This is a genomic window from Bradyrhizobium genomosp. I (2014), from assembly GCF_000261685.1.
Lineage (GTDB): Bacteria > Pseudomonadota > Alphaproteobacteria > Rhizobiales > Xanthobacteraceae > Bradyrhizobium.
Genome location: NZ_AJQE01000339.1, coordinates 1 through 52,560, shown reverse-complemented (window position 1 = coordinate 52,560; position 52,560 = coordinate 1). Strand labels below are relative to the sequence as shown.

Below are 52,560 nucleotides of genomic sequence, written 5' to 3'. Positions count from 1 at the left end.
CTCTTCCCCAGCCAGACGCCGTCGAAAGCAGCCGGCTCCAGCACGCGGCCGCCGCGCGTCGCGCCCAGCCGTTCCGGATAATAGTCCGGATAGTCCTTCACCGGCTGGAGCCGCACCTCGGTGTTGGCTTCGAGATAGCCGATCGCCTCCGGTCCGCGCGCGAGGAAGGCGGCGCGCAGGCCGGCATTGGCGGGCTCAGGCACCGTGCTCGACAGATACTGAACTGCGTCCGTGATACTGTCCGACAACCCCGCCTCCATCTTGGCATTGGCGGGAATCCAGATCATGCCGCCGGACCAGGCAGTGGTGCCGCCGACGAAGGCGGTCTTCTCGATCACCAGCACGCGCAGGCCTTCAGCGGCGGCGACGGCCGCCGCCGTCATGCCACCGGCACCGGCCCCGATGACAATGACGTCGTAGGTCTCGTGCGCCGGCATCATGCGGCAAGGTTCCGTGAGCGAGGCATGACGCCGTCATACCGCGCCCCCGGGCTCGCAGCTAGCGCGCCTTCTTGCGCTCGATCGGATCGATATCGATCGCCCGCAGCCGGCCGAGCCGCAACACGTCCATGGCAAGCCGCCGGCCGATCCGGTCGCGGTCGAGCACGCGGATCAGATCATCGACGCCGTTGATCTCGACGCCGTCGAGCCTGATCACGACGTCGCCAGGCAACAGGCCCGCCTTGGCCGCAGGTCCATCCGGCTCGATCTGCATCAAGAGCGCGCCCATCTTGTTGTCGATGCCGGCCAGCACCGCGTGCCGGCGCGGGACCGGTGCGGTCTGGCCGGCAACGCCGATATAGGCGCGGCGGACATAGCCGTGGCGGATGATCTCCGACAGCACGAATTGCGCGGTGTTGCTGGCAACCGCAAAGCAGATGCCTTGCGCGCCGTTGATGATGGCGGTATTGATGCCGATCACCTCGGCATTCGACGACACCAGCGGCCCGCCCGAATTGCCGGGATTGAGCGCGGCATCGGTCTGGATCACGTCCTCGATGGTGCGCCCGCTGACGGAACGGATCGAGCGCCCCAGCGCGGAGACCACGCCGGCCGTCACGGTCGATTCGAACCCGAGCGGATTGCCGATCGCGATCACCAGCTGGCCACGCCGAAGGCTCTTGGAGTTGCCGAGCGCGGCATAGGGCAAGTGGCGCACGCCGTTGGCGCGCAGGAGCGCAAGATCCGTGTCGGGATCGACGCCGAGCACCTGCGCGTCGCCGACATGACCCTCGACGTCGCGCAGCCGAATCTCCTTCGAAGTGCCGACCACGTGGCTATTGGTGAGCACGAGTCCATCCGGCGAGATCACGATGCCCGAGCCGAGCCCGCCGCGCTCGCGGCCGTTCGGCACCTTCGGCCCGGTCTCGACGCGCACGACCGCGGGACCGACACGGTCGGTCACGTCGATCACCGCATTGGAATAGGCGTCCAGCAGGGCCCCGTCGTCGACAGGGGCAGATGGTGTCGTTCGCGATGACGATGCGTCATCGACGATATCTGAGGTGAAGTCCAACATGGCAAGAGTCCTTGAGGCTCACACAGATGGTGGCCTGCTCCCTGCCGCGCAAGGTGCCCGCCTGGAGCGCTGGGCTGGACTGCCCCAGATGGCTAGGTCGCCCGCCGCAGCGTGCCCGCCCGCGCCTTGACCGGGTCGAGCAGCGACCAGTCGCCGTCCGGCAGCACATGCCCCTTGGGGAACGGTGCGCGCGGCTCCAGCCCAAGCGAGCGCAGCACGCGGTCGTCGCGGTAGTAGCATTGGAGGACCACGCGGACGAGCGTTGCCGCGGCGACACCGCCGTGCTTGCGGAACTCTTGCGCCACGGCATCGCGCCGCCCGGCATCGAGCTCGGCCAGCGGCCCTCCCGCCAGCCGCGCCAAATGCTCCAGCGCCGCTACCACCAGCTTGGAGTCGCGGCCGAGCGTCGCCTGGATATCGGCCTGGATCGCAGCATCGTCGGCGCCGGGCACCTTGTACTCGTCGCTGGCGGAAATAATCATTCCGGCGACGACGCGAAGGTCGTCTCGTTGCCTGCGTGTCAGTTGATTGTCTGCGGTCATGACGATCTCAATCGAACAAATTGGCGAGGCGCTGCTTCATCTGGTCGGCGATGTAGAGCGCGAGGGCCTGGATGGTTGACGTCGGGTTCACGCCGCCCGAGGTGACGAAGATGCTGCCGTCGACGATGAAGAGGTTCTTCACGTCGTGCGAGCGGCCCCATTCGTTGACCACGGAACGTTCGGGGTCGGTGCCCATGCGCGCGGTGCCGAGCAGGTGCCAGCCGCCCCAGGGGATCGGATTGTTGATGCAGATGTCTGTCGCGCCGGCGGTCTCGAGAACCTCCCGGCCGCGCGCCAACCCGTGCTCCATCATTTTCCGGCTGTTCTCGCTGATCGTATAGTCGATCTTGGGCGCAGGGATTCCGTGACCGTCCTTCAGCACGGGATCGAGCGTGACGCGGTTGTGCTCCTCGGGTAGATCCTCGCAGATTGCCGACACCGCGAGCCGATGACCGTTGAGCTTGCGGAATACGCGATGATGGTCGGCGCCCCATGGCAGAATGCCTTTCTGCTCGCTCGCGACCGCCTCGAACACCGGCCCCGCGCCGCGGCCGAACTGGATGCCGTAGCCGCGCACGAAGCCGCGCGACAGGTCGGTGTCGTAAAATTCCTTGCTCCACAGGCAGGTCGGCGGCGCGCGGTTGCTGTCGGTCGGCTCCTTCACAAATCCATAGATTTGCGCATAGGGATGGAACATCAGGTTCTTGCCCACGAGGCCGGACGAATTGGCAAGGCCATTGGGGAAGCGGCCGGATGCGGAGTTCAAAAGCAGCCGCGGCGTGCCGACCCCGTTGCAGGCGATGATGACGACGTGCGCGGGCTGAAACTGCTCGACGCCGTCCTTGTCGTAATAGACCACGCCCGAAGCCATGCCGTTCTCGTCGGTGGTGATCTCCCGCACCCGGCAATGGGTGCGCAGCTCGACGCCGGCGCGGATCGCATGCGGCCAATAGGTGATGTCGGTGGATGACTTCGCGCCCTGCGCGCAGGCCGGCGTACAATGGCCGAGGTTGATGCAGCGCGCCCGGCCCTCATAGTCCATGGTCGCGACCGTCGTGTCCGACGGCCACCAGTGCCAGCCGAGCTTGTTCATGGCCTTGCCGATGATGGCGCCGGACAATCCGAGCGGCTGCTGCGGCATCGGCGGATGCGTCAGCGGCGAGAGTGGATCGCCCGACAGGCCGGACGTGCCCATCATGCGGTCATTCTCTTCGAAGAACGGGGTCAGCGCATCGTAGTCGATCGGCCAGTCGTCGGCGACGCCGTCGAGCGTCTTCACCTTGAAATCGGAGGGATGCAGCCGCGGCCAGTGCGCGGTGTACATCACGGTCGAGCCGCCGACGGCGTTGTAGTTCACCACCTTGATCGGGGAATTGTCGTCGTTGATCGGGTAGTCTTCAGGCCGGCCGCGGACGTTCGGACTCGACGACCATTCCCCGTAGAACTTGGCCTCCCAATCCCGCCCCGTGCTGGGATATTCCGCCGGGTTCATCCAGCCGCCCTGCTCCAGGCAGAGGATGTGCATCTTGGTCTCGGCCAGCGACCACGCCACCGCTGCGCCTGAAGCGCCGGCGCCGATGATCAGGACGTCCACGGGGTCTTTCATCGTAACCTTGTCCTCCCCCTCGCCGCTTTCCGGGCGATTCTGCCTTTCGCGGTCAGCGAGGCCGGCGAACGATAGGGTCAGAGCGACGGCCGAGTAAAGCCGCGAGGCCGGAATGTCGCACTTCGCAGGGTGCAGACCATTGGTATCGCCACATCCGGATGCTAGGAACGAGGCGCACGAGCCATCGATAGCGAGACCGTATGTCCTCCCGAAATTTCTTTGCCACCGCCCGCGCTCTTGCGCTCGTTTCGTTTCTCGCCTTGCCCGGATTTCTGGCCTCGTCCGGGCCAGTCTCCGCGCTGACCGGCGCCGCGACGGTCCGTGACGGCAACTCGATCCAGTTCGGCGACGTGACCTATCGGCTGGACGGCGTCGATGCACCCGAGCTGGATCAGATCTGCATCGACGATCACGCCGATGCCTGGACCTGCGGCATCGAGGCCCGCGACCAGCTGGCGAAGCTGATCAACAAGCGCACCGTACGTTGCGACGATGTCGGCCCGGAAAAGAGCTTCGGCAAGCGGCACCGCGCGATCTGCACTGCCGAGGGCGACAAGGCTAGCCTGAACGAGCAACTGATCAAGCTCGGCTTTGCCCTCGCTCGCGAGCCGATCAAGGCCAACTTCAAGCCGGCGGCCACCGAAGCCAAGACGGCGGCGGCCGGGATCTGGAAAGGTTGCTTTGTTGCACCGCAAGATTTCCGGAGCGGCAAGAAGGACGGCGCGCTCCTGGGGGCCGCCTGCCGCCCGGACCGTGACAAGGAAATCCGCGCCGTGCTGTTTCCGGAGGAACTGCCGATGCCGCCCAGCTGCAGCATCAAAGGGAAGCTTGCGGCGCGCGCCCGCGTCACCGGCAATATCGGCATCTATCATCTGCGCGGCTGCCCGAGCTATCCCGCGATAACCAAGCCCGACCGCTGGTTCTGCTCGGAGGACGACGCCCAGGCGGCCGGGTTCCGCAAGGCCTATAATTGCCGCCGGCCAAAGTGAATGGGCGGATTCACACAGCCGTGAGTAGTATTTCGGCTACCGTATTGATCCGGAATTGAACTCCATCGGCAGTTGCTGCATTTGTAAGGATACGCGAGCGCCTTGCGCGAGCGTTTCCTTGGCAACAATCCGGCTCCGGCCCGATTGTCTTTGCTCGGGCGTTTCCTCCCTTGACTTGGCCGCTTGTCACGAACAAGCGGCCTTCTTTTCTATGCACCGCTGTGCAAGCCGAGGCGTCGTGCCCGGGACAAGCTGTGACGCCATGGGAACGTCAGCCCTCCGAATGCACCGTGACGCCTTGATACGATCGTTGCGCGTCATCACTGCATCCGCATGATCTGGTCCATCGGCGGCATGTTCGCGTTGAGATGCGCCATGATCCAGACCGTCCCGCCCACCACCAGGAAGACGACCAGCAACCCGAAGGCGAGCGCCAGCACGTTGTTGGTGTTGTCGGGGCCCGTGGTGATGTGCAGGAAGAATACGAGATGCACACCCATCTGTGCGATCGCAAGCACGATCAGCGCGACGGGAATCGAGGGCTGCCAGACCAGATCGGTGCCGGCGATGAAGAACGACGTCGCCGTCAGCAGCAGCGCAAGCGCGAGCCCGACGACGTAACCGAGGATCCTCGTGCCGACACTATGTTGCTCTTCCTCGCCCGGTGCGAGATCGTGCCCGGCCGGCACGTGCGTCTGATCGCTCATGGGGCACCTCCAAGCAGGTAGACGACGGAGAACACCCCGACCCAGATGATGTCGAGTGCATGCCAGAACAGCGCAAAGCACATCATCCTCCGCAACACGTCGGCACGAAATCCCTTGGCGAAGACCTGGGCCATCATGGTCAGCAGCCAGAGCACGCCGGCGGAAACATGCAGACCGTGGCAGCCGACCAGCGAGAAGAATGCGGTCAGGAACGCACTGCGCGACGGACCGTAGCCGCGGGCGACAAGATCGGCGAATTCGCGGAACTCGATCGCGAGGAATATGAGCCCGAGCACGCAGGTGACGGTCATGCCGAGATAGAACCAGAACCGGTTGCGCACGTCGGCGGCGATGCTGGCCATTCCGCAGGTGAAGCTCGATAGCAGCAGGCAGACCGTCTCGATCGCGACATTCCTCTGCTCGAAGATCTCCGCCCCCTTGGGGCCGCCGGCAGTCTGGCCGGACAGCACCGCATAGGCCGCGAAGAAGCAGGAGAACATCACGATGTCGGAGAGCAGGAAGACCCAGAAGCCGTAGGCGGTCACGATCCGCTTCGGCGCCGGCCCGGGATGCTCGACGACGACGCCGATTTGATGGGGATCGGCACGGGCGTGGTCGGCAGTCGCGGTCATCGCCATCAGACTGCTCCCGCCATGCTGACGAGGCTGCGCCGTTCCTCGATATTGATGCGGTCGATGCGGGCGACCTCCTCGGCCGGGATGACGTATTCGTCATGGTCGCGCCAGGCGAACACGACGAAGGTCGCGAACGCGCCGATACCCCCCAGGATCACCATCCACCAGATGTGCCAGATCAGCGCAAAGCCCATGATGGCGGCGAAGAACGCGCAGACGAAGCCGGTGGGAGAATTGCGCGGCATCTCGATGTCCTGATATTCGAGCTCTTCATGCTCGAACGATTGCTGCCGGGCATGCGCCTTCATCTCCCAATAAGCATCCTCGCCGCGCACATCCGGATTGAACGCGAAATTGAACACCGGCGGCGGCGACGAGGTCGCCCATTCCAGCGAGCGCCCGTCCCAGGGATCGCCGGTGCGATCACGCAGCGCCTCGCGGTTGCGGATGCTGATCACGAGCTGCATGATCTGGCAGATCACCCCGATCGTCAGCACGGCCATGCCGACTGCCGCAACGATCATCCAGGGCCGCCAGGCCGCGACGTCATAGTGCTGCATGCGCCTGGTCATGCCGAGCATGCCGGCGATGTAGAGCGGCATGAAGGTGACGTAGAAGCCGAGAAAGGTGAACCAGAACGCGGCCTTGCCCCAGCGCTCGTCGAGGCGGAAGCCGAACGCCTTCGGAAACCAGTATTCGAAGCCGGCGAAGGCGCCGAACAGCACGCCGCCGATGATGACGTTGTGGAAGTGCGCGACCAGGAACATGCTGTTGTGGAGCATGAAGTCGGCCGGTGGCACCGCGACGAGGACGCCCGTCAATCCGCCGATGATGAAGGTGACCATGAAGCCGACCGACCACAACATCGGCGTCGCAAAACGGATGCGGCCGCCATACATCGTGAACAGCCAGTTGTAGATCTTCACCCCGGTCGGCACCGCGATGATCATGCTGGCGATGCCGAAGATAGCATTCACATCCGGCCCTGCCCCCATCGTGAAGAAATGGTGCAGCCAGACCATGAACGAAATGACGCAGATCGCCATGGTCGCGAGCACCATGGAGCGGTAGCCGAACAGCGCCTTGCCGGAAAAGGTCGAGACCACCTCCGAGAAGACGCCGAAGGCCGGCAGCACCAGGATGTAGACCTCCGGATGTCCCCAGGCCCAGATCAGGTTCATGAACATCATGACGTTGCCGCCAGCCTCGTTGGTGAAGAAATGGAAGCCGAGATAGCGATCGAGCAGCAGCATCGCGAGCGTGGCGGTGAGGATCGGAAAGGCCGCAACGATGAGCAGGTTCGAGGCCAGCGTGGTCCAGCAGAACATCGGCATGCGCAGATAGTTCATGCCCTTCGTGCGCAGCTTCAGCACCGTGGTGACGAGATTGATGCCGGCCACCAGCGTGCCGACGCCGGAGATCTGGAGCGACCAGGCGTAATAGTCGACGCCGACGCCGGGCGAATAGGACAGTTCCGACAGCGGCGGAAAGGCGAGCCAGCCGGTGCGCGCGAACTCGCCGACCACGAGCGAGACGTTGACCAGCAGTGCGCCGGTCGCAGTCAGCCAGAAGCCGACCGAATTGAGCGTCGGGAACGCAACGTCGCGCACGCCGAGCTGGAGCGGCACGACCAGGTTCATCAGGCCGATCACGAACGGCATCGCCACGAAGAAGATCATGATGGTGCCGTGCGCCGAAAAGATCTGGTTGTAGTGTTCCGGCGGCAGATAGCCCTGAGACTGATACGCCACCGCCTGCTGGATCCGCATCATGATGGCATCGCTGCCGCCGCGCAGCAGCATCACCGAGGCGAGCAGGATGTACATGACGCCGATGCGCTTGTGATCGACGCTGGTGATCCATTCGCTCCAGAGATAGGGCAGATGTCCCTTCACCACGACCCACGTCAAAACGCCGAGGATTGCGACCAGCACCATCGCGCCGGCGACGAGCGGAATCGGCTGATCGAACGGAATCGCGGACCAATCGAGCTTACCGAGCATCATGGCCTCCACTGTGCGACCGGCCCGCCTCGGATGCGAGCTCCGGCCCTGGCCCCGGCGGAATGTGCTGGGTCGCGATCAGGTCGAACAGCCGGGGATCGTCCAGACGGTAGACAGGTCGGCCCTTCTCGATGCCTTGCTGCATCAGCTTCTTGTAGCTGTCCGCGTTCAGCACCGCATCCGTCTTCGCGGTGTTCGCCACCCACTCCGGAAACGCGAGCGGCGAGATGACGTTGACGTCGAACATCATGTCGGGGAAACCGTCGCCGGAGAAATGCGCGGACAGACCCTGGAGCTTGCCTTCATTGTCGGCGCGCAGGTTCAGCTTCGTCACCATGCCGTTCATGGTGTAGATCATGCTGCCGAGCTGCGGGATAAAAAACGTGTTCATCACGCTCGACGATGTCAGCTGGAAATTCAGCTCGGCGCCGGCGGGCACGGTCAACGTGTTGACGGTGGCGATGCGCTGGTCCGGATAGATGAAGAGCCATTTCCAGTCGAGCGAAACGGCCTGGATCCGCACCGGGCTTCCGGTGCCCGGCACCGGCGCGGCCGGATCGAGCTGGTGCGAACCGATCCAGGCGACGCCGCCGAGCAGGATGACCGTGAGTGCAGGGATTGCCCACACCACCATTTCGACGCGGCCGGAATAGACGAACTGGGGCTGAAACCGCGCGCGCGGATTGGAGGCGCGAAACCAGAACGCGAAACCGAGAATCGCGATGATGGTCGGCACCACGATCACCAGCATGATGAAGATGGAATCGACCAAAATGGTGCTGTTGGCCGCAGCCACGGGCCCTTGCGGATCGAGCAGATTCATCGGCAAGCCACTGGCGGTTGGGAAGCCCCGGAACTGAGCCTAGCGCGGGAAAGGCTCGGGCGGCAAACGCTGCAATCTCGGAACGGTTCCTGGACTGCAAGGGCCAGCCGTGCGCGATGGACCGGCCGCAACATGCAATTCCATGCGATGTCAATGACATGAACGCGGGAGCCACGCCCTTCTCTCCGGTCGGGACGATTGCTAATCTGCACGAAAATGTTGCCCGGGAGTGAACTGAGATGCGCTTGAAGGACAAGGTCGCGATCGTCGTCGGGGCCGGGCAAAGCCCCGGCGAAGGCATGGGCAACGGCCGCGCCACCGCGCTGACCTTTGCGCGCGAGAGCGCGAAGGTCTTGTGCGTCGACCATCATCTGGAATCGGCGCAGGAAACGGTGGCAATGATCACTGCGAAACATGGCACCGCCGCGGCCTTCAAGGCCGACGTGACCAAAGCTGCCGACATCAAGGCGATGGTTGCCGACGCGCAGTCGCGCTGGGGCCGGATCGACGTGCTGCACAACAATGTCGGCGTCAGCCTCGCCGGCGGCGATGCCGAACTGCTGCAATTGACCGAGGAGGCATTCGACCGCGTCGTCGCCATCAATCTGAAGAGCTGCATTCTCGCCGCGAAGGAAGTGATCCCGATCATGCGCGCGCAAGGCGGCGGCGCCATCATCAACATCTCCTCGATGGCGGCGATCACGACCTACCCTTACGTCGCCTACAAGGCGACGAAGTCGGCGATGATCGCCTTCACCGAACAGCTCGCCTACCAGAACGCCGAATACGGCATTCGCGCCAACGTCATCCTGCCCGGCCTGATGAACACGCCGATGGCAGTCGATACCCGCGCCCGCGAATGGCACAAGACCCGCGCCGAGGTCGAAGCCGAGCGCGACAGCAAGGTGCCGCTACGCAGGAAGATGGGCACCGGATGGGATGTGGCGAACGCAGCACTGTTTTTGGCGTCCGATGAGGCGAATTTCATTACGGGCGTGACACTGCCGGTCGATGGCGGAGCCAGTGTGAGAAGGGGGTAGAGCGAGCACGCCACTCTTACCCCAAGCCTCCAGAGCCCCGCCAGGGGCGGGCAGGTGGCACCGTTCGCGCGGCTTCATCGTCCATTGCAATTCTGTCCTGCGCCGACCTACCCCCCCGTTGAGCTGCTCCAAAACTATCTCTAGTCTGGCGCCAACCAAGAACCAGGAGACGCGTCCATGTCCGCTCCGCGCGACGATGAATTCGGCTTTGCGCCCGACTACGATTCCCCCGTCCCCTACATGCAGCGCACGCGGGAGTATTACGCGGCGATCGGCTACACCACGCCGTATCGCTGGGCGCATCACACCTCGGCGCCGTTCCAGCCGCTGAAGAAGAAGCTGGCAGAGTCGCGCGTGACCATCGTCACGACCGCTGCGCCCTACGATCCCGCCAAGGGCGACCAGGGGCCGGGCGCGGCGTATAACGGCAGCGCGAAGTTCTACCAGGTCTATGACGGCGACACGTCCAGGCAGCACGACCTTCGCATCTCGCACATCGGCTACGACCGCAAGCACACGAGCGCCACCGACAACGGCACCTGGTTTCCACTGCCGCAGCTGTTGCAGGCGTCCGCCGCCGGGCGGATCGGCGAGGTCGCCCCGCGCTTCTTCGGCGCGCCGACCAACCGCAGCCATCGCGTCACGCTCGACACCGACGCGCCGGAGATCCTGGCACGCTGCCTCGCGGACAAGGTCGACGCCGCGGTGCTGGTGCCGAACTGCCCGGTCTGCCACCAGACCACGGCGCTGGTGGCGCGGCATCTTGAAGCCAACGGCATTCCCACCGTGATCATGGGCTGCGCCAAGGACATCATCGAGCACGCGGCGGTGCCGCGCTTCTTGTTCAGCGACTTCCCACTCGGCAATTCCGCCGGCAAGCCGCATGACGTCGCCTCGCAGGCGCGGACGCTGGAGCTCGCCTTGCGGCTGCTGGAGACCGCGAGCGGCCCGCAAACGACGATGCAGTCGCCGCTGCGCTGGAGCGAGGACGCCTCCTGGAAGCTCGACTACAACAATATCGCGCAGCTTTCGCCGGAAGAGCTCGCCCGCCGCCGCGCCGAATTCGACAAGCAGAAGGAGATCGCGCGCGGCAACCGCGCCGCCTGACGTCCTCCGATAACGACAATCAAAAGGGGAGAGCGACGTGACGCGACCGTTCGAGGGCGTGAAGATCCTGGATTTCACGCAAGTGCTGGCCGGTCCTTATGCCAGCTACCAGCTTGCGCTGTTGGGCGCGGACGTCATCAAGGTCGAGCGGCGCGAGGGCGAGGACATGCGCCGCACGCCGCTTTCACGCGAATGGGCCGAACGCGGGCTAGCACCGGCGTTCCAGGCCATCAACGGCAACAAGCGCAGCCTGACGCTCGATCTGCAGAAACCGGAGGCAATCGCGATCGTGAAGAAGCTCGCCGCGAGCGTCGATGTCGTCATGGAAAACTTTCGACCGGGCGTGATGGACAAGCTCGGTATCGGCTATGAGGCGCTGTCGGCGATCAATCCAAAGCTGATCTATTGCGCGGTCTCCGGCTTCGGCCAGACCGGCCCGGACCGCCTGCGGCCCGGCTATGACGGCAAGATGCAGGCGTTGTCGGGCATCATGGCGATCACCGGACACCCCGAAACGGGGCCGACGCGCGCCGGCTTTGCCGTATGCGACGTGCTGTCGGGCGCGACGGCGGCATTTGGCGTATCGAGCGCACTGTATCAGCGCGACCGCACCGGCAAGGGACAGCTCATCGATGTCTCCATGCTGGAGGCGACGCTGGCGTTCCTCTCCGGGCAGATCGCGGACTGGTCGGTCGCCGGTCATCAGCAGCAGCTCTCGGGCAACCAGGCGGTCAGCCGCCGGACGACCGCGAACCTGTTCAAGTGCGGCGACGGCCACATCCTGCTCGCCGTCAACAACGAGAAGCAGTACCGCGCGCTGATAAGCGCGCTCGGCCGCGAGGACACGCTCACCGACCCGCGCTTCGCCGACTGGTTCGCGCGCAACGAGAACGAGCCGGCGCTGCGCGCCATCATCGAGGAGGCGCTGGCGGCAAGGCCGGCGCGCGAATGGGAGACGATCCTGGAAGACGCTGGAGCACCCTGCGCCAGCATCTGGAAGGTCGAGGAGGTCATCGATCATCCGCAGATCAAGGCGCGCGGCGCGATGCAGGAGCTCGACACGCCCTATGGCCGCCTGCGCTTCGCGGGCAGCGGCTTCAAGCTCGCCCATGGCGGCGGCCGGCTGGATCACATGGCACCGGAGCTGGGCGCAGATACGGATGCGGTCCTCGACGAGCTGGGGTTCGATGCGGCGGAAATTGCGGCGCTGAGGGCGAGGGAGATTGTTTGAGGCGGCGCCAAACACTCCGCTGCCGGGTGGGCAAAGCGAAGCGTGCCCACCATTGCTTATCGCGTAACGGGAGAGATGATGGGCATGGCGCGTTGCGCCTTTACCCACCCGGCACTTACGGCACCGCAGCTAGAACAACGACCCCTGCCCGTCATCGGCAGACGCAGCGGAGGCCTTCCGCACCTTCTTCGGCTTCACCGCCTCTGCCTCCGCCTCCATCTCCTCCGCGCTGATCGGCAGCACGAGCTGCTCGTCGTCATTGGCGACGCGGTTGACGCGGGTGGAGACGGGGTGCCAGGCGAATTCGCCGATGCGCGGCGCGGTCATCAGCGGCAGGATCGCGTCGACCTCGTCGCCTTTAATGTCGAGCCAGCGCTCGAAATCGCGCGGGCTGATGGTGACGGGCACGCGGTCATGCAGCGCGGCGAGGTCCTCGCCTGCTGCCGCCGTGACGATCGCGACCGTGTCGAGTTCCTCGCCATTCGGCCCGACCCAGGTCTCGAACACTGCGGCAAAACCGAGCGGTTCGCCGTCGGCGCGACGGATGAAGAACGGCTGCTTGCGGCCGCCTTCCGTCTTCCACTCGTAATAGCCATCGGCCGGAATCACGCCGCGCCGGCGGCGAATCGCCTTCTTGAAGGCAGGCTTCTCCAGCACGGTCTCCGAGCGGGCGTTGATCAGGAGCGTAAATCCGCGCGGATCCTTGACCCAGGCCGGCAACAGCCCCCATCGCATCAGGCGGAAATGGCGAGCGCCGTTCTCGACCAATACCACCGGAATTGGTTGTGTCGGGGCGACATTGTACCGGGGCGGGAAATTCGGCTGTTCGACATAGCCGAACAATTGCCGCAAAGCCGCGGGGGCCGAAGTTATGACGAAGCGTCCACACATGCCTGGGCGTCTATATAGGGTCCGTTCAGGTCCTTTTAACCCCGAACGTTAACACTGCGGCAGATGAGCTCAACGGCCTCCCAACCCGCGCGGACGCATGTACAGACGGGCCCCGAGGCTGAGGCCTGGGCCGAGCGGCTGCGTGTCGCCAATATCAACCCGCGGACCGGGCTTGCCACCGACTATCTCAACCATTTCAATGAAGCCGTGATGCTGCTCGAAATGGTCCCGGACATGCCCGAATGCGCGGAAGATTTTTTGACCTGGTCGCCGCTGTCCTATGCCGAGCATTTCACGGCGTCGAATTTCAAGGCGCGGGATTTGGCGATCGAGGCCTATGAGAAGGCCGATCCCAACGTGCGCGCCCAGTTCGACCACATCACGGACACCATGACCTCGATCCTGACCGCGGTCGGCTCGGCCATGCGCGAAGTCGAGAAGGACACGACCCGCGTCCGCCTCGCCGAGCAGGCCACGCTCTGGGTCAAGCCGTTGATCGCAGCCTGCGGCGGCATCATCAATGGCGGCGCGGAAGCCGACGTCGATACCATCATGGCGAACTCGGCCGGATAGGTGAAAAGATTGGCCGCGATCGTCCAGCCCAGCCACCCCCAGCTTGCGGTCAGCGCGGCCATTTTCCGCGACGGCAAGGTGCTGCTGGTCCGCCGCGCCCGCTCGCCCGCCAAGGGGTTCTATTCGCTTCCAGGCGGCCGGGTCGAATTCGGCGAATCGCTGCATCAGGCCCTGAGCCGCGAGGTCGACGAGGAAACCGGCCTTCGTATCGAGATCATTGGCCTCGCCGGCTGGCGCGAGGTGCTGCCGGCCGCGGCCGGCGCCGGCCATTATTTGATCATGTCCTTTGCCGCCCGCTGGACGGCCAGGGAACCGGCCTTGAACGATGAGCTCGACGAATACCGCTGGATCGCGCCGGACGCCCTGGCGAGCCTCGGCGACCTGAAGCTGACCGGGGGGCTGGAGGAGGTCATCCAGTCGGCCGCGCGGCTGATTGGCGCCTGACCGCGCCGCGAATAGCCGATACCTCTCCGCACAGCGCCGGCGCGGCTCCGCCTTGCGTCCACCGCCCCAAGGGGGCATACAGCCGCCGATGTCCACGCGATTTCTGGCCATTTTTGCCCTGATTCTCGCCTGCGCCGCCGGGTCCGTCCGGGCCCAGGACGTGGCGGCGCCGTTTGACGGCGACTTGCAGCGGCTGGCCGAGATCCTGGGCGGACTGCACTATCTGCGCGGCATCTGCGGGGCCAACGAGGGCAACAAATGGCGCAACGAGATGCAGGCGCTGATCGATGCCGAAACCCCCTCCGGGGAGCGCCGCACCCGCATGATCGCCGGATTCAACCGCGGCTATAACGGTTTTCAGCAGACCTACCGGAGCTGCACGCCGGCCGCGACGGTGGCGATCCGCCGCTACATCGAGGAAGGCTCGAAGATCTCGCGAGATCTCACCGCGCGCTACGCGAACTGATTTCTCCGTCATTCCGGGCTCGATACGTCGTCGCGCCCCTGGATGACGGCCTGGCTGGAACCCTGTCATCGACTTTGTGCACAGCCGTTAACCGTTCTTAAAGATGTGGCCTAGCGGTCGTTAACGCCCGTGCTACACCTCTCGCACAGCGCATCGCCGTGGATCGCGCCCCAGCCCTGATCGAGTTTCATGAGCCAGCCGATTTCCTACGTCCCCGCCCGCGCGCCGCTGCCCGATCACGAGCAGAAGCAGGCCGCCCTGAGCTATCTCAACGAGGCCTGGGCCGAGGCGCGCCATGACGGCGTCGACGGCGACTGCCTGGCGCAGGCGAGCCTGTTTGCGGCCTTTGCCGAGCTCGTCGGCACTTATGGCGAGGACGCGGTCGCCAAGTTCGTCGAGGGCTTTCCCGGCCGCATTCGCAACGGCGAGTTCTCGGTCGACATCTGCAGGCAGTAGGCCCTGCCAAAATGACCCCGCCACGCGGGCGGGGCCAGTCGACGGATGAATGACCTTGCAAAGCGGATTTGACGAAAGGCTTCGCGAAGTCTGCCGCCTTTATCGCACGGAAGCCGCTGTCGGCGGACAAGCATTAGTCTCGCGGCCATCGGGAGATGTTCCCGCAGCGCACGGGAATGCGCTGCCCTCTCCTTCACGGCTCGACCTTGAGTGTCGCTTTCATATTGGGATGATAGCGGCAGTAATAATCGATCGTTCCCGCCTTCTTCAGAATTGACGACGCCGACTTCTTCGGCGCCAGCGTCACGTCGAAATCACCGTTTTTCGCAGTGGCCGTATGCGCGAAGACGTCCTTGTTGATCCAGTTGATGGTATCGCCGACCTTGGCCGATATCTCGGCCGGTGAGATCACGAGGTTCTCCATCGTGATCTCGATCGTCGTGGCGTGCGCCCGGACGGCCATCGCCGCGAAGACAAGCGCGATAGGAAGCGAAAACAGCCGCCCCGACCTCATCGTACACTCCCTATTTCAGCTCGGCCGCGACGTGCTCGGCGTGCTGCTGATGACCCTGGAAAATCTTCAGGCCGGTCTGCAGCAGGCTCTTCAGCTCGGCATTGTTCGCGGACGGGATCAGCTGCGTCTCCAGCGCGCCATTGACCGCCTTGTGGTAGGCGACCTCGTTGGCGACATAGGCCTTGTCGAACGCTGCACCGTTGAGCTTGTCGAGCTCGGCGAGCTTGTCGCTCGCCTGCTTCGACAGCGCCTTGCTGGTGTCGTTGTCCTCCGGCGTGACGTTCAGCTTCTTGACCAGCGCGAGGGCCTGCTTGTTGACCGCCTCGTGGTCGCGCAGCATATCTTCGGCGAACGCCTTGACATCCTTGCTCTTCGCCTTCTTCTGCGCCTGCTTGGCCGCGTTGATGTCTATCACGCCCGCGGTGTAGGCGATGTGAGCGATTTGCGGATCGGTGGGCTTGTCGGTTGCGCTGGCGCTTTGCAGCAATACGGGACTCGACAACATCATCGCTGCGGCGACCGCCGCGCTCCATCGGATCAACATGGCTTTACACTCCTGTGAGGCCGGAAACTTCCCGGCGTGTTGCTTGCACAGGTTGGATGCCAATTTTGCGCGAACGTTCCCGATAAATTACATGCCGATGCCAAGGCGCCTGAGCACGGCCTCGGTCAGGCGCTCGCAGCGCCGGCCGGCGAACGGAAACGCATCCATCATCACCGGCCCGATCTTCTTCTCGACGTTCTCGCGCAGCAGGGTGCGCGCACGGTGCAACCGCGTCTTGACGGTCTCGGGTTTGATGCCGAGCAACCCGGCCGTCTCCTCCGTGCTCATCCCCTCCATCACCCGCGCGATGAAGACCATCCGGTAGGCGTCGGGCAACTCGTCGACCGCGTGCTCGACGACGCGCTGGATCTCGCGTTGGGCCATGGATTTTTCCGGATCAGTTGCGGCGGACGAAAGGGGAAACTGGATGATTTGCGCTTCGAGCATTGCCTCCGGCACCGATCCCAGTTCGACCTGCGGCTTCCAACTGCGTGCGCGTCCGAGCGCCTCGTTGATCGCAATGCGCGACAACCACGTCGACAACGCCGACTCGCCTAGAAAGCCGTCGAGATGCGTGAATGCACGGACATAGGTCTCCTGCACCACGTCCTCGGCTTCGCTGTCGCTGCGCAGTATGCCGCGGGCGAGCCTGTAGAGCCTGCGGTTGTTGGCCTGCATGATCTCGCGCAAAGCGGCTTCGTCCCGGCGCCGCGCGCGGTCGATCAGCGCGGCTTCCGATGTCCTGGCGCCAGCGGACAGGCCGGCTGCGGTTCCTGGCATGGCTGATGCTTTGTCTCCATTGGTTCTGGACATTGGATGCAGGCCCAGGGCAAAGGTTCCCGGATTTCTTACCCGATCTTACCTTCCCCTGGAGGGGGAGGGTCGCTTCACGTCGAGCGAAGCGAGAGGTGAAGCGGGGTGGGGTGATCTCTCCACACGGGCACTGTTCGATGCCGAGAGACCGTCACCCCACCCCGTCTCACATTCCGCTTCGCTCATGTGAGCCGACCCTCCCCCTCCAGGGGAGGGTAAGAGCTAATCTGTCTCGATCGGCAGCGCCGGATCCCTCGCCCATTCGCCCATCGAGGCATCGTAGAGCGCCAGCTTGTCGTAGCCGAGCTGCGTCAGCAGCAACAGGTCGATCGTCGCCGAGATGCCGCCGCCGCAATAGAGAATCACATTCTTGTCGCGCGTGACGCCCTGGGCCGCGAATTTGGCTTCGGCGTCTGCATGCGTCGTCAGCGTCTTGTCGGCGTTCACGAGCGTCGCGGCTGATACGTTCACGCTGCCGGGAACGCGGCCCGGCCGGCCGTAGCGGCTCGGCTCGAGGCCGCGGTGAAACTGCGGCCCGAGCGCGTTGACGATGACCGTTGCGGGATCGCCGATCCGCGCCAGCACCGTGGTCTTGTCGACGAAGAAGCCCGCACACGGCGTCGCCTTGAAGGTCGTCGCGGGATAGCCCTTCGGGGCGCCTGTCTCGACCGGCCGCCCATCCTCCTTCCATTTGTCGAAGCCGCCGTCGAGCACGCGGGCATCGACACCGAGCGAGCGCAGCATCCACCAGAACCGCGTCGACCACATCATGGTGCCGATGCTGTAGAGCACGATGGTCTTGCCCCCATCGACACCGTGGCGGCCGAAGGCGGCCTCCAACTGGGCCACGCCAGGCATCATGAAAAACTGTTGCGACGAGGTGTCGGAGAACTCGCCTTGCAGATCGAGGAAATCGGCACCGGGAATGTGGCCGGACGCAAACGTCTTGTCGCCGGGCACCGCGCGGTAGGGCACGCCGCTGCCGGGCGGCACCGGCTCGTTGTATGTGGTACAGTCGTAGACACGTAAGTTGGGATCGCCGAGCATGGCCGCGAGTTGCTCGGTGGTGATAAGGGCCGTTGGCTGGGACATCGGACTGCACTCCCGTTCGAGAGGAAGACCCCTCCCCACGTCATTGCGAGCGTAGCGAAGCAATCCAGAATCTTTCCGCGGCGACAGACTGGATTGCTTCGCTGCGCTCGCAATGACGGGGATGGTGCGTTCGTCCCCGACGGAAAAGCCTACTGCTTCAGCGTCTCCAAAAACCGCACCGGCTCGCCCTGCGCCGGCGTCACGAGCTCGCCCTGCCACATCACGCGGCGGCCGCGGATGAAGGTGCCGACGGGCCAGCCCGTCACGCGCACGCCGTCATAGGGAGTCCAGCCGGCTTTGGACGTGATCCATTCGTTGGTGATGGTCTCGCTGCGCTTCAAATCGACGATGGTGAAATCGGCGTCGTAGCCGGCGGCGATTCGCCCCTTGCAGGCGATGTTGTAGAGGCGTGCGGGACCGGCGCTGGTGAGGTCGACGAACCTCGCCAGCGACAGCCGGCCGGCGTTGACGTGATCGAGCATGATCGGCACCAGCGTCTGCACGCCGGTCATACCGGAGGGCGAGGCCGGATAGGTCTTCGACTTCTCCTCGAGCGTATGCGGGGCGTGATCGGAGCCGAGCACGTCGATGATGCCCTGCTCGATGCCGCGCCAGATGCCGGCACGGTGATCGGCGCCGCGCACCGGCGGGTTCATCTGCGCGAGCGTCCCGAGCCGCTCGTAGCATTCGGGCGCCACCAGCGTGAGATGATGCGGCGTCGCCTCGCAGGAGGCGACATCCTTGTGATCGCGCAGGAACTCGATCTCTTCCTTGGTCGAGATGTGCAGCACGTGAATGCGCTTGCCCGTCTCGTGCGCGAGCTTGACGAGACGCTGGGTCGCCATCAGCGCCGCGGTCTCGTCGCGCCAGACCGGATGCGAGCGCGCATCGCCCTCGATGCGCTGCGATTTGCGCTCGTTGAGGCGATACTCGTCCTCGGCGTGGAAAGCCGCACGGCGGCGGATCACCTGGAAGATGCGGCGCAGGCTTTCGTCGTCCTCCACCAGAAGCGCGCCGGTCGAGGAGCCGATGAACACCTTGACGCCGGCACAGCCGAGCGCGCGCTCCAGCACCGGCAGGTCCTGCACGTTCTCGCGGGTGCCGCCGATGAAGAAGGCGAAATCGCAATGCATGCGGTGATGGGCCCGCTTCACCTTGTCGGTGAATTCGGCCTCCGTCACCGTCAGCGGCGCGGTGTTCGGCATTTCGAATACGGCGGTGACGCCGCCCATCGCGGCGCTGCGAGAGCCGGTCTCGAGGTCTTCCTTGTGCTCCAGCCCGGGCTCGCGGAAATGCACCTGCGTGTCCATCACGCCGGGCAGAATGTGAAGGCCCTTGCAGTCGATCACCTCTGCGGCGGCAGCCTGCGACAGCGGACCCAGCTCGGCGATGCGCCCGCGGGTGATGCCGATATCGCGAACACCCTCGCCGTCCTGGTTGACCACGGTGCCGCCCTTGAGGATCACATCGAAACGCTGGGTCATGGCTGAAGGCCTCTATCATCCCCAAGCGCAGGGCTCGAGGTCTTGTCGTTTATGCGTTGCGGGCTTACGTTCCGGAGCAACATGTCGCAAGAGATTTTCGCATGAAATCGGCGTTTCTTCCCGACCGGGGTGTGGTCAAGGTCGCGGGCGAGGATGCGCGCAACTTCCTCAACGGCCTCATCACGACGGACGTCGACAGGCTGAAACCGGGCCTGGGCCGATTCGGCGCGCTGCTGACGCCGCAGGGCAAGATCATCGCGGATTTCCTGATCACGGAAGCGCCCGCGGGTCACGGCGGCGGGTTCCTGATCGACTGCCCGAAAGCGCTGGCAGATAGCCTCGCCACCAAGCTCAAATTCTACAAGCTTCGCGCCAAGGTCACGGTGGACAACCTTTCCGACGATCTCGGCGTGCTCGCGGCCTGGGACGGCCAGCCCGCGGCCCAGCCGGACCTCGCCTTCGCCGATCCGCGGAATGACGGGCTCGGCTACCGCATCCTGGTCCCGGAAAATCTCAAGCAGAAGCTGTCAGACCTGATCGGTGCCGAGCTGGTCGATGCGGCCGAATACGAGGCGCACCGCATCGCGCTCGGCGTGCCCCGCGGCGGGCTCGACTTCATGTACAGCGATGCGTTCCCGCACGAGACCAACATGGACCGCCTTGCCGGCGTCGATTTCGACAAGGGCTGCTATGTCGGTCAGGAGGTCGTCTCGCGCATGCAGCATCGCGGCACTGCACGCACCCGCAGCGTGAAGGTGCTGCTCGACGGTGCTTCACCCGAACCGGGCGCGACCATTCTTGCCGGCGACAAGCCGGTCGGCACGATCGGCTCGACCGCCGGCGGCAAGGGCATTGCGCTGGTGCGCATCGACCGCGTTGCCGAAGCGCTCGACGCGGGCCAGCCGCTCACCGCTGGTGGGCTGCCTCTGACGCTCGCTGAACCAGACGTCGTTCGAATTCCAGCCAAGCACCCCACCCCATGAGCCGCGCCCCTCGCCTGCATCCCGACGGAAAGACACGCTGCCCCTGGCCCGGCGAAGATCCGCTTTATGTCGCCTATCACGACACCGAATGGGGCGTGCCGGAGTACGACGACCGCGCGCTGTACGAGAAGTTGATGCTCGACGGTTTCCAGGCCGGGCTGTCCTGGATCACGATCCTGCGCAAGCGCGATAATTTTCGCAAAGCCTTCGACGATTTCCAGCCGGAGAAGATCGCGCGCTATACGCCCAGGAAGGTGCACGCGCTGATGAACGATGCCGGCATCGTGCGCAACAAGGCCAAGATCGACGGCGCGATCCTGAGCGCAAGATCCTATCTCGACATCATGGAGAAGGGCCCGGGCTTCTCGAAGCTGCTGTGGGACTTCATGGGCGGCAAGCCCAAGGTCAACAATTTCAAGACCACCGCGAGCGTGCCCGCCTCGACGCCGTTGTCGGTGCATATCTCCAAGGAGCTGTCCTCGCGCGGCTTCAAATTCGTCGGCCCGACCATCGTCTATGCCTTCATGCAGGCGACCGGCATGGTCAACGACCACCTCGTCGACTGCCACTGTCACGCCACCTGCGGCAAGGCGCAGCGCAAGCCGCGCCTCAAGGCCAAATGACCGGGAAGACCGCGCGCGACGCGCAGTCCCGCGCCTGGCAGCGCATGCTGTCGGGCCGGCGGCTCGATCTGCTCGATCCCTCCCCGCTCGACATCGAGATCACCGACATCGCGCACGGCCTTGCCCGCGTCGCGCGCTGGAACGGGCAGACCATCGGCGCGCATATCTTCTCGGTTGCGCAACACACGTTGCTGGTGGAGACCGTGCTGCGGCACGAGATGCCGCGCGTCGACCAGCGCGTGCGCCTCGCCGCGCTGCTGCATGACGCACCCGAATATGTGATCGGCGACATGATCTCGCCGTTCAAGGCCGTGCTCGACGGCCATTACAAGGCGGTCGAGAAACGCCTGCTCGGCGCCATCCATCTCCGCTTCGGCCTGCCGCCGGTGCTGCCTGACGAGATCACGCAAGCCATCAAGGCCGCCGACCGCGGCGCGGCCTACCTCGAGGCAACCGAGCTCGCCGGCTTCAGCGAGAGCGAAGCCAAGCGCCTGTTCGGCAAGGATCCCGGCCTGTCCGACAGCGTCCGGCGCGACTACCTGACGCCCTGGACGGCGGCACGGGCCGAGAAGCAGTTTCTCGAGCGGTTTGGCGCCGTCTTTGCGTAGCGTTGTTCGGATTGATCGTGGTTATCGCTCCGCCGTTGTCCCCGCGAAGGCGGGGCCCAGGAAGTGGTTGTAGCGCAAAAGCTGGCAGCATGTGTCTTCGCAGAACCCGATTCTGTCGTTATAGGCCCGGATCTGCGCTTCGCTTGTCCAGGACGACGAAGTGGTAGCTTTGCCCACCTTGCGGCCGCCGCTATAATCAACAAAAAGGTCCGCCATGATCCACGTCTGTTCCCTCGCCGCGCTTCCCGAGACGGTCCGCACCACAGGCGCCAGCCATGTGTTGACCGTGATGGCCAATGTCGAGCAGGTGGCACGTCCGGTGTCGGTGCTCCCCGCCAACCACCTCAAGGTGTCGATGGATGACATCACCGAGGAGATGGACGGTTTCGTCGCACCATCGGAGAGGCATATCGAGCAGGTGCTGAACTTCGTGCGCGGCTGGGACCGTAGCGCCCCGCTGGTGGTGCATTGTTATGCCGGCATCAGCCGCTCCACTGCAAGCGCGTTCGCGGCCGTCTGCGCGCTCAATCCGAATCGCGACGAGATCGAGATTGCGCGCAAGATCCGCGCGGCCTCGCCGATCGCCTCGCCGAACCGGCGCATCGTCAGCCTCGCCGATCGTGCACTCGGGCGCAACGGCCGCATGCTGCGCGCGCTCGACGAGATCGGCCCCGGCGCGATGATGGTGGAAGGCCGGCCCTTCGTGATCGAGCTCGAATGAGAGCTGTGCGCCACAATAGAGGTGCTGCCGTCATGGCCGGGCTTGTCCCGGCCATCCACGAACTTTCCAAGGGGACGCAGAGCGTGGATGCCCGGGACAAGCCCGGGCAGGACGAGTTTGTGGCAACACCTGCGATCATCATCGCATGAGCGAGACGCAGCTGACACCGATCGAGATCGGCCTCACCGCCGCAATCGTCGCGATCGAGAACCACGAGCCGCTGATCCTGACCGCACGCGGTGCTGACGGGCTTGCCGGCCTGCCGTTCGGCCCCTTCGATGCGGTGAGCCATCGTACCTTCGAGATCGGCCTGCGCGCCTGGGTCGAGCAACAGGCGGGCCTGCGGCTCGGCTATGTCGAGCAGCTCTACACCTTCGGCGATCGCGGGCGCCATGCCGAGGCCGGCGACACCGGCGCGCATATGGTCTCGATCGGCTATCTCGCACTGACGCGCCCTGTGGACGGCGAACTCGCAGCAAACGCGGCGAGCTTCGCGCCATGGTACCGCTTCTTTCCCTGGGAAGACTGGCGCGAGGAACCGCCGGCGATCATCGCCCGCGACATCATCCCCGCGCTGACGAAGTGGGCCGAGGAGGAGACGCCGGAGACGACGCGCGCGCTGCCGCGGAGGGATCGCGTGCGGTTCTATTTCGGTCTCGACGGCGCGCCCTGGGACGAGGAGCGCGTGCTCGACCGCTACGAGCTGCTGTACGAGGCCGGGCTGATCGAGGAGGCGCGCCGCGATGGCCGCCCTGCGGCATTAGCGCGCAAGATGCTTCCCCCGCTCGGGACCTCGATGCGGTTCGACCATCGCCGGATTCTCGCCACGGCCATCGCGCGGCTGCGTGCAAAGCTGAAGTATCGCCCTGTCGTCTTTGAACTTTTGCCAGCTGAATTCACACTTACCGAACTGCAGCATACGGTGGAGGCGATCTCCGGCCGACATCTGCACAAGCAGAATTTCCGCCGCCTGGTCGAAATGGAAGCGCTGGTCGAACCGACCGGGGTCATGTCGACACAGACGGGCGGGCGGCCGGCGGCGCTCTATCGCTTCCGCCGCGACGTGCTCCAGGAGCGGCCCGCGCCGGGCTTGCGCGTACGCTCCCGGCGCTAGACCATTTGCGTGATCGGCTCCTGCCTGCCGATCGCCTGGAGGCTTCATGTTCGACGGCCCGTTTGACGTCTTTGCGTTGATCATTGCGATCACCGCATTCCTGATCGCCATCAAGGCCTCCAGCCAGGCAGCCGAGCTGCGCCGGCGACTGAACGCGCTCGAAGAGATGCTCTACGCGCAACGGCCGATCCAGCCGCCGCCGCTGCCCGCACAAGTGCAGGCTGAAGCCCCCGCAACGGCTGCCAGCGAGCCGCCGCCGCTGGCGCCCGAGGCCGAAACGGCGCCGCCTCCGCTCGTCACCGAAGAGCTTTCGCCGCCCCCGCTTGCAACGAGCCCGCAGGCCGATGCCCCGCCGCCGCTGCCGGCGCCCGCACCCGATATTCGCGAACCTGGCTTCGAGGAACGGCTCGGTACGCGCTGGGTGGTGTGGATCGGCGGCCTTGCGCTGGCGCTCGGCGGCTTCTTCATGGTGCGCTATTCGATCGAGGCCGGCCTGCTCGGCCCGGGCGTGCGCGTATTCCTGGGCGGCCTATTCGCCGCTGCGCTGCTTGGCGCCGGCGAATGGACCCGGCGCAAGGAAAGCATCTCCAACATCGCGGCGCTGCCGATCGCCAACATCCCCGCGATCCTCACCGCGGCCGGAACGGCGGTGGCGTTCGCCACCATCTATGCCGCCTATGCGCTCTACGGCTTCCTGGTGCCCGCCACGGCCTTCGTGCTGCTCGGCATCGTGGCCATGTGCACGCTCGCGGCCGCGCTGCTGCACGGACCCGCGCTCGCCGGCCTCGGCGTGGTCGGCGCCTTCGTGACGCCGGTTCTCGTCTCCAGCGGCAAGCCGGACTATTGGGCGCTCTACGTCTATCTCGCCGTCGTCTCCGCCGCGAGCTTCGGCCTCGCCCGCATCCGGCTGTGGCGCTGGCTTGCGGTGACGACGATCGTCTTCGCCGTGCTCTGGCTCTTCCCGGGTCTGGACGCAGGCGATCTGCAGGTCGCGCCGCACGCCTTCCATGTCATCGCGGGCTTCGCGCTGGCCGCGCTCCTCGTCGTCTGCGGCTTCATGTTCGGACCTGCAATCGAGGACGGCGAGATCGAGCCGATCTCATCGGGCTCGCTCGGCGCCTATCTGTTCGGCGCGATGCTGATCGTGCTGTCGAGCACGCATGCGGATCTGGCGCTGATCGCGTTTACGCTGCTGGTCGGCGGCACGCTGCTCGTCGCCTGGCGCGCGCCGGCAGCCACCGGCGCGCTCGGTGCCGCTGCGGCGGCGGTTTTCATCGTGTTCGCCGAATGGGCGGTGCGCGCCAATCCGGACATGCTGGTGCTGCCGGGCGGCCCCATCGCCGGAATCGGTCCTGTCGCGACCGACAGCTCCGTGACGCTGCATCTGGTGACGGCCGCGATCTTCGCCGCCGGCTTCGGTATCGCGGGCTTCCTCGCGCAGGGCCGCTCGAATTCGGCGATCATTCCGGTGGTGTGGTCGGCGGCGGGCGTCGCCACGCCGATTGCGATCCTGGTCGCGCTCTACGCGCGTATCGCCCATCTCGACCGCTCGATCCCGTTTGCAATCCTCGCGGTGCTGCTCGCCGCGGCCTTCGGCGCTGCGACCGAAGCGCTCACGCGCCGCGAGCCGCGGCCGGGCATCGCGATCTCCACCGCCCTGTTCGCGACCGGCACGCTCGGCGCGCTGGCGCTGGCGCTCACCTTCGCACTGGAGAAGGGCTGGCTGACGATCGCGCTGGCGCTGATGTCGCTCGGCACCGCCTGGATCTCGATGCAGCGGCCGATTCCGTTCCTGCGCTGGCTCGCCGCGATCTTCGCCGGCCTCGTCACCGCGCGCATCGCCTATGACCCTCGCATCGTCGGCGATGCCGTCGGCACCACGCCGATCTTCAATTGGCTGCTCTGGGGCTACGGCCTGCCGGCGGCCTCATTCTGGGCCGCGAGCATCTTTCTGCGCCGCCGCACCGACGATGCGCCGCTGCGCACGGTCGAGACCGCCGCGATCCTGTTCACTGCCCTGCTCGCCTTCATGGAGATCCGGCACTTTGCGACCGGCGGCAGCATGACGGCGCCCCCCTCGCTGCTCGAATTCGCGCTGCAAGCATGTGTCGCGCTGGCGATGGCCATCGGGCTCGAGCGCTTGCGGCTGCGGAGCCGCAGCATCGTGCACAATGTCGGCGCGGTCGTGCTGACGACGATTGCCGGGCTCATCAGCGTGTTCGGTCTGCTGATCCTGGAGAATCCGCTGATGTGGCGCATCGACGTCGGCGGCGCCGTCTTCAATCTGCTGCTGCTGGGCTACGCGCTGCCGGCCGTGCTCATGCTGCTGCTGTCCTATGCGGTGGTCGGCGAGCGTGGCAAGGTCTACGCCAACACGATTGCGGGCGGCGCACTCGTGTTCGCGCTCGCTTATGTCACGCTGGAGGTCCGCCGCTTCTATCACGGGCCGATCCTGTCCACCGGACCGACCACGGGCGCCGAGCAATATACCTATTCGATCGGCTGGCTCGGCTTTGGCGTGGCGCTGCTCGGCATCGGCATCCTCGTCAACTCTGAACGGGCGCGGCTGGCGTCTGCCGCCGTCATCGCGCTGACGATCCTCAAGGCCTTCGTCATCGACATGTCGACGCTGACGGGCGTCTACCGCGCGCTCTCGTTCATGTGCCTCGGCGTCGTGCTGGTCGCGATCGGCTGGCTGTACCAGCGCATCCTGTTCCGGCGGCAGGTTACGCCGCCGCCGGCCGCGCCGCAGCCGGGCACGTGAAGGTCAGGCCGCGCGGACCGATTCCAGGAACTGCGCGACTTCGAGCTTCAGGCGGGTGCTGTCGGTCGCCAGCGATTTCGCCGCGGACAGCACTTCGCCCGAGGCCGAGCCGGTCTCGATCGCGCCGCGCTGCACGTCGGTGATGTTGGACGAGACCTGCTGGGTGCCGAGCGCGGCCTGATGAACGTTCCGCGAAATCTCCTGCGTGGCCGCGCCTTGTTCCTCGACGGCGGCGGCGATGGCCGAGGACACCTCCGACAGCCGCTCGATGGTGCCGCCGATCTCCTGGATGGCGCTGACGGATTCTTGCGTCGCGGCCTGGATGCCCGAAACCTGCGCGCCGATTTCACCGGTCGCTTTCGCGGTCTGCTCGGCGAGTGCCTTGACTTCGGCGGCGACGACGGCAAAGCCGCGGCCGGCCTCACCGGCGCGCGCCGCTTCGATGGTCGCATTCAGCGCGAGGAGGTTGGTCTGGCCCGCGATGGTGTTGATGAGTTCGACCACGTCGCCGATGCGGGAGGCCGCCTGCGACAGCGCGTTGACGCGCTCGTTGGTTCGCGTCGCCTGCTCGACGGCTTCAACAGCCATCCGCGCCGAATCCTGCACGCGTCGGCTGATCTCGGTGATCGAGGACGACAGTTCCTCGGAAGCGGACGCCACCGCCTGGACGTTGGTGGAAGCTTCCTCCGACGCAGCCGCGACGACCGTTGCAAGTTCCTGGCCGCGCTGCGCTGTGCCGCTCAGCGTGGCCGCCGAGGCCTCGAGTTCGGTCGAGGTCGATGACACGGTCTCGACGACCTCGCCGATCATCGCCTCGAAATTGCGGGTGATGGCATCGACGCGGCGACCGCGCTCGATCTTGGCCTCGGCGTCGCGCGCCGCCGCCTCGTCGGCGGCCTTCTTGGCGATCAGCGCCTCCTTGAAGATCTGGAGCGCATCCGCCATCGAGCCGATCTCGGTCCTCTCGCCACGATGCGGCACCTCGGCCGAGAGGTCGCCCTCGCCGAGCGACTGCATCGGACGGACGATCGAAGCAATGCCGCGCGAGACGTCGCGCACGAGATAATAGGCAGCGCCGATCGCAACCACGACGGAGGCCAGGATGATCCCGACCAGCGCGCGGAAGATGGTGGCGTAGCTGTCTGCCGCCTGCTTCGTCTCCAGCTCGGCGCCCTGGTTGTTCATCTCGATGCCCTTCAGGAGCAACGGATCGGCGGCCTGCGCCATCTTCGCGACCTTGGTCTGCAACATCTCGTTGGCATCGGTCGGGAAGCGGCCGACGCTCTTGCGCGACAGCGCCATCACCTCCTGCACGCCATTCAGATACTCGGCCCAAGCCCTGGTCCATTGCTCGTACAGCGAGCGCTCCTCGGCGGCCGTGATCAGCGGCTCGTAGACCTTGCGGGTCTTCTCGATACGCTCGCGCAATGAAGCCAGGCGCTTCTCGGCGGCGTCCTTGCCCTCGGCAGTATCCTGCATCAGGTGCAGACGCAGCGCGACGCGCAGCTCATTGATGTCGGCGCGCATCGAGCCGAGCGCACGTACGCTCGGCAGCCAGCTCTCCGCAATCTCGACGGTATGGGCGTTGATGTTCTGCATCGTGCCGATCGCCATCACGCCGACACCGGCGAGCGAAAGCACGAGGACCGACAGCACCGTCAGCAGCTTGAAGACGATCGACAACTTCGACATCACACAAATCCCGATGATGCCAGCAACGCGCAAATCGCCTGCGCCGCAGTCGTCGCGGCGGACGAAAGGGCGGAAGTCAGTTCAACGATGCTGGCTGATTTTTATCCCGTAAGATTGCGCCCATAATTCCAAACAGGCGTTAACAGGAACCTACGTAGAACTACGCGAAGGATCCCGCGTCCGTTATCTTCTCTGCAACCATCTGTTGCAGTCGCATGAACATCCACTGCTGCGATGCGAACGCAGCTTGCGTTCGGCGAGCGTCAGGCCGCGCACACGGTTGCCATGAACTTGCCGACCTCCAGCTTCAGCCGGTTGCCGTCGCCGGACAGCGATTGCGCCGCCGCCGGCACCTTCAAGGACGCCGGGCCGGTCTCGCTCGCGCCGTGCTGCACATCGGTGATGTTGGACGACGACAGCTCTTCAGTCGCCGACGCCGCCGGCGAGCTTGTCCATGGCCATGGTGAGGGCGCGGATCGGCCGCGCGATGGTCAGGAACGACATCAGCCAGGAGCCGACGAGGACGAGCACCGCGAACACGCCGACGGATCATTCCGACGTGCTCGCTCGAGGCCATCTCCCGCACCGAGGCGGCGATACGACATCGTTGCCCCTTGCGTGGGACCGCCCCCGGGCCGCACGCAAACTGAGGCGCGAACAGCCACCAAGGCATGAAGACCGCCGTCCGTATGATTGCGGCGCGGCGGCTTCGTGTTCGATGGATGTCTTCGACGACAAAGCGCGCGGACCATCCCGCGCAGGCCAGCTCACTGGGTCGACCGGCGCAGCTCCAGCGGGCCTTCGTTCTTCGCCGGCTCGGACTTGGCTTCGGACTTGGCTTCGGCCTTCACCGGCTCGAGCCGGCTGCTCTCGACACGCGGCGTCTCGACGCGCGCGGCGACTTCGGTGTTCGAGGCACCGACCGAACCGGTGCGCTCCGAGGTCCGCAGCGAGCGCGGCCGCGCCGCAGCCCGCGCCATCAGCATCTGGTTGCCGCCTTGGTGATGAAAGTCGCAATAGGCGAAGCCCATGCCCGACACCGAGCCGCGGAAGCTGCGATCGTCGGTCTTTTCCAGGTTGAAACAGGGCTCGAACGGGATGCCCTTGATCGAGGCGCAGACGTTCTGGCCGCGGATCTGGAGCGTATTGCCGGGCAGGCGGAGGTGACGGACCGGGCCTGCGCCCGAGAACTGCACTGCACCGGCGGCGCCGAGATCGTCGAGAATGCGGCCCGCACCGCGGGTGCCGTCGAAGCAGGTGAAGGCGAACACTTTGCCGGCCACGAAGCGGCGCGCCTCATCGGCGTTCATGCTTCCAGCAATGGCCGGCGCAAATGTTGCTGCCGCCGTGACAGCCCCCAACACAATACGCGCAAGCATGCTCAACTCCGAACTCAACCCCCGCAGCGGGCGACGCCCTGTCTCTTTACCCGCTGCTTACCATACGAACCAAGGCAACATTGGAGCAGCTTGGTTGGTAAAGTCTAAACGCCGCTAGACAATTTTAACCACGATGCGGCCCCGGACTTGGCCAGCAAGGATCTTCGTGCCCCACTCCGAAACCTCATCGAGCGAAATTTCCTTAGTGATTTCAGATAGTTTTTCCCGATCCAGATCGGACGCGAGGCGTTGCCAGGCCGCCCTCCTCGGCTCGATCGGGCACATCACGGAATCGATGCCGAGAAGGCACACTCCGCGCAAAATAAACGGCGCGACCGAGGACGGCAGGTCCATACCGGCGGCCAGGCCGCAAGCCGCAATCGCCCCGCCATATCTGGTCATCGAGAGCAGGTTGGCGAGGGTGGTCGAGCCGACGCTGTCGACGCCGCCCGCCCAGCGCTCCTTGGCGAGGGGTTTTGCCGGTGCCGACAATTCGTTGCGGTCGATGACTTCGGTCGCGCCCAGGTGCTTCAGATAGTCGGCCTCCGAGGCCCGGCCGGTCGAAGCGATGACGTGATAGCCGAGCTTCGAGAGCACGGCGATCGCGACCGAGCCGACGCCGCCGGCGGCTCCCGTCACCACCACCGGCCCGCTCTTCGGCAAGATGCCGTGCTTCTCGAGCGCCAGCACCGCGAGCATCGCAGTGAAGCCGGCGGTACCGATCGCCATGGCATCGCGCGCCGACAGGCCTTGCGGCAAGGCGACCAGCCAGTCGCCCTTCACCCGCGCCTTCTCGGCATAGGCGCCGAGATGGGTCTCGCCCATGCCCCAACCGGTGCAGACCACCTTGTCGCCAGCCTTCCACTGTGGATGCGAGGACTGCTCGACGGTGCCGGCGAAGTCGATGCCGGCGATCATCGGGAAGCGGCGCACCACCGGCGCCTTGCCGGTGAGCGCGAGGCCGTCCTTGTAGTTCAGCGTCGACCATTCCACGCGGACGGTGACATCGCCCTCCATCAGCTCGGCTTCGTCGAACTGCGCGAGCTGCGCGGTGGTGCCCTTGTCCGCCTTGTCGATCCTGATCGCCTTGAATGTGGCCACGACTGCACTCCCTGACTCGTTTCAGGGATTGTTTAGCCGATCAGGCAGGTTGCGCAACCGCCCGCTGAACCGGTTTCTCCACAATCGGAAGATTGATCAGTGCGGAAAGCACGCCGAACAGGATCGAGAGCCACCAGATCGGCGTATAGGAACCGAAGCGCTCGAATACGACGCCCCCTAACCAGACGCCGAGGAAGCCGCCGACCTGATGGCTGACGAAGGCAAAGCCGTAGAGCGTCGCGAGCCAGCGCGTGCCGAACATCAGCGCCACGAGCGCCGAGGTCGGCGGCACCGTCGACAGCCAGGTCAGGCCGGAAATCGCGCCGAACGCGATCGCCGAGAACGGCGTGATCGGGAACGAGATGAAGGCGAGCGTCGCGAGCGCGCGGCTGAAATAGATGGTCGAGAGGATGTAGCGCTTGGGCAGATAGTTCTGGAGATAACCGACGCTCAGCGATCCCATGATGTTGAACAGGCCGATCGCCGCGATCACCCAGCCGCCAGTCTGGGTCGAGATGCCGCGATCAACCAGGAATGCCGGCAGATGCACGGTGATGAAGGCGAGCTGGAAGCCGCAGGTGAAGAAGCCAAGCACCAAGAGCACGTAGGAGCGATGACCGAAGGCTTCCGCCAGCGCCCGGGTGAAGGTCTGCTCATCCGCAGGCGCCGTGTTGGCCGTGCTTGCGACCGGCGGCGTCGAGAGCGCCAGCGACAGCGGAATGATCAGCAGCATGAGGAAGCCGAACACGGTGAGCGCCTGCTGCCAGCCGAAATTATCGATCAACGCGACGCCAATCGGTGCGAACAGGAACTGCCCGAACGACCCCGCCGCCGTGCCGGCACCGAGCGCAAGGCCGCGCTTCTCGGCCGGCAGGAGCTTGCTGAACGCCGACAGCACCAGGTTGAACGAGCAGCCCGCGAGACCAAAGCCGACCATCACGCCAGCACCGATATTCAGTGAGAGCGGCGTCGAGGAGTAGCGCATCAGGAGCAGGCCGCCGGCATAGAGCAGCGCCCCGACGCACATCACCCGGAACAGGCCGAAGCGATCGGCGACGGCGCCGGCGAACGGCTGGCCCAGCCCCCACAACAGATTCTGGACGGCAATCGCGAGGCCAAACACGTCGCGGCCCCAACTGAATTCGTGACTCATCGGCTGCACGAAAAACCCGAGCGCCGAACGCGGACCGAAGCCGAGCATGCCGATCGCACAACCGCAGAGAATGATGATGGCCGGAGTGCGCCAGTTGGAGGAACGGGAGGCCGGAGCGAGCTCGCCGATCTGTGTCGACATGGTCTTCCTTGTCTGTCGTTGGCGGATCCGCAAATCAGCAGCCGCGGGAGAGCCCGTTTAATGCATCTGCATGCAAATCCCAAGTCAAAAAGGATACCTAGTCAGAGACGGTTGCATTCCACGAGGAGCTGCCGCGGGAGCATTGCGTTTCAATGCGGCCTCGCTCGACGCATCAGCCGCAAATTGACGGGAATGTGTGCGGCAGGACCTAGCCACACGCAGCGGAGCGTGTTATCTTTGATTTACTCGGATTGAGTATATCTGGTAGCGAGAACATTCGACCGGCCTCTCGGCCGGATTTCTCGGATCCCTAATATTCTCAAATTGAGCATAACTAATGTGCATGGGAGGCTTCGATGCCGATCGCTGGAATTTATGGCCCCGACGACTTTACCAACCGGCCGCAGGGCCAACTCATCACCTCCCCGCGCGCCGCACCGGTCTCCACGGGACCGAGATTGCCAGTGCCGGCACTGGAATGGACGCCGGAGATCGAACGTGCCACCGCGCCACTCTACGACCGCGTCAAACACGTGATCCCGCCGATCGAATGGCCGCTGATGGCGCCGGCCATCCACGCGATCAACCAGCTGAAGCGCGCGCGGGGCGCGGTGATCCTTGCCCACAACTACCAGGCCCCGGAGATCTTTCACTGTGTGGCCGATATCGGCGGCGACTCGCTCCAGCTCGCGGTCGAAGCCACCAAGGTGAAGGCAGACATCATCGTTCAGTGCGGCGTGCACTTCATGGCGGAAACCTCGAAGCTGCTCAATCCGGACAAGACCGTCTTGATCCCGGACTCGCGCGCGGGCTGCTCGCTTGCCGCCAGCATCACCGGCGCGGACGTACGGCTGCTCCGCGCAAAATTTCCCGGTTTGCCCGTCGTTGCCTATGTCAACACCTCGGCAGAGGTGAAGGCGGAGGTCGATATCTGCTGCACGTCTTCGAACGCCGTGCAGGTGGTGGAGAGTCTGGGCGCTCGAAGCGTGATCTTCCTGCCCGACCGATACCTCGCCACTTACGTGGCTTCGAAGACCGACGTTGAGATCATCGCCTGGAAAGGCGCCTGCGAGGTGCATGAGCGCTTCACGGGCGCGGAGCTGCGGAGCTTTCGCGAAGCCGATCCGTCCGTCCAGATCATCGCGCATCCGGAGTGCCCGCCGGACGTGCTGGCCGAAGCCGACTTCACGGGTTCGACCGCACACATGATCAACTGGGTGCGCGCGAAGCGGCCGCGGCGGCTCGTCATGATCACGGAATGCTCGATGGCCGACAACGTGCGGGCCGAGCTTCCCGATGTCGAGATGCTGCGGCCCTGCAATCTCTGCCCGCACATGAAGCGCATTACGCTCGCCAACATTCTTGAGAGCCTGCTGACGCTTCGCGAGGAGGTGACGATCGATCCCGCGCTTGCGGACCGTGCGCGGCGTTCAGTCGAGCGCATGATCAACCTGAAAAACTAGCAACACACACAGCTGTCGTCCCGGACAAGCGGGAGCCGGAGCGCAGATCCGGCAACCATAACCACAGGCGGACGTGGCCGCGAAGAACGGCGTTGCAGAGCTTCTCAGGACAATTTCCGCCGTGGGGTATGGGTCCCTGCTCCCCGTGCGCAATTGCGCATCAGGCAGGGACGACAGCGGAATGAATGGATAATGGATAAAGCCATGACGAACACCATCCACAACCTCACCCGCTCGACCGACAACGTCGTCATCGTCGGCGGCGGCCTTGCCGGACTGTTCTGCGCGCTGAAGCTCGCGCCGCGGCCGGTGACCTTGATCTCGGCCGCGCCGCTCGGACAAGGCGCATCGTCCGCATGGGCGCAAGGCGGCATCGCCGCGGCGGTGGCCGAAGGCGACACACCGGAGGCACACGCCGCCGATACCATCGCGGTTGGCGGCGGCCTTGTCGATGAAGCCGTCGCACTCGGGATTGCGCGCGAGGCGGCGCCGCGCATCCATGACCTTCTCGCCTATGGCGTGCCGTTCGATCGCGATCTCGAAGGCGGGCTTGCCGTCGGGCAGGAAGCTGCACATTCCGCCCGCCGCATCGTGCATGTGCGCGGCGATGGTGCTGGCGCCGCGATCATCGCCGCCTTGAGCGATGCCGTACGTCGCACGCCCTCGATCCGCCTGATGGAAGGCTTCGTCGCCGAGGCACTGTTGACCGAGGACGGCGCGGTCACCGGCCTTCAACTGCGCGAGGCCGGCAATCGCGCTGCACGACCGGTCGTGCTCGCCTCACGCGCGATCGTGCTTGCGACCGGCGGGCTCGGCCATCTCTATGACGTCACCACCAATCCGGTTGAGGCCAGCGGCTCCGGCCTTGCGATCGCGGCCCGCGCCGGCGCCGTGATCGCCGACCCTGAATTCGTGCAGTTCCACCCCACCGCCATCATGGTCGGCCGCGATCCGGCGCCGCTCGCCACCGAAGCCTTGCGTGGCGAAGGCGCGACGCTGATCAACGGCCAGGGCGAGCGATTCATGAGGGCGCGCCACCCGCTCGCCGAGCTTGCACCTCGCGACATCGTGGCCCGCGGCGTGTTCACCGAGATTGCGGCAGGGCGCGGCGCCTTCCTCGATGCGCGGCAGGCGCCGGGCGCGCGCTTTGCCGAAAAATTTCCGACCGTGCATGCGAGCTGCATCGCCGCCGGCGTCGATCCCGCGACGCAAGCCATCCCGATCGCGCCCGCCGCGCACTACCACATGGGCGGCATCGCTGTGGACGCGCGCGGCCGAAGCTCGATCGACGGGCTCTGGGCCGGCGGCGAAGTGTCCTCGACCGGCGCGCATGGCGCCAACCGGCTCGCCTCGAATTCGCTGCTGGAGGCCGTGGTCTATGCCGCGCGCATCGCTGACGACATCGCCGGCCGGATGATCCCCGCGCCCGCGCACCTGCCCGATGCGCTGGTAACGCCGCGGGACGGCGCGCCGGATGCCGCGGCCATGAAACGGTTGCGGACGATGATGAGCGCGCATGTCGGCGTCATCCGCGAGGGCGACGGGCTCGCAGAAGCCGTGCGCCACTTTGCCATGCTCGAACGCGAGGCCGGAAACATCCTCCTCCGCAACATGGCAACGTCAGCCCTGTTCGTCGCCGCTGCGGCCTGGACGCGGCGCGAAAGCCGCGGCGCGCATTTCCGTTCCGATCATCCGGCTGACGTTCCCGGGCCGGCTCGGAGAACGATGACGACGCTCGTCGCGATGCGCGAGGTCGCGGAGAGCCTGAACGAGCGTCCGCTGCCGCGCATTGCGCAATCCATGATCGCCTGAAGGAAACCCCCATGATCACTCCAACCTCACTGCTCCATCCCGACGCCTTTCTGTCCCCGCTCGCGATCAACGCGGTCGTCCAGCGCGCGCTCGACGAGGACCTCGGCCGCGCCGGCGACATCACCTCGCTTGCGACGATCCCGGAAGCGACGAGAGCGCAAGCGATCCTCGTCGCGCGCCAGCCCGGCGTGATTGCCGGATTGCCGCTGGCGCTCGCAACCTTGCAGAAGCTGTCGCCCGACGTCGAGGTGCGCGCGCATGTCCGCGATGCCACGCGGGTTGCTCGCGGCCAGCATGTGCTGGCGATCTCTGGCCCCGCGCGCGCCATTCTCACGGCCGAGCGAACCGCGCTGAATTTCGTCGGCCGCCTGTCGGGCGTTGCGACGCTCACGGCGGACTATGTCGCGCGCACGGAGGGCACCAGGATGCGCATCTGCTGCACGCGAAAAACCACGCCGGGATTGCGCGCGCTGGAGAAATACGCGGTACGTTGCGGCGGCGGCTTCAACCATCGCTTCGGCCTCGACGATGCCATCCTGATCAAGGACAACCACATCGCGGTCGCCGGCGGCGTCCGCCCGGCGCTGGAGCGCGCGCGTGTCCACGCGGGCCATCTCATCAAGATCGAGATCGAGGTGGATACGCTGGCGCAGCTGCGCGAAGTGCTCGACGCCGGGCTTGCCGATGCCGTGCTGCTCGACAACATGGACGTCGCAATGCTGCGCGAGGCTGTCAGGATCAACGAGGGCCGTCTCAAGCTGGAGGCGTCAGGCGGCGTCACACTGGACTCGATCGCCGCGATCGCGGCGACCGGCGTCGACTACGCCTCGGCGGGCGCGCTGACGCATTCGGCGCCGAACTTCGACTGCGCGCTGGATATCGAGGCGTGATTTCTTCACCTCTTCCCGCTTGCGGGGAGAGGCGAAGGAACATTACCTGCGCTCGCTCACACCCATTTCGGCGGAGCTCTTGGCTTCCTGTGCGAGTTCGGCCGACAGCGCGGCAGTCTGGGCAGGAGTGCCCCAACTCGGTTCCTCGCTGCCGTCGCCCCAGTTGCGCGGCCGATAGAAGGTGTGCACGCCGGTCCTGTACATCTTCTTCATCTCGGCGACCCAGGACGGGCGGACCCAATAGGCATGGTAGTGCGTGGACTTGCCGACCTCGGGCAGCCAGATCTGGCCGTCGAGCATCGCCTTGGAGATCTTCTTGGCGCGCTCCCACATGTCGGGCTCGCGGATGACGTCCGGATTGTTGTCGCAGGCGAAGGTGAACTGGCAGGCGAAATGGCGGTACTTGTTCTGGTAGACCACGCCGCACACGGTCTCGGGGTATTTGCCGGAAAACACGCGGTTCATCACCACCTGCGCCACTGCGATCTGGCCGCGCACGGCCTCGCCGCGGGATTCGAAGTAGACGGCTTCGGCGAGGCACTTCTCGGACTTCGCGCGCGCCTTGTCGTCGAGCGCGAGCCGCTCCGCCGGCGATCTGGCGCGCTGGTTGTCGGCGTTGACCTCGCCCTTCGGCGCAACGCTCTCGCCGCTCTCGACGTCCTTGGCGACGTCCGCCGTCGGCGGGGTCAGCGAGGCCGTCACCTTCATGTCGGGGTCGGGCATTACGATCAGAGGCTCGGCGCCGGGCTGCCAGCTCTCGATAGTCTCGAGATTGCCTCCGAGTGAGGAGCTGCCGAAGAACAGGCTCGAGGTTTTGACGCTGAAGGGATCGCGCGCCGGTGTCGGCGCGGCGGGGGCCCGCTTCAACGCCTCCAGCGGTGTGGCCGCGAGCGCGCGCGCAGCGTCGCTGGCCTGCGGCGGATTGGAATATTGCGGCAGCGGCGGCGCGCGCAGCGCTTCCTGGAGCTCGGGATCGAGTGCGGCCGCGGATTCCGGCGACATTGGCGGCGGCAGGGCGGCGGTCTTGGCGCCGAACACCGAGCTGTTCGACGTCGCGGGATCTTCCGGCGCGGGCGGTGCTGCCGGCGCGGCCGTATCGGAAGGCGACGCCGGGGTCACGATCGCGAGGCGATCACCCTTCATGGAACGGTCGACCTTGGGAAAGTCGGACGCCTGGTAGCGCGGCGCAGCTTGCAGCACCGGATTACGGCTGATCGCGCCGGTGACGTCGCGGCCGTCGAGGCTCGCGAGCCGAACCATCGCGCTCTGCGGAACGGAGGTGCCAATGGGCCGCGAAAAGCTGTAGGTCGCAAGCTGGATCGATGACGCCGCGGAGAACACCTGCTTCTGCCAACGCTCGGCGACGCCGGGTTGGCGCGCCAGCAACGAGGCAATGTCCTGATAGCCGGTCTCTCTCGGCATCAATGCGAAGATGCAGAGACCGATGCCGAAGGACGCGAACCGCGCGCCCTTCGGATGGTTACGCAACACTGACATCGATACGCTCACGCTACGCTTACGCTCGTCCGATCGAACTCAGTACATCCGTGCAATTCGATCTTTATCGTAAGTATCCAATTTAGGTTGCCGGGGCGTTAATCCGCGTTGCGGATACGGCACACTCAAGCGAACACAGGTGTTTTCACGGGACGATGGTACGTGGTGGTAAACGCGTCCTCACACCACGCGGTAAACAACCGGTCAACGCGAATGGTGAAGGAACTCTTGCCGGCGCGTATCGCGACGGGATGCGGGGAGTTCCTGGTGTCGCGCGAAGTCCATCCACATCAACGGTGTCATGCCACGCGAAGGCGGGGCATCCGGTATGCCGCGGCTTCTCGATTCAATCATTGCCGTCTCGGCGTACTGGATCGCCCGCCTTCGCGGGCGATGACAGCGACTATGTGGCGCGCACTGTTGCCACTCCGTCATTTGCGAGCGCAGCGAAGCAATCCAGAGTCTCTCCGCGGGAGCAGTCTGGATTGCTTCGTCGCAAGAGCTCCTCGCAATGACGAGGAGAGAATGTCGACCAAAACGAAAAGAGGCGGAGCTTTCGCTCCGCCTCTTCACTCCAGCATTTAGTTCTGCCTACGCCCGTCAGCCCTGCTTACGCCTGGCTTGCGATCGCCTTGCCGAGCGCGGCTTGCGCCGCTGCAAGCCGGGCGATCGGCACGCGGTACGGCGAGCAGGAGACGTAGTTGAGGCCGATGTGGTGGCAGAAGGCGACGGAGGCGGGATCGCCGCCGTGCTCGCCGCAGATGCCGACCTTGAGCGAGGCGCGCGTCTTGCGGCCGCGCGCGACGCCGATCTTGACGAGTTCGCCGACGCCTTCCTGATCCAGAGAGATGAAGGGATCGACCGAAAGGATGCCCTTCGCGACGTAGGGACCCAGGAAGCTCGCCGCGTCGTCGCGGCTGATGCCGTAGGTCGTCTGGGTGAGGTCGTTGGTGCCGAACGAGAAGAACTCGGCCGACTGTGCGATCTCGGCGGCGAGCAGACAGGCGCGCGGCAGCTCGATCATGGTACCGACCTGATAGGCCAGCTTGGTGTTGGTGTCGCGCATCACCGCCTGTGCCGTGGCATCGATCCGCGCTTTGACGAGGTCGAGTTCGGCCTTGGTCGCGATCAGCGGCACCATCACCTCGAGGCCGACGGCCTTGCCGGTGCGCTTCTGCGCCTCGACTGCCGCCTCGAAGATCGCACGGGCCTGCATCTCTGCGATCTCCGGATAGGCGATCGCGATGCGGCAGCCGCGGAAGCCGAGCATCGGGTTGAACTCCGAGAGCTCGCGCGCGCGGTCGGCCAGACGCCGCGGATCGGTATTCATGGCGCGCGCCACTTCCTCGACCTCGGCATGGGTGTGCGGCAGGAACTCGTGGAGTGGAGGATCCAAGAGTCGGATCGTGACGGGCAGGCCCTTCATGATCTCGAACAACTCGACGAAGTCGGCGCGCTGCATCGGAAGGAGTTTTGCGAGCGCGGCGCGGCGCGACTGCTCGTCCTCGGAGAGGATCATCTCGCGTACCGTGCGGATGCGCGTCTCCTCGAAGAACATGTGCTCGGTGCGGCACAGGCCGATGCCTTCCGCGCCGAACTTGATCGCGGTGCGCGCGTCGTCGGGCGTGTCGGCATTGACGCGCACGCCGATCTTGCGGACCTGGTCGGCCCAGTTCATCAGCGTGCCGAACTCGCCGGAGAGCTCCGGCTCGATCATCGGCATGCGGCCGGCGAGCACCTGGCCGAGCGAACCGTCGATGGTGATGACGTCGCCGGTCTTGAAGGTGCGCGAGCCGATGCTCATGGTGCCGCGGCCGTAATCGACGCGGATGGTGCCGCAGCCGGAGACGCAGGGCTTGCCCATGCCGCGCGCGACCACCGCCGCGTGTGAGGTCATGCCGCCGCGGGTGGTCAGGATGCCTTCGGCGGCGTGCATGCCGTGGATGTCTTCCGGGCTGGTCTCGATGCGGACCAGGATGACCTTGTGCCCGTCGGCCTGGAGCTTGGCCGCTTCATCCGAGGAGAACACGATCTCGCCGGAGGCCGCACCCGGGGATGCCGGCAGTCCGGTCGCGATCACGTCGCGCTTGGCATTGGGATCGATGGTCGGATGCAAGAGCTGATCGAGCGAAGCCGGATCGATGCGCGTCACCGCTTCCTTCTTCGAGATCAGGCCTTCATTGGCGAGCTCGACGGCGATGCGCAGCGCCGCTTTCGCGGTGCGCTTGCCGCCGCGGGTCTGGAGCATCCAGAGCTTGCCCTGCTCGACCGTGAACTCCATGTCCTGCATGTCGCGGTAGTGCTTCTCGAGCAGCGTGTAGATCCGCGTCAGCTCCTTGAAGGCCTCCGGCATCGCCGATTCCATCGAGGCCTTGTCGGAGCCCGACTCTTTCCGCGCCTCCTCCGTGATGTCCTGCGGCGTGCGGATGCCCGCCACCACGTCCTCGCCCTGCGCGTTGATCAGGAACTCGCCGTAGAGCTTGCTCTCGCCGGTCGACGGGTTGCGGGTGAAGGCAACGCCGGTGGCCGAGGTCTCGCCCATGTTGCCGAACACCATGGCCTGGACGTTGACAGCAGTGCCCCAGGATTCTGGAATGTCGTGCAGCTTGCGGTAGGTCACCGCGCGCGCATTCATCCAGGAGGAAAACACCGCGCCGATCGCGCCCCAGAGCTGGTCATGCGGATCCTGCGGGAAGTCCTTGCCGGTCTCGCGCGCGACCGCGTCCTTGTACTTGCCGACCAGTTCGACCCAGTCGTCCGCGGACAGATCGGTGTCGAGCGTGTAGCCCTGGCTATCCTTGAAGGTGTCGAGGATTTCCTCGAAGTGATGATGCTCGAAGCCGAGCACCACGTCCGAATACATGGTGATGAAGCGGCGATAACTGTCATAGGCGAAGCGGCGGTCGCCCGACAATTCGGCCAGCGCTTCGACGGTCTGGTCGTTGAGACCGAGATTGAGCACGGTGTCCATCATGCCAGGCATCGAGGCGCGCGCGCCGGAGCGCACGGAGACGAGCAGCGGGTTCTTGGCATCGCCGAAGACCTTGCCGGTCAACTTGCCGACATAGTCCAGCGCCTTCTCAACCTGCGACTGCAATTCCTTCGGGTAGGCCTTGTCATGCGCGTAGAAATAGGTGCAGACCGAAGTCGGGATAGTGAAGCCGGGAGGCACCGGCAGACCGAGATTTGCCATCTCGGCGAGGTTTGCGCCCTTGCCGCCGAGCAGGTCGCGCATCTCCGAGCGGCCCTCGGCCTTGCCGTCGCCGAATGTGAACACCCACTTGCCGGCCTTGACCGCTGCCGGCGCCGCCTTGGCGGGCGCGGCCTTCTTCGGTGCCGGCTTCGCGGCGACCTTCATGGCCTTTGCCGCCGGCTTGGCAGCGGATTTGGCGACCGGCTTCGGCGCGCTCTTGGCCAGCGCCTTGCGGGCCGGCGGCGCGGCTTTCGCGACGGCGGAGGACTTTGATTTCGCTGGCATTTTCTTGGGCTTCGAGGCGGCTTTGGCCATAGCTTGCACACAACCTGCGAGAGGAATGGGAAATCGCGGGCCTTACACCATTTTGGGCGGGCCCGCGCAAGTCGGACGGTTCCGAAAAGTGACGCCTAGAAGCGGAGCCACTTCAAGAGCCCGAGCCCGATCGCGCCGTTCACGATGAGGAAGATTGCGACAATGAGGTTGAGAAGCCGCGGCATGATCAGGATGAGCACGCCCGCAATCAACGACAGGATCGGCGAAATGTGGGCGACGGTGATGTGCATGAACAATCTTTCCGTGGAGGTGAGGCGAATCGCGGGCGGATCATAGCCGCCCCTGTTCCGGGAGTAGAGATGCGCAAGACGCGCTGCAAGTTCCCCGCTTCGCGAAAACTGCCCGAAATTGCCGCGAATGCGGCGGGCCTTTTCGCGGAACATTGCGAAGGGTGCATGCATTGGCAACCGGTCGCGCCATTGGCGCGCCCGAAAAATCACGTCGAAGGAGTTGTCCATGCGGAACAGGATTCTCGCTCTTGCAGCGCTCGCGGCCGCGATCGGCTCCCCCCTTGCGGCCCAGGCGCAAAGCAGTGTCACCATCGGACGCGCGCCGGCCGTGGTCGACAGCACCCCGACCATCGCGGTCGAGCAGCGGCCGGCCTTCCGCGAATATGTCATCGAACAACGTGTACCGGCCTTCAGCATTCCGGATCGCGTGGTGGTCGGTTCTACGTTACCGGAGACCGGCATCACCTATTATGACGTGCCGCAACGTTTCGGCGCCACCACCTATCGCTACACCGTGGTGAACGGCGAAACCGTGCTGGTGGAGCCGCGCTCGCGCCGCATCGTCGAGGTGCTGGACTGACATCGCGACCGATTGACATCGACTGGATGTCCGGCGCGTCACATCAGGCTGGCGCGAGCAGTTAAGCGGACATCAGGCCCCGCCCGGTCTTCCCCCCGCCGGGCGGGGCTTTTTTATGTGGCTGTTATTCCGGGACGCGCGAAGCGCGAACCCGGAATCTCGAGATTCCGGGTTCGTGCTACGCACCGCCCCGGAATGACGGAATGATCAATCCTGGATCTTGGAGAAGTCCGCCACCGCACGCGTGGCGCTGCGGATCTCGTTCAGCAGCTTCAGGCGGTTCTCGCGCACCTTCGCATCGTCGTCGTTGACGCGAACCTTGTCGAAGAACGCATCGACCGGCGGCCGCAGCCTTGCCATGGCGCTCATCGCCGCGGCAAAATCCTCCCTGGCGACGGCGGCGCTGGCCTCCGCCTTGACCTCGCCGATCGCTTTCGCCAGCGCCTTCTCCTCAGCGAGGCTGTAGAGCGCGGCATCGGGCGCGCCGTCGAAGGTCCGCTTGTCCTTCTTCTCCTCGATCGAGAGGATGTTGCTGGCACGCTTGGTACCGGCGAGCAGGTTCTTGCCGTCGTCGGAGTCGAGGAATTTTCCGAGCGCCTCGACGCGGCGAACGATCATCAGCAGATCGTCCTGGCCGCCGAGCGCGAACACGGCATCGACGAGATCGTGCCGCGCGCCCTGCTCGCGGAGCTGGACCTTCAGGCGGTCGGCGAAGAAGGCGAGGAGATCGCTTGGAAGCTTCTGCGCATCGGCCGTCTTCACCGACAAGCCGGCGAGCGCGGATACCGCCACCTTCATCAGCGACAGACGCAGCGTATTCTCCGCGATCAGCCGGATCACACCCAGAGCGGCCCGACGCAGCGCATACGGGTCCTTGCTGCCCGTCGGCTTCTCGTCGATGGCCCAGAAGCCGACCAGCGTATCGAGCTTGTCCGCGAGCGCCACCGCGACGCTGACCGGATCGGTCGGCACGCGATCGGCGGGGCCTTGCGGCTTGTAGTGCTCCTCGCAGGCAGCGGCGACGGAGGCGTCCTCGCCCTGGGCCAGCGCGTAGTACTTGCCCATCAGGCCCTGCACCTCCGGGAATTCGCCGACGACTTCGGTCAGCAGATCCGCTTTCGCCAGATGCGCGGCGCGCGTCGCCTTGGCGACGTCGGCGCCGACCAGCGGCGCGATCTCCGCGGCAAGGCGCTCGATGCGCTTGATGCGTTCGGCCTGGGTGCCGAGCTTCTCGTGGAACACGATCTGATCGAACTTCGGCAGCCGGTCCTCGAGCTTGGTCTTCAGATCCGTCTCGTAGAAGAACTTCGCGTCGCTCAACCGCGCGCGGATCACGCGCTCGTTGCCGGCGATGATGGTCGCACCACCGTCGGTCGCCTCGATATTGGCGACCAGGATGAACTTGTTGGCGAGCTTGCCCGCTTTCGGGTCGCTCACGACAAAGCACTTCTGGTTATTGCGGATGGTGGCGCGGATCACTTCGCCGGGCGTCGCCAGGAATTCCTGTTCGAACGAGCCCATCAGCACGACCGGCCATTCGACGAGGCCGGCGACCTCATCGAGCAGGTTCTGGTCCTCGATCAGCTCGAAGCCTTGCGCGAAGGCAAGCTGCTTGGCATCGGTGAGGATCGCGTCCTTGCGGCGCTCGGGGTCGAGCACCACCTTGGCGTCGAGCAGTTTTGCCTCGTAGTCCTCGAAGCGGCGCACCGAAATAGCCGCGGGCGCAAGGAAGCGATGGCCGTAAGTGGTCTGGCCGGCCTCGATGCCGTCGACCTCGAACTTCACGACATCGGGCTCTTCGGTCTCGAGCCCGAAGGTCGCGGTGATCGCGTGCAGCGGACGTACCCAGTTGAGCGAGCCGGGCTTGCCCGAACGCGCACCCCAGCGCATCGATTTCGGCCAGGGGAAGGTGCGGATGATGACGGGCAGGATTTCCGCGAGCACGTCGATCGCGTCGCGGCCGGGCTTCTCGATCAAACCGATGTAGAAATCGCCCTTGGGGTCGCGCTGGATCTTGGCTTCGTCCAGCGACCTCAATCCTGTCGCCTTCAGAAAACCCTGCACGGCCGCATCGGGCGCGCCGACTTTGGGTCCGCGGCGTTCGGTCTTGAGGTCCGGCTGGCGCGCAGGGATGCCGTGCACGGTGAGCGCAAGGCGGCGCGGCGTGGCGAACGCTTTCGCACCCTCGTAGACGAGGCCTTCGGCGACGAGCTTGTCGGTGACCATGCGGCGCAGATCGTCCGCCGCCTTCCCTTGCATGCGCGCGGGGATTTCTTCGGAGAAGAGTTCAAGCAAAAGATCGGGCATCAGGCCGCTCCGCCCGCTTCAGTGTGGATCCAGGCCTCGCCGCAGGCCTTGGCCAGCTCGCGCACGCGAAGAATGTAGCTCTGCCGCTCGGTCACGGAGATCACGCCGCGCGCGTCGAGCAGATTGAAGACGTGGCTTGCCTTGATGCACTGGTCATAGGCCGGCAGCGCCATCAGGTGTTCTCTGCGATTGCCTTCGCGCCAGCCGGCATCGAGATATTTCCGGCAGGCCGCTTCCGCCATCTTGAACTGCTCGAACAGCATCGCGGTGTCGGCGTGTTCGAAATTGTGCCGCGAATATTCCTGCTCGGCTTGCAGGAAGACGTCGCCATAGGTGACCTTGGCGTCCCCCTCGCGGCCGTTGAAGTTGAGGTCGTAGACGCGGTCGACGCCCTGCACATACATCGCGAGGCGCTCGAGCCCGTAGGTGAGCTCACCCGCGACCGGGGCGCATTCGAAGCCCGCGACCTGCTGGAAATAGGTGAACTGGCTGACCTCCATGCCGTCGCACCAGCACTCCCACCCGAGGCCCCAGGCGCCCAGCGTCGGGCTCTCCCAATCGTCCTCGACGAAGCGGATGTCGTGCACGGCGGAATCGATGCCGATCGCGGCGAGCGACTTCAGGTACAGCTCCTGAAGATTCGGCGGCGACGGCTTCATGATCACCTGGAACTGGTAGTAGTGCTGCATCCGGTTCGGATTCTCGCCGTAGCGGCCGTCCTTGGGCCGCCGCGAGGGCTGCACATAGGCCGCGTTCCAGGGCTTTGGCCCGAGCGCGCGCAGGGTGGTCGCCGGATGGAAGGTGCCCGCGCCCATCTCCATGTCGTAGGGCTGCAGGATCACGCAGCCCTGCTCGGCCCAGAACCGCTGGAGCGCGAGAATGAAGCCCTGGAACGAACGTTCCGGGCGCATATGGGCGGGCAATGAGGCGTCCATCGTCAGATCAGGCTCTCGCGGGGGGCTTTGAATCGCGCGGGACCGTATCGACGGCGGGGATGGGAATCAAGGCAAAGGGGGCCGGAAAACAGCCCTGTACTCCGTCATGGCCGGGCTTGTCCCGGCCATCCACGACCTTGGTCGCGGCACGAAGAACGTGGATGCCCGGGACAAGCCCGGGCATGACGACTGTGGCGGCTACCCCGGCCTATACGCTCCGGTCACGGGGTCACGCTTCAGCGTCTGGATATCCCCCATACGGGCGGCTTCGGCGACGCGCGACAGGCGCATCTCCTCCAGCTCCTGGTTGATCCGGACAGCGGTCTTGTAGGCCCAGCGGACCACGGCAAGCCCACCCAGGACGCCCGCGAAAGCGACGAACGGCGGCATCGGTCGATCCTTGTCTAGTGCTCAGCCCCCACGCGTATTGTTGCGCAGATGAGCCTGCATCGCAATTGGCTCACCTCGGGCCAAATGGCGCGGGAGGGCCTGGCCTAGAACCCGAATTTCGCCCAAATCGCCCGCGTCTCGACCGCCGAGATCAGCTCGTCCGGCAAGCCGGCCATTGATTCCAAGGCTGAAAGCTGCCCCGCGCCGGGCGATTTCCGTCCCAAAAGGCCGGAGAGCAGCCCGGTCGGCTGCGCTATCATGGGGGTGAGAACCTTCTCGCCGTAGCGGGCACGAAGAATTGAGCGGAGATCGCCGATGCCGTCGGCGAGCCCCAGCGCGATGGCGCTCTCGCCGGCCCAGTATTCGCCCGTGAACAGGGTGTCGTCCGCGCCTTTCAGCCTTGCGCCGCGGCTCTCCTTGACCAGCGAGATGAAGATCTGGTGGATCTCGCGCTGGATCGCCTTCAGCTTGGCGACGTCACCGGGGTTTTCCGGGAGGAACGGGTCGAGCATCGCCTTGTGCTCGCCGGCCGTGTAGAGGCGCCGCTCGATCCCGAGCCGCCTGATCGCCTCCTGAAAACCAAAACTGCCGCCGACCACGCCGATCGAGCCGAGAATCGAGGACGGATCGCAGATGATCTCGTCGCCGGCACAGGCGATCATGTAGCCACCGGATGCCGCGACGTCCTCGACGAACACGAGCACCGGCAGCTTCTTCTCCGCCGCGAGCTGCTTGATGCGCAAGTAGATCTGACGCGACTGCACCGGGGAGCCGCCGGGAGAATTGATCACCAGCGCCACGGCCTTGGCGTGCCGATATGAAAACGCGCGCTCGAGCACCCGCGCGACGCCGGCAAGCGTCAAGCCGGGGCGCAGCGGCGTCACCGCACCGATCACCCCTGACAGCCGCACCACCGGCACCACGGCCGTGCCCGGCCGGAAGCGCGCCGGCAGATATTGCATGAGCTTGTCGGCCAGGCCGGAACTCTCACGATCGTTCAATTGTTCGGCCATGCCGTTACCTCTGATTAACCATTTCTTATCACGCGACTGTCATTGGAAGTGCCCGGAACGTGCTTTGCAGATTCCCCGCTGGGAGGCTGCAATGAGGCAGCGGAGAACACCATGAAAATCTATCTGCTGATGCTGCTGATCGGCGCGCTATTCATGGCGATCCGCCTCACGTCCCCGCAAGAGCAGCAGTCGGAATCGCTTCCGCGGTAAGCCCTCACGGTTCCACCAGCGGCAAGGCCGCTCGCCCTTCCAGAATCTCAGTCACCTCGCTTTTGGACAAGCCTGACTCGTCGTTGAGCACGAGGCCCGGCAGCAGTCGCGTCGGGGCCCGGCCACCCTTCACCGCACGCACCAGCACGCGGATCGCGGCCCGCTCCGCCTCGCCGTGAACCGGCAGGATCGAGAGGCTGCCGAAGCCGCGTGACAGCGCTGCCAGGACCTCAGCGATTCCATCTGCACGCCAGATCAAGGTCAGCACGCCATTGGATCGAAGGATACGGCGCGCTGCATGCACCCACGCATGCAGGGTCTCTTCCGTCGCCACATGCGCGGTGTGACGCGCCCGATCCGGCGAGCCGCGATGTCGGGCTGGATCGTTGAACGGCGGATTCATCAACACCACATCGACGCTGTCGGGCGACAGCCCGTTTGACGCAAAGGCCTGCGCCTCGGCGGTGACGTCGAGCACGATCGTCTCGGCGGCCATCCCGTTCGCCGCCGCGTTGCCGCGCGCGAGTTCGGCCAGCTCCGGATCGATCTCGACCAGGCTGAGCCGGATCCCGGCGACGCGCCGCGCCAGCGCCAGTCCGGCCGTGCCGACGCCGGCGCCGAAATCGACCACGCGGTCTCCCGCCCGAGCGTCGGTCGCCGCCGCAAGCAGAATGGTGTCATGCCCGGCGCGATGGCCGGATCGCTTCTGCATCAAGCGCAACTGCCCGCCGAGAAAGGCGTCCTCGGTAATATCTGCGGCCTCAATCATCGCCGCGCAATTCGTGGCTGAGGCCGGCTTCGGTGAGGAGCGCCCTTGCCTCCTGGGCATCGTCCTCATGAACCAGGATCCGCCGCGGCAATATGCCGAGCGAGCCCTCGATGATGCTCATGTTCTGGTCCAGCACCACGTGATGGATGTTGGCGCCGTCGAGCAGCGCGCCAATCGCCGACACCAGCACCATGTCATTGGTCCGAACCAGTTCACGCAAAATGCAGATCTCCTGCCTGAAAGGGGGTCAACGGCAAATGTCAATGGTTCCGCAGGCCTTGCCGCATTCGCCGCCAGTTTCTATTGTCTTTCCATCAGAATAGCCCTTCCGGGGCAAATATTGGAGACCGGCGTGGCCGTCATCGTACCTTTCGAAACTCCCGGCGCGTCGATCGAAGAGCTGGTTGCCCTTGTCGCCCCCGATATGGAGCGCGTCAACGCCACGATCCTGTCGCGGACCGGTTCGGACGTGACCATGATCCCCGAGGTCGCCAACCATCTGATCTCCTCCGGGGGCAAACGCCTGCGCCCGATGCTGACCCTCGCCATGGCCAACCTCGCCGGCTATGCCGGCGACGGCCATATCAAGCTCGCCGCCTCCGTCGAGTTCATGCATACCGCCACCCTGCTCCACGACGACGTCGTCGACGAGAGCGAGATGCGCCGAGGCAAGCTCTCGGCGCGCATGCTCTGGGGCAACGAGGCGAGCGTGCTGGTCGGTGACTTCCTGCTCGGCCAGGCCTTCCGCATGATGGTCGAGGTCGGCTCGCTCCGCGCGCTCGACATCCTCTCCGCGGCCGCCGCCACCATCGCCGAGGGCGAGGTGATGCAGTTGGCCGCCGCCAAGAACACCGCGACCACCGAGGACGAATATCTCGCCGTGATCCGCGGCAAGACCGCCGAATTGTTCGCAGCCGCCTGCGAGGTCGGCCCTGTCATCGCCAACCGCCCGAAGGCCGAGCAGACCGCCTGCCGCTCGGTCGGCATGAATCTCGGCATCGCCTTCCAGCTCGTCGACGACGTGCTCGACTATGGCGGCAAGAGCGCCAAGCTCGGCAAGAACACCGGCGACGATTTCCGCGAAGGCAAGATCACGCTGCCGGTCGTGCTCGCCTTCCGCAGGGGCAACGACACCGAGCGCGCATTCTGGATCCGCGCGCTGGAGCGCGGCGAGATCGACGACAGCGATCTCGATCACGCCATCGGCCTGATGAACAAGCACCGCGCGCTCGAGGACACGCTCAGCCGCGCCCAGCATTATGGCGCCATGGCCGTCGACGCACTCGCGCTGTTCCCGCCCTCGCCGATGAAGAGCGCGCTGGAGCAGGTCGTGGCGTTCTGCCTCGCACGGTCGCATTAGGCGACTGGCTGACGTACTTCCCGATTTTCGCACTGTTGCCTACTCCGTCATCCTGAGGCTCGCCGAAGAGGCGAGCGCCTCAGGGTGCCGGTGACGGACAAGTGCGCGCTGTCTCCACCCGTCATTGCGAGCGCAGCGAAGCAATCCAGAATCCCGCCGCGGATACGACCTGGATTGCTTATGACGGAGTATGGCGCGACGGTATCGCTCGCTCTCGTGTCCCGGACGCGCTGCAGCGTGAAACGCTGCTGCGCAGAGCCGGGACCCATGCGACATCCAACGATCAGCAGTATGGGCCCCGGCTCTGCAGCGCACCGCAAAGAGGCGCTGCGCTGCGTCCGGGGCACGAGAGCGTCTGTCCAGCAACTGCGCTTCGCGTCACCAGCAGAAGCCAGCTTCATTCGCTCCGCATGCTTGGGCCCATCCATTAACTTGCATTTTGCAAGTAACTTACCTAACCTGCCCCCATGCAGCCCAAATCCTCCTCCATCCAGGAATGCCCCGTCGGCCGCGCCGTGGAGACGGTCGGCGAATGGTGGAGCATCCTGATCCTGCGCGATGCGTTTCAGGGCGCGACGAAGTTCGACGAGTTCTCGCAAAGCCTCGGCATCGCGCCGAACATCCTGTCGCGGCGCCTCGCCCATCTCACCGAGAGCGGCATGTTCATCCGCCGCCGCTACAACGAGCGCCCGCCACGCTACGAATATGTGCTGACGGACAAGGCGCGGGATTTCTTTCCCGTCGTCGTGGCGCTGCTCGCCTGGGGCAACAAGCATCTCGCGCCGAAAGGCCCATCCATCGTGCTGGCGAACCGGAGCGACGCTCGCCCGTTCGATCCGATCGTGGTCGACGTGACCGACAGGCAGCCGATCACGCTCGCCAACACGATCGCCATTCCCGGTCCCCGCGCCAGCCGCGGGATGCGCGCGCGGCTCGCTTCGCTGAGGGCCATGAACCCGGCCGTCGCGCCGGCTGGAGACTGACATGCGTCGTATCGTCGTGACCGGCATGGGTGCGGTGTCGCCGCTCGGCTGCGGTGTCGAACTGTCGTGGCGGCGTCTGCTCGCCGGCCAAAGCGGGCTGCGCCCGCTATCCGAATGGGCGCAGGCGCTGCCGGCACGCATTGCCGGGCTCGTGCCCGACAAGGTCGATGACGCCGAGGGCGGATTCGATCCGGCGCAGGCCGCAGCGCCGAAAGACCAGCGCAAGATGGACCGCTTCATCCTGTTCGCGCTGCTCGCCGCCGCAGAAGCGGTCACGCAGGCCGGATGGACGCCGCAGGATGCAGCGGCGCTGGAGCGGACCGCGACGATCATCGCTTCCGGCGTCGGCGGCTTCCCGGCGATGGCGGAAGCGGTGCGCATCACCGAGCACCGCGGCGCGCGCCGGCTTTCGCCGTTCACGATCCCTTCGTTCCTCGCCAACCTCGCCGCGGGGCACGTCTCGATCAAATACGGCTACAAGGGCGCGCTCGGCACACCGGTCACCGCCTGTGCCGCCGGCGTGCAGGCGATCGGCGATGCAGCGCGGATGATCCGCGCCGGCGAGGCCGATGTCGCGATCTGCGGCGGTGCGGAAGCCTGCATCGACATCGTCAGCCTCGGCGGCTTCGCCGCGGCCCGCGCGCTGTCGGGCGGCTTCAACGACGAGCCCGCCCGCGCCTCGCGCCCGTTCGATCGCGATCGCGACGGATTTGTGATGGGCGAAGGCGCGGGCATTCTCGTGATCGAGGCGCTGGAGCATGCGCTGGCGCGCGGTGCCTTGCCGATCGCCGAGATCGTCGGCTACGGCACGACGGCTGACGCCTATCACATGACGTCGGGTCCACCGGATGGCGAGGGCGCCCGACGCGCCATGGCGATCGCGCTTCGGCAGGCGAACCTTGCGCCCGCCGATGTGCAGCACCTGAACGCACATGCGACCTCGACGCCAGCCGGCGACGAGAGCGAGCTTGGCGCGATCGGCGCGCTGTTCGGCCGTAACCGCGGCATCGCTGTCAGCGCAACCAAATCGGCCACCGGTCATTTGCTTGGCGCCGCCGGCGGCCTGGAGGCGATCTTCACCGTACTCGCCCTACGCGACCAGATCGCGCCGCCGACACTCAATCTCGAAAATCCGGATCCCGGAGCTGAAGGCATCGACATCATTGCCGGCGCAGCGAGAGCAATGCCGATGCAGAGCGCCATCTCCAACGGGTTCGGCTTCGGCGGAGTGAATGCCAGCGTGATCTTCCGCCGGATGGGCTGAGCGTGAGGTCTTGCAATCGCCGCTCGCTCAGCTACGAAAATGGAATGATCGAAACGAACTTCTGGCCGTTCCTGGCCGCAGCCTGTCTCATTGCCGCCGTTCCGGGCCCCGGCATTTTCTACGTCGCTGCACGGACCCTGTCGGAGGGACGCGCCTGCGGCTTCGCATCGACTGCAGGGACGGCGCTCGGCGGGCTCGTTCATGTCGTCGCGGGCAGCCTCGGCATCTCCGCGATCATCCTGGCCAGCGCGGAACTGTTTGCCGCCGTGAAATTCGTCGGCGCGCTTTACTTGGTCTGGCTTGGGATCGAGACGTTTCGCAGCGCCGGTCGCGCGCGGGCGCTCGAGAGCGGAGCCGTCGGCGACAAGCGTGCCTTCCGCGACGGCGTGCTGGTCGAAGCGTTGAACCCGAAGACCGCGGCATTCTTCCTCGCCTTCATTCCGCAATTCCTCGATCCCTCGGGATCGAACCCGACGCTGCAATTCCTCATGCTCGGTGCGATATCGGTCACGCTGAACACGCTCGCCGACGTCGCGGTGGTGCTGATGGCCTCCGCGACACGTACGCAGCTGACCGGAAGGCCGCATCTGATGCGGCACCTCACCCATGGCTCCGGCGTCTTCATCGCCAGCCTCGGCCTCTCGCTCGCATTGGCGCGGCGTCCGGCAAATGGCTAGCTCCCCGCAAGACCGGTTCTACGAGTCTCACGGCCTGCGACTGCATTTCGCCGACTGGGGCAATGAGGACGCGCCGCCTCTCCTCCTGGTCCATGGCGGCCGCGATCATTGCCGGAGCTGGGATCACATTGCCCGATCGTTGCAGCCGCATTTTCACGTGCTCGCGCCCGACCTGCGCGGCCACGGCGATTCCGACTGGACCCGAGGCGGCAGCTACGCGCTGACGGAATATGTCTACGATCTCTCCCGGCTGGTCCGCAATATCGCAGCGCCTCAGGTCACTCTCATCGGCCATTCGATGGGCGGCATGGTCAGCCTGATCTTTTCGGGCTCATTCCCCGAACAGGTCTCGAAGCTCGTGGTCCTCGACGGCGTGACCATGTTGCCGGATACGCCAAAGCCGCCGGCGCATGAGCGCATCGGCAGATGGGTCGGCCAGCCCGACAGACTGCACGACCGCACGCCGCGCCGCTATGCCACGCTCGAGGATGCCGCCGCGCAGATGATGCTTCACAACAAACGGCTGTCCCGCGATCTCGCCCTGCATCTCGCCACGCATGGTGCGCGGCAGAACGAGGATGGCACCTACAGCTGGAAGTTCGATCCCTATCAGCGCGCCGCTGCGCCGCACCGGCTCTGGCCTGACGATCACATCGTGCTCTGGTCGCGCATCACGTGTCCGACGCTGCTGCTCAATGCCGGTGAAAGCTTTCTCGCCGGCGCCAGGGCGGCAGGCCTGGAGCGGTACTTCCCGCGGGCGCGCATCGAGACCATCGCGGGCGCAGGACACTGGCTGCAGCACGACAAGCCGCAGCGGGTGTTGGGTGAGATCCGGCAGTTTCTGGGATTGGCCGCGGAAGGCGTAGCCTAGAGCGGTTCACGGATTTATTGAAT

General features: G+C 65.4%; 50 protein-coding genes and 1 pseudogene. 23 read left to right on the top strand and 28 right to left on the bottom strand.

All coding sequences use genetic code 11. The features are described 5' to 3' along the window. The 4 genes from IC50_RS30455 to IC50_RS30440 all read right to left on the bottom strand — a co-directional run. Positions 1-440, bottom strand: a 440-nt coding sequence (locus tag IC50_RS30455; protein ID WP_035713712.1) for an FAD-dependent oxidoreductase, incomplete at its 3' end; no start/stop codon positions are given. 58 nt (positions 441-498) lie between these two features. Beyond that, on the bottom strand, positions 499-1,518 hold the full coding sequence (locus IC50_RS30450; RefSeq protein WP_035713707.1) for a S1C family serine protease: 1,020 nt from the start codon (positions 1,516-1,518) through the stop codon (positions 499-501). Between the two features lie 92 nt (positions 1,519-1,610). Further along, complete coding sequence (locus tag IC50_RS30445) at positions 1,611-2,060, bottom strand: hypothetical protein (protein ID WP_035713703.1); 450 nt, start codon at positions 2,058-2,060, stop codon at positions 1,611-1,613. Between the two features lie 7 nt (positions 2,061-2,067). Then, the gene (locus IC50_RS30440) at positions 2,068-3,666 is read right to left on the bottom strand and encodes a GMC family oxidoreductase (RefSeq protein WP_035713698.1); all 1,599 of its coding nucleotides are present in this window, start codon (positions 3,664-3,666) and stop codon (positions 2,068-2,070) included. 200 nt (positions 3,667-3,866) lie between these two features. Here IC50_RS30440 and IC50_RS30435 point away from each other — a divergent pair, with 200 nt between their 5' ends. Continuing rightward, positions 3,867-4,655: a thermonuclease family protein gene (locus IC50_RS30435; protein ID WP_035713693.1), complete on the top strand. Its 789-nt coding sequence runs from the start codon at positions 3,867-3,869 to the stop codon at positions 4,653-4,655. A gap of 320 nt (positions 4,656-4,975) precedes the next feature. Here IC50_RS30435 and cyoD read toward each other — a convergent pair whose 3' ends face one another. From cyoD to IC50_RS30415, 4 genes are read right to left on the bottom strand one after another with little or no spacing between them, the layout of a single operon-like run. Beyond that, positions 4,976-5,362, bottom strand: a complete 387-nt coding sequence (gene cyoD, locus IC50_RS30430) for a cytochrome o ubiquinol oxidase subunit IV (protein ID WP_035713688.1) — start codon at positions 5,360-5,362, stop codon at positions 4,976-4,978. After that, on the bottom strand, positions 5,359-6,000 hold the full coding sequence (locus IC50_RS30425; protein ID WP_035713684.1) for a cytochrome (ubi)quinol oxidase subunit III: 642 nt from the start codon (positions 5,998-6,000) through the stop codon (positions 5,359-5,361). The genes cyoD and IC50_RS30425 overlap by 4 nt, the downstream gene beginning before the upstream one ends. Then, positions 6,000-8,000, bottom strand: coding sequence for a cytochrome o ubiquinol oxidase subunit I (cyoB, locus tag IC50_RS30420; RefSeq protein WP_035713719.1), 2,001 nt, complete (start codon positions 7,998-8,000; stop codon positions 6,000-6,002). Before cyoB ends, IC50_RS30425 begins: the two co-directional genes overlap by 1 nt. Further along, positions 7,990-8,823 carry a ubiquinol oxidase subunit II gene (locus tag IC50_RS30415; protein ID WP_035713681.1) on the bottom strand — a complete coding sequence of 278 codons (834 nt, stop codon included), beginning with the start codon at positions 8,821-8,823 and terminating at the stop codon, positions 7,990-7,992. Before IC50_RS30415 ends, cyoB begins: the two co-directional genes overlap by 11 nt. A gap of 239 nt (positions 8,824-9,062) precedes the next feature. Here IC50_RS30415 and IC50_RS30410 point away from each other — a divergent pair, with 239 nt between their 5' ends. The 3 genes from IC50_RS30410 to IC50_RS30400 all read left to right on the top strand — a co-directional run bounded on the left by IC50_RS30410 (position 9,063) and on the right by IC50_RS30400 (position 12,201). Continuing rightward, the gene (locus IC50_RS30410) at positions 9,063-9,863 is read left to right on the top strand and encodes an SDR family NAD(P)-dependent oxidoreductase (RefSeq protein ID WP_035713676.1); all 801 of its coding nucleotides are present in this window, start codon (positions 9,063-9,065) and stop codon (positions 9,861-9,863) included. Positions 9,864-10,040: 177 nt separating this feature from the next. Next, positions 10,041-10,970, top strand: a complete 930-nt coding sequence (locus IC50_RS30405; protein WP_035713674.1) for a glycine/sarcosine/betaine reductase selenoprotein B family protein — start codon at positions 10,041-10,043, stop codon at positions 10,968-10,970. Between the two features lie 37 nt (positions 10,971-11,007). Next, positions 11,008-12,201 (top strand): CaiB/BaiF CoA transferase family protein, encoded by a 1,194-nt coding sequence (locus IC50_RS30400; RefSeq protein ID WP_035713669.1) that lies wholly within the window; start codon positions 11,008-11,010, stop codon positions 12,199-12,201. Positions 12,202-12,330: 129 nt separating this feature from the next. Here the strand turns inward: IC50_RS30400 and IC50_RS30395 are convergent, their stop codons facing one another. Beyond that, positions 12,331-13,092: an SOS response-associated peptidase gene (locus IC50_RS30395; protein WP_035713665.1), complete on the bottom strand. Its 762-nt coding sequence runs from the start codon at positions 13,090-13,092 to the stop codon at positions 12,331-12,333. 63 nt (positions 13,093-13,155) lie between these two features. On the opposite strand from IC50_RS30395, the gene IC50_RS30390 reads away from it, so the two are divergent. From IC50_RS30390 to IC50_RS30375, 4 genes are all read left to right on the top strand, one after another. Beyond that, positions 13,156-13,665 carry a hypothetical protein gene (locus tag IC50_RS30390; protein WP_035713662.1) on the top strand — a complete coding sequence of 170 codons (510 nt, stop codon included), beginning with the start codon at positions 13,156-13,158 and terminating at the stop codon, positions 13,663-13,665. A 9-nt stretch (positions 13,666-13,674) separates the two neighbouring features. After that, positions 13,675-14,109, top strand: coding sequence for an NUDIX hydrolase (locus tag IC50_RS30385; RefSeq protein ID WP_035713657.1), 435 nt, complete (start codon positions 13,675-13,677; stop codon positions 14,107-14,109). Between the two features lie 88 nt (positions 14,110-14,197). Continuing rightward, a complete protein-coding gene (locus IC50_RS30380) occupies positions 14,198-14,575 on the top strand; it encodes a TIGR02301 family protein (RefSeq protein WP_035713654.1) in 378 nt (125 codons plus the stop codon). Positions 14,576-14,764: 189 nt separating this feature from the next. After that, a complete protein-coding gene (locus IC50_RS30375) occupies positions 14,765-15,031 on the top strand; it encodes a hypothetical protein (protein WP_035713650.1) in 267 nt (88 codons plus the stop codon). A 193-nt stretch (positions 15,032-15,224) separates the two neighbouring features. On the opposite strand, the gene IC50_RS30370 is transcribed toward IC50_RS30375, so the two are convergent. The 5 genes from IC50_RS30370 to IC50_RS30350 all read right to left on the bottom strand — a co-directional run bounded on the left by IC50_RS30370 (position 15,225) and on the right by IC50_RS30350 (position 19,478). Beyond that, positions 15,225-15,545 carry a cupredoxin domain-containing protein gene (locus IC50_RS30370; protein WP_035713645.1) on the bottom strand — a complete coding sequence of 107 codons (321 nt, stop codon included), beginning with the start codon at positions 15,543-15,545 and terminating at the stop codon, positions 15,225-15,227. Between the two features lie 10 nt (positions 15,546-15,555). Beyond that, the gene (locus IC50_RS30365; RefSeq protein ID WP_035713642.1) at positions 15,556-16,089 is read right to left on the bottom strand and encodes a DUF4142 domain-containing protein; all 534 of its coding nucleotides are present in this window, start codon (positions 16,087-16,089) and stop codon (positions 15,556-15,558) included. A gap of 87 nt (positions 16,090-16,176) precedes the next feature. Then, positions 16,177-16,869: an RNA polymerase sigma factor gene (locus tag IC50_RS30360; protein WP_035713639.1), complete on the bottom strand. Its 693-nt coding sequence runs from the start codon at positions 16,867-16,869 to the stop codon at positions 16,177-16,179. A gap of 255 nt (positions 16,870-17,124) precedes the next feature. Beyond that, positions 17,125-17,994: a sulfurtransferase gene (locus IC50_RS30355; RefSeq protein ID WP_035713637.1), complete on the bottom strand. Its 870-nt coding sequence runs from the start codon at positions 17,992-17,994 to the stop codon at positions 17,125-17,127. Between the two features lie 149 nt (positions 17,995-18,143). Beyond that, on the bottom strand, positions 18,144-19,478 hold the full coding sequence (locus IC50_RS30350; RefSeq protein ID WP_035713635.1) for a dihydroorotase: 1,335 nt from the start codon (positions 19,476-19,478) through the stop codon (positions 18,144-18,146). A gap of 101 nt (positions 19,479-19,579) precedes the next feature. On the opposite strand from IC50_RS30350, the gene ygfZ reads away from it, so the two are divergent. From ygfZ to IC50_RS30315, 6 genes are all read left to right on the top strand, one after another. After that, complete coding sequence (ygfZ, locus tag IC50_RS30345; protein WP_035713631.1) at positions 19,580-20,461, top strand: CAF17-like 4Fe-4S cluster assembly/insertion protein YgfZ; 882 nt, start codon at positions 19,580-19,582, stop codon at positions 20,459-20,461. Further along, positions 20,458-21,084, top strand: a complete 627-nt coding sequence (locus tag IC50_RS30340; RefSeq protein WP_035713627.1) for a DNA-3-methyladenine glycosylase I — start codon at positions 20,458-20,460, stop codon at positions 21,082-21,084. Before ygfZ ends, IC50_RS30340 begins: the two co-directional genes overlap by 4 nt. Next, a complete protein-coding gene (locus tag IC50_RS30335; RefSeq protein WP_035713623.1) occupies positions 21,081-21,692 on the top strand; it encodes a YfbR-like 5'-deoxynucleotidase in 612 nt (203 codons plus the stop codon). The genes IC50_RS30340 and IC50_RS30335 overlap by 4 nt, the downstream gene beginning before the upstream one ends. Before the next feature lie 214 nt (positions 21,693-21,906). Beyond that, positions 21,907-22,413 (top strand): tyrosine phosphatase family protein, encoded by a 507-nt coding sequence (locus tag IC50_RS30325; RefSeq protein WP_035713616.1) that lies wholly within the window; start codon positions 21,907-21,909, stop codon positions 22,411-22,413. A gap of 145 nt (positions 22,414-22,558) precedes the next feature. Continuing rightward, entirely contained in the window at positions 22,559-23,527 is a 969-nt protein-coding gene (locus tag IC50_RS30320; protein WP_035713612.1) for an NUDIX hydrolase, read from the top strand. A 46-nt stretch (positions 23,528-23,573) separates the two neighbouring features. Beyond that, on the top strand, positions 23,574-26,291 hold the full coding sequence (locus tag IC50_RS30315; protein WP_035713608.1) for a DUF2339 domain-containing protein: 2,718 nt from the start codon (positions 23,574-23,576) through the stop codon (positions 26,289-26,291). A 3-nt stretch (positions 26,292-26,294) separates the two neighbouring features. On the opposite strand, the gene IC50_RS30310 is transcribed toward IC50_RS30315, so the two are convergent. From IC50_RS30310 to IC50_RS30295, 5 genes and pseudogenes are all read right to left on the bottom strand, one after another. After that, the gene (locus tag IC50_RS30310) at positions 26,295-27,983 is read right to left on the bottom strand and encodes a methyl-accepting chemotaxis protein (protein WP_035713605.1); all 1,689 of its coding nucleotides are present in this window, start codon (positions 27,981-27,983) and stop codon (positions 26,295-26,297) included. A gap of 263 nt (positions 27,984-28,246) precedes the next feature. Continuing rightward, positions 28,247-28,423: pseudogene (locus tag IC50_RS43385) on the bottom strand (methyl-accepting chemotaxis protein); the annotation flags it as partial. A gap of 327 nt (positions 28,424-28,750) precedes the next feature. Continuing rightward, positions 28,751-29,362, bottom strand: coding sequence for a hypothetical protein (locus tag IC50_RS30305; protein WP_035713601.1), 612 nt, complete (start codon positions 29,360-29,362; stop codon positions 28,751-28,753). Between the two features lie 114 nt (positions 29,363-29,476). Continuing rightward, positions 29,477-30,463: an acrylyl-CoA reductase (NADPH) gene (gene acuI, locus IC50_RS30300; RefSeq protein ID WP_035713597.1), complete on the bottom strand. Its 987-nt coding sequence runs from the start codon at positions 30,461-30,463 to the stop codon at positions 29,477-29,479. A gap of 40 nt (positions 30,464-30,503) precedes the next feature. Then, the gene (locus IC50_RS30295; protein ID WP_035713594.1) at positions 30,504-31,757 is read right to left on the bottom strand and encodes an MFS transporter; all 1,254 of its coding nucleotides are present in this window, start codon (positions 31,755-31,757) and stop codon (positions 30,504-30,506) included. Positions 31,758-32,113: 356 nt separating this feature from the next. Between IC50_RS30295 and nadA the strand changes: the two genes are divergently transcribed. The 3 genes from nadA to nadC all read left to right on the top strand — a co-directional run bounded on the left by nadA (position 32,114) and on the right by nadC (position 35,922). Continuing rightward, positions 32,114-33,220 (top strand): quinolinate synthase NadA, encoded by a 1,107-nt coding sequence (gene nadA, locus IC50_RS30290; protein WP_035713591.1) that lies wholly within the window; start codon positions 32,114-32,116, stop codon positions 33,218-33,220. 204 nt (positions 33,221-33,424) lie between these two features. Continuing rightward, on the top strand, positions 33,425-35,032 hold the full coding sequence (locus IC50_RS30285; protein ID WP_035713588.1) for an L-aspartate oxidase: 1,608 nt from the start codon (positions 33,425-33,427) through the stop codon (positions 35,030-35,032). An 11-nt stretch (positions 35,033-35,043) separates the two neighbouring features. Beyond that, on the top strand, positions 35,044-35,922 hold the full coding sequence (gene nadC, locus IC50_RS30280; RefSeq protein ID WP_035713584.1) for a carboxylating nicotinate-nucleotide diphosphorylase: 879 nt from the start codon (positions 35,044-35,046) through the stop codon (positions 35,920-35,922). A gap of 42 nt (positions 35,923-35,964) precedes the next feature. Here nadC and IC50_RS30275 read toward each other — a convergent pair whose 3' ends face one another. The 3 genes from IC50_RS30275 to IC50_RS39495 all read right to left on the bottom strand — a co-directional run bounded on the left by IC50_RS30275 (position 35,965) and on the right by IC50_RS39495 (position 41,178). Then, complete coding sequence (locus IC50_RS30275) at positions 35,965-37,419, bottom strand: cell wall hydrolase (RefSeq protein ID WP_035713581.1); 1,455 nt, start codon at positions 37,417-37,419, stop codon at positions 35,965-35,967. Between the two features lie 610 nt (positions 37,420-38,029). After that, the gene (gene ppdK, locus IC50_RS30270) at positions 38,030-40,927 is read right to left on the bottom strand and encodes a pyruvate, phosphate dikinase (protein ID WP_035713579.1); all 2,898 of its coding nucleotides are present in this window, start codon (positions 40,925-40,927) and stop codon (positions 38,030-38,032) included. A gap of 95 nt (positions 40,928-41,022) precedes the next feature. Beyond that, the gene (locus tag IC50_RS39495; protein WP_008562090.1) at positions 41,023-41,178 is read right to left on the bottom strand and encodes a DUF3096 domain-containing protein; all 156 of its coding nucleotides are present in this window, start codon (positions 41,176-41,178) and stop codon (positions 41,023-41,025) included. Between the two features lie 226 nt (positions 41,179-41,404). On the opposite strand from IC50_RS39495, the gene IC50_RS30260 reads away from it, so the two are divergent. Next, positions 41,405-41,758, top strand: coding sequence for a DUF1236 domain-containing protein (locus tag IC50_RS30260; protein ID WP_035713572.1), 354 nt, complete (start codon positions 41,405-41,407; stop codon positions 41,756-41,758). Positions 41,759-41,965: 207 nt separating this feature from the next. Here the strand turns inward: IC50_RS30260 and glyS are convergent, their stop codons facing one another. From glyS to IC50_RS30230, 6 genes are all read right to left on the bottom strand, one after another. Further along, positions 41,966-44,065: a glycine--tRNA ligase subunit beta gene (glyS, locus tag IC50_RS30255; protein ID WP_035713569.1), complete on the bottom strand. Its 2,100-nt coding sequence runs from the start codon at positions 44,063-44,065 to the stop codon at positions 41,966-41,968. Then, positions 44,065-45,000 (bottom strand): glycine--tRNA ligase subunit alpha, encoded by a 936-nt coding sequence (locus IC50_RS30250; RefSeq protein ID WP_035713567.1) that lies wholly within the window; start codon positions 44,998-45,000, stop codon positions 44,065-44,067. Before IC50_RS30250 ends, glyS begins: the two co-directional genes overlap by 1 nt. Positions 45,001-45,198: 198 nt before the next feature. After that, complete coding sequence (locus tag IC50_RS30245; RefSeq protein WP_028178670.1) at positions 45,199-45,390, bottom strand: hypothetical protein; 192 nt, start codon at positions 45,388-45,390, stop codon at positions 45,199-45,201. A gap of 104 nt (positions 45,391-45,494) precedes the next feature. Beyond that, the gene (locus IC50_RS30240; protein ID WP_035713562.1) at positions 45,495-46,403 is read right to left on the bottom strand and encodes a S49 family peptidase; all 909 of its coding nucleotides are present in this window, start codon (positions 46,401-46,403) and stop codon (positions 45,495-45,497) included. 214 nt (positions 46,404-46,617) lie between these two features. Next, positions 46,618-47,382, bottom strand: a complete 765-nt coding sequence (locus IC50_RS30235; RefSeq protein ID WP_035713559.1) for a tRNA1(Val) (adenine(37)-N6)-methyltransferase — start codon at positions 47,380-47,382, stop codon at positions 46,618-46,620. Then, positions 47,375-47,602 carry a putative signal transducing protein gene (locus IC50_RS30230; protein WP_035713556.1) on the bottom strand — a complete coding sequence of 76 codons (228 nt, stop codon included), beginning with the start codon at positions 47,600-47,602 and terminating at the stop codon, positions 47,375-47,377. The genes IC50_RS30235 and IC50_RS30230 overlap by 8 nt, the downstream gene beginning before the upstream one ends. 132 nt (positions 47,603-47,734) lie before the next feature. Here IC50_RS30230 and IC50_RS30225 point away from each other — a divergent pair, with 132 nt between their 5' ends. The 5 genes from IC50_RS30225 (at position 47,735) to IC50_RS30205 (ending at position 52,537) form a co-directional block, all read left to right on the top strand. Beyond that, positions 47,735-48,742: a polyprenyl synthetase family protein gene (locus IC50_RS30225; RefSeq protein ID WP_035713716.1), complete on the top strand. Its 1,008-nt coding sequence runs from the start codon at positions 47,735-47,737 to the stop codon at positions 48,740-48,742. Between the two features lie 467 nt (positions 48,743-49,209). Beyond that, positions 49,210-49,725, top strand: a complete 516-nt coding sequence (locus tag IC50_RS30220) for a winged helix-turn-helix transcriptional regulator (RefSeq protein WP_035713552.1) — start codon at positions 49,210-49,212, stop codon at positions 49,723-49,725. A 1-nt stretch (position 49,726) separates the two neighbouring features. After that, positions 49,727-50,989, top strand: coding sequence for a beta-ketoacyl-ACP synthase II (gene fabF, locus IC50_RS30215; RefSeq protein ID WP_035713548.1), 1,263 nt, complete (start codon positions 49,727-49,729; stop codon positions 50,987-50,989). A gap of 44 nt (positions 50,990-51,033) precedes the next feature. Then, positions 51,034-51,666, top strand: coding sequence for a LysE family translocator (locus IC50_RS30210; RefSeq protein ID WP_035713545.1), 633 nt, complete (start codon positions 51,034-51,036; stop codon positions 51,664-51,666). Further along, positions 51,659-52,537, top strand: coding sequence for an alpha/beta fold hydrolase (locus IC50_RS30205; protein WP_035713542.1), 879 nt, complete (start codon positions 51,659-51,661; stop codon positions 52,535-52,537). Before IC50_RS30210 ends, IC50_RS30205 begins: the two co-directional genes overlap by 8 nt. The last annotated feature ends 23 nt before the right edge of the window (positions 52,538-52,560 follow it).

What these genes read in the sequence shown, in the direction of transcription:
- IC50_RS30415 (WP_035713681.1), bottom strand. Translation starts at nt 8,823, where the DNA reads ATGAATCTGCTCGATCCGCAAGGGCCCGTGGCTGCGGCCAACAGCACC.
- cyoB (WP_035713719.1), bottom strand. Translation starts at nt 8,000, where the DNA reads ATGCTCGGTAAGCTCGATTGGTCCGCGATTCCGTTCGATCAGCCGATT.
- IC50_RS30450 (WP_035713707.1), bottom strand. Translation starts at nt 1,518, where the DNA reads ATGTTGGACTTCACCTCAGATATCGTCGATGACGCATCGTCATCGCGA.
- IC50_RS30315 (WP_035713608.1), top strand. Translation starts at nt 23,574, where the DNA reads ATGTTCGACGGCCCGTTTGACGTCTTTGCGTTGATCATTGCGATCACC.
- IC50_RS30240 (WP_035713562.1), bottom strand. Translation starts at nt 46,403, where the DNA reads ATGGCCGAACAATTGAACGATCGTGAGAGTTCCGGCCTGGCCGACAAG.
- IC50_RS30445 (WP_035713703.1), bottom strand. Translation starts at nt 2,060, where the DNA reads ATGACCGCAGACAATCAACTGACACGCAGGCAACGAGACGACCTTCGC.
- cyoD (WP_035713688.1), bottom strand. Translation starts at nt 5,362, where the DNA reads ATGAGCGATCAGACGCACGTGCCGGCCGGGCACGATCTCGCACCGGGC.
- IC50_RS30220 (WP_035713552.1), top strand. Translation starts at nt 49,210, where the DNA reads ATGCAGCCCAAATCCTCCTCCATCCAGGAATGCCCCGTCGGCCGCGCC.
- IC50_RS30365 (WP_035713642.1), bottom strand. Translation starts at nt 16,089, where the DNA reads ATGTTGATCCGATGGAGCGCGGCGGTCGCCGCAGCGATGATGTTGTCG.
- IC50_RS30250 (WP_035713567.1), bottom strand. Translation starts at nt 45,000, where the DNA reads ATGGACGCCTCATTGCCCGCCCATATGCGCCCGGAACGTTCGTTCCAG.
- IC50_RS30435 (WP_035713693.1), top strand. Translation starts at nt 3,867, where the DNA reads ATGTCCTCCCGAAATTTCTTTGCCACCGCCCGCGCTCTTGCGCTCGTT.
- IC50_RS30370 (WP_035713645.1), bottom strand. Translation starts at nt 15,545, where the DNA reads ATGAGGTCGGGGCGGCTGTTTTCGCTTCCTATCGCGCTTGTCTTCGCG.
- IC50_RS30295 (WP_035713594.1), bottom strand. Translation starts at nt 31,757, where the DNA reads ATGTCGACACAGATCGGCGAGCTCGCTCCGGCCTCCCGTTCCTCCAAC.
- nadA (WP_035713591.1), top strand. Translation starts at nt 32,114, where the DNA reads ATGCCGATCGCTGGAATTTATGGCCCCGACGACTTTACCAACCGGCCG.
- IC50_RS30210 (WP_035713545.1), top strand. Translation starts at nt 51,034, where the DNA reads ATGATCGAAACGAACTTCTGGCCGTTCCTGGCCGCAGCCTGTCTCATT.
- IC50_RS30410 (WP_035713676.1), top strand. Translation starts at nt 9,063, where the DNA reads ATGCGCTTGAAGGACAAGGTCGCGATCGTCGTCGGGGCCGGGCAAAGC.
- IC50_RS30375 (WP_035713650.1), top strand. Translation starts at nt 14,765, where the DNA reads ATGAGCCAGCCGATTTCCTACGTCCCCGCCCGCGCGCCGCTGCCCGAT.
- IC50_RS30335 (WP_035713623.1), top strand. Translation starts at nt 21,081, where the DNA reads ATGACCGGGAAGACCGCGCGCGACGCGCAGTCCCGCGCCTGGCAGCGC.
- IC50_RS30395 (WP_035713665.1), bottom strand. Translation starts at nt 13,092, where the DNA reads ATGTGTGGACGCTTCGTCATAACTTCGGCCCCCGCGGCTTTGCGGCAA.
- nadC (WP_035713584.1), top strand. Translation starts at nt 35,044, where the DNA reads ATGATCACTCCAACCTCACTGCTCCATCCCGACGCCTTTCTGTCCCCG.
- IC50_RS30285 (WP_035713588.1), top strand. Translation starts at nt 33,425, where the DNA reads ATGACGAACACCATCCACAACCTCACCCGCTCGACCGACAACGTCGTC.
- IC50_RS30360 (WP_035713639.1), bottom strand. Translation starts at nt 16,869, where the DNA reads ATGCCAGGAACCGCAGCCGGCCTGTCCGCTGGCGCCAGGACATCGGAA.
- IC50_RS30325 (WP_035713616.1), top strand. Translation starts at nt 21,907, where the DNA reads ATGATCCACGTCTGTTCCCTCGCCGCGCTTCCCGAGACGGTCCGCACC.
- IC50_RS30380 (WP_035713654.1), top strand. Translation starts at nt 14,198, where the DNA reads ATGTCCACGCGATTTCTGGCCATTTTTGCCCTGATTCTCGCCTGCGCC.
- ppdK (WP_035713579.1), bottom strand. Translation starts at nt 40,927, where the DNA reads ATGGCCAAAGCCGCCTCGAAGCCCAAGAAAATGCCAGCGAAATCAAAG.
- IC50_RS30320 (WP_035713612.1), top strand. Translation starts at nt 22,559, where the DNA reads ATGAGCGAGACGCAGCTGACACCGATCGAGATCGGCCTCACCGCCGCA.
- IC50_RS39495 (WP_008562090.1), bottom strand. Translation starts at nt 41,178, where the DNA reads ATGCACATCACCGTCGCCCACATTTCGCCGATCCTGTCGTTGATTGCG.
- IC50_RS30440 (WP_035713698.1), bottom strand. Translation starts at nt 3,666, where the DNA reads ATGAAAGACCCCGTGGACGTCCTGATCATCGGCGCCGGCGCTTCAGGC.
- IC50_RS30260 (WP_035713572.1), top strand. Translation starts at nt 41,405, where the DNA reads ATGCGGAACAGGATTCTCGCTCTTGCAGCGCTCGCGGCCGCGATCGGC.
- ygfZ (WP_035713631.1), top strand. Translation starts at nt 19,580, where the DNA reads ATGAAATCGGCGTTTCTTCCCGACCGGGGTGTGGTCAAGGTCGCGGGC.
- IC50_RS30275 (WP_035713581.1), bottom strand. Translation starts at nt 37,419, where the DNA reads ATGTCAGTGTTGCGTAACCATCCGAAGGGCGCGCGGTTCGCGTCCTTC.
- IC50_RS30310 (WP_035713605.1), bottom strand. Translation starts at nt 27,983, where the DNA reads ATGTCGAAGTTGTCGATCGTCTTCAAGCTGCTGACGGTGCTGTCGGTC.
- IC50_RS30390 (WP_035713662.1), top strand. Translation starts at nt 13,156, where the DNA reads ATGAGCTCAACGGCCTCCCAACCCGCGCGGACGCATGTACAGACGGGC.
- IC50_RS30355 (WP_035713637.1), bottom strand. Translation starts at nt 17,994, where the DNA reads ATGTCCCAGCCAACGGCCCTTATCACCACCGAGCAACTCGCGGCCATG.
- IC50_RS30405 (WP_035713674.1), top strand. Translation starts at nt 10,041, where the DNA reads ATGTCCGCTCCGCGCGACGATGAATTCGGCTTTGCGCCCGACTACGAT.
- IC50_RS30340 (WP_035713627.1), top strand. Translation starts at nt 20,458, where the DNA reads ATGAGCCGCGCCCCTCGCCTGCATCCCGACGGAAAGACACGCTGCCCC.
- IC50_RS30235 (WP_035713559.1), bottom strand. Translation starts at nt 47,382, where the DNA reads ATGATTGAGGCCGCAGATATTACCGAGGACGCCTTTCTCGGCGGGCAG.
- glyS (WP_035713569.1), bottom strand. Translation starts at nt 44,065, where the DNA reads ATGCCCGATCTTTTGCTTGAACTCTTCTCCGAAGAAATCCCCGCGCGC.
- IC50_RS30305 (WP_035713601.1), bottom strand. Translation starts at nt 29,362, where the DNA reads ATGCTTGCGCGTATTGTGTTGGGGGCTGTCACGGCGGCAGCAACATTT.
- IC50_RS30425 (WP_035713684.1), bottom strand. Translation starts at nt 6,000, where the DNA reads ATGGCGATGACCGCGACTGCCGACCACGCCCGTGCCGATCCCCATCAA.
- IC50_RS30350 (WP_035713635.1), bottom strand. Translation starts at nt 19,478, where the DNA reads ATGACCCAGCGTTTCGATGTGATCCTCAAGGGCGGCACCGTGGTCAAC.
- IC50_RS30205 (WP_035713542.1), top strand. Translation starts at nt 51,659, where the DNA reads ATGGCTAGCTCCCCGCAAGACCGGTTCTACGAGTCTCACGGCCTGCGA.
- IC50_RS30245 (WP_028178670.1), bottom strand. Translation starts at nt 45,390, where the DNA reads ATGCCGCCGTTCGTCGCTTTCGCGGGCGTCCTGGGTGGGCTTGCCGTG.
- fabF (WP_035713548.1), top strand. Translation starts at nt 49,727, where the DNA reads ATGCGTCGTATCGTCGTGACCGGCATGGGTGCGGTGTCGCCGCTCGGC.